The 41,705-nt window shown below is 34.2% G+C and carries 34 protein-coding genes; 21 read left to right on the forward strand and 13 right to left on the reverse strand.

What is annotated here, in order from left to right:
* The 3 genes from ABD816_RS20900 to ABD816_RS20910 all read left to right on the forward strand — a co-directional run.
* Positions 1-233 (forward strand): hypothetical protein (locus ABD816_RS20900; RefSeq protein WP_344930754.1); only part of this gene is annotated, 233 nt, incomplete at its 5' end.
* Between the two features lie 179 nt (positions 234-412).
* A complete protein-coding gene (locus ABD816_RS20905; protein ID WP_344930756.1) occupies positions 413-955 on the forward strand; it encodes a DUF4377 domain-containing protein in 543 nt (180 codons plus the stop codon).
* Between the two features lie 226 nt (positions 956-1,181).
* Entirely contained in the window at positions 1,182-1,865 is a 684-nt protein-coding gene (locus ABD816_RS20910; protein ID WP_344930758.1) for a hypothetical protein, read from the forward strand.
* 88 nt (positions 1,866-1,953) lie between these two features.
* On the opposite strand, the gene ABD816_RS20915 is transcribed toward ABD816_RS20910, so the two are convergent.
* On the reverse strand, positions 1,954-4,269 hold the full coding sequence (locus tag ABD816_RS20915) for a flavin monoamine oxidase family protein (protein WP_344930760.1): 2,316 nt from the start codon (positions 4,267-4,269) through the stop codon (positions 1,954-1,956).
* 95 nt (positions 4,270-4,364) lie between these two features.
* A complete protein-coding gene (locus ABD816_RS20920) occupies positions 4,365-5,966 on the reverse strand; it encodes a hypothetical protein (protein ID WP_344930761.1) in 1,602 nt (533 codons plus the stop codon).
* 40 nt (positions 5,967-6,006) lie between these two features.
* On the opposite strand from ABD816_RS20920, the gene ABD816_RS20925 reads away from it, so the two are divergent.
* Positions 6,007-6,978 carry an NAD-dependent epimerase/dehydratase family protein gene (locus ABD816_RS20925; RefSeq protein ID WP_344930763.1) on the forward strand — a complete coding sequence of 324 codons (972 nt, stop codon included), beginning with the start codon at positions 6,007-6,009 and terminating at the stop codon, positions 6,976-6,978.
* Positions 6,975-7,676 (forward strand): glycosyltransferase, encoded by a 702-nt coding sequence (locus tag ABD816_RS20930; protein ID WP_344930765.1) that lies wholly within the window; start codon positions 6,975-6,977, stop codon positions 7,674-7,676. The genes ABD816_RS20925 and ABD816_RS20930 overlap by 4 nt, the downstream gene beginning before the upstream one ends.
* On the opposite strand, the gene ABD816_RS20935 is transcribed toward ABD816_RS20930, so the two are convergent.
* From ABD816_RS20935 to ABD816_RS20945, 3 genes are read right to left on the reverse strand one after another with little or no spacing between them, the layout of a single operon-like run.
* Positions 7,657-8,433: an aldolase/citrate lyase/malate synthase family protein gene (locus ABD816_RS20935; protein ID WP_344930767.1), complete on the reverse strand. Its 777-nt coding sequence runs from the start codon at positions 8,431-8,433 to the stop codon at positions 7,657-7,659. The genes ABD816_RS20930 and ABD816_RS20935 overlap by 20 nt on opposite strands.
* The gene (locus ABD816_RS20940) at positions 8,423-9,250 is read right to left on the reverse strand and encodes a class I SAM-dependent methyltransferase (RefSeq protein WP_344930768.1); all 828 of its coding nucleotides are present in this window, start codon (positions 9,248-9,250) and stop codon (positions 8,423-8,425) included. Before ABD816_RS20940 ends, ABD816_RS20935 begins: the two co-directional genes overlap by 11 nt.
* Complete coding sequence (locus ABD816_RS20945; RefSeq protein ID WP_344930770.1) at positions 9,240-9,992, reverse strand: class I SAM-dependent methyltransferase; 753 nt, start codon at positions 9,990-9,992, stop codon at positions 9,240-9,242. The genes ABD816_RS20940 and ABD816_RS20945 overlap by 11 nt, the downstream gene beginning before the upstream one ends.
* Before the next feature lie 157 nt (positions 9,993-10,149).
* On the opposite strand from ABD816_RS20945, the gene ABD816_RS20950 reads away from it, so the two are divergent.
* The 6 genes from ABD816_RS20950 to ABD816_RS20975 all read left to right on the forward strand — a co-directional run bounded on the left by ABD816_RS20950 (position 10,150) and on the right by ABD816_RS20975 (position 14,273).
* Positions 10,150-10,512, forward strand: coding sequence for a hypothetical protein (locus ABD816_RS20950; RefSeq protein ID WP_344930771.1), 363 nt, complete (start codon positions 10,150-10,152; stop codon positions 10,510-10,512).
* A 19-nt stretch (positions 10,513-10,531) separates the two neighbouring features.
* Positions 10,532-11,554 (forward strand): hypothetical protein, encoded by a 1,023-nt coding sequence (locus tag ABD816_RS20955; protein WP_344930773.1) that lies wholly within the window; start codon positions 10,532-10,534, stop codon positions 11,552-11,554.
* 107 nt (positions 11,555-11,661) lie between these two features.
* The gene (locus ABD816_RS20960) at positions 11,662-12,696 is read left to right on the forward strand and encodes a hypothetical protein (RefSeq protein ID WP_344930774.1); all 1,035 of its coding nucleotides are present in this window, start codon (positions 11,662-11,664) and stop codon (positions 12,694-12,696) included.
* A gap of 123 nt (positions 12,697-12,819) precedes the next feature.
* On the forward strand, positions 12,820-13,179 hold the full coding sequence (locus ABD816_RS20965) for a hypothetical protein (protein ID WP_344930775.1): 360 nt from the start codon (positions 12,820-12,822) through the stop codon (positions 13,177-13,179).
* Between the two features lie 84 nt (positions 13,180-13,263).
* Positions 13,264-13,641 carry a nuclear transport factor 2 family protein gene (locus ABD816_RS20970; RefSeq protein ID WP_344930776.1) on the forward strand — a complete coding sequence of 126 codons (378 nt, stop codon included), beginning with the start codon at positions 13,264-13,266 and terminating at the stop codon, positions 13,639-13,641.
* A 140-nt stretch (positions 13,642-13,781) separates the two neighbouring features.
* Positions 13,782-14,273, forward strand: coding sequence for a DUF6985 domain-containing protein (locus tag ABD816_RS20975; protein ID WP_344930777.1), 492 nt, complete (start codon positions 13,782-13,784; stop codon positions 14,271-14,273).
* 339 nt (positions 14,274-14,612) lie between these two features.
* On the opposite strand, the gene ABD816_RS20980 is transcribed toward ABD816_RS20975, so the two are convergent.
* From ABD816_RS20980 to ABD816_RS20995, 4 genes are all read right to left on the reverse strand, one after another.
* Positions 14,613-16,052, reverse strand: coding sequence for an alpha-amylase (locus tag ABD816_RS20980; RefSeq protein ID WP_344930779.1), 1,440 nt, complete (start codon positions 16,050-16,052; stop codon positions 14,613-14,615).
* A 2-nt stretch (positions 16,053-16,054) separates the two neighbouring features.
* Entirely contained in the window at positions 16,055-17,158 is a 1,104-nt protein-coding gene (locus tag ABD816_RS20985) for a SusE domain-containing protein (protein WP_344930780.1), read from the reverse strand.
* Positions 17,159-17,371: 213 nt separating this feature from the next.
* A complete protein-coding gene (locus ABD816_RS20990) occupies positions 17,372-19,063 on the reverse strand; it encodes a RagB/SusD family nutrient uptake outer membrane protein (protein WP_344930781.1) in 1,692 nt (563 codons plus the stop codon).
* An 11-nt stretch (positions 19,064-19,074) separates the two neighbouring features.
* Positions 19,075-22,041, reverse strand: coding sequence for a SusC/RagA family TonB-linked outer membrane protein (locus ABD816_RS20995; RefSeq protein WP_344930782.1), 2,967 nt, complete (start codon positions 22,039-22,041; stop codon positions 19,075-19,077).
* 397 nt (positions 22,042-22,438) lie between these two features.
* Between ABD816_RS20995 and ABD816_RS21000 the strand changes: the two genes are divergently transcribed.
* The 8 genes from ABD816_RS21000 (at position 22,439) to ABD816_RS21035 (ending at position 36,551) form a co-directional block, all read left to right on the forward strand.
* Complete coding sequence (locus tag ABD816_RS21000) at positions 22,439-23,461, forward strand: LacI family DNA-binding transcriptional regulator (protein ID WP_344930783.1); 1,023 nt, start codon at positions 22,439-22,441, stop codon at positions 23,459-23,461.
* Positions 23,462-23,808: 347 nt separating this feature from the next.
* Positions 23,809-25,680 carry an alpha-amylase family glycosyl hydrolase gene (locus ABD816_RS21005; RefSeq protein WP_344930784.1) on the forward strand — a complete coding sequence of 624 codons (1,872 nt, stop codon included), beginning with the start codon at positions 23,809-23,811 and terminating at the stop codon, positions 25,678-25,680.
* A gap of 396 nt (positions 25,681-26,076) precedes the next feature.
* Positions 26,077-27,417: an MFS transporter gene (locus tag ABD816_RS21010; RefSeq protein ID WP_344930785.1), complete on the forward strand. Its 1,341-nt coding sequence runs from the start codon at positions 26,077-26,079 to the stop codon at positions 27,415-27,417.
* 11 nt (positions 27,418-27,428) lie between these two features.
* Entirely contained in the window at positions 27,429-28,094 is a 666-nt protein-coding gene (gene pgmB, locus ABD816_RS21015) for a beta-phosphoglucomutase (RefSeq protein ID WP_344930787.1), read from the forward strand.
* Between the two features lie 248 nt (positions 28,095-28,342).
* On the forward strand, positions 28,343-30,649 hold the full coding sequence (locus tag ABD816_RS21020) for a family 65 glycosyl hydrolase domain-containing protein (RefSeq protein WP_344930789.1): 2,307 nt from the start codon (positions 28,343-28,345) through the stop codon (positions 30,647-30,649).
* Between the two features lie 196 nt (positions 30,650-30,845).
* On the forward strand, positions 30,846-33,257 hold the full coding sequence (locus ABD816_RS21025; RefSeq protein ID WP_344930790.1) for a TIM-barrel domain-containing protein: 2,412 nt from the start codon (positions 30,846-30,848) through the stop codon (positions 33,255-33,257).
* 176 nt (positions 33,258-33,433) lie between these two features.
* On the forward strand, positions 33,434-35,065 hold the full coding sequence (locus tag ABD816_RS21030; RefSeq protein WP_425549132.1) for an alpha-amylase family glycosyl hydrolase: 1,632 nt from the start codon (positions 33,434-33,436) through the stop codon (positions 35,063-35,065).
* A 121-nt stretch (positions 35,066-35,186) separates the two neighbouring features.
* Positions 35,187-36,551 (forward strand): alpha-amylase family glycosyl hydrolase, encoded by a 1,365-nt coding sequence (locus ABD816_RS21035; protein ID WP_344930793.1) that lies wholly within the window; start codon positions 35,187-35,189, stop codon positions 36,549-36,551.
* An 83-nt stretch (positions 36,552-36,634) separates the two neighbouring features.
* Here ABD816_RS21035 and ABD816_RS21040 read toward each other — a convergent pair whose 3' ends face one another.
* The 3 genes from ABD816_RS21040 to ABD816_RS21050 form a co-directional block, all read right to left on the reverse strand.
* Positions 36,635-39,001: a hypothetical protein gene (locus ABD816_RS21040; RefSeq protein WP_344930795.1), complete on the reverse strand. Its 2,367-nt coding sequence runs from the start codon at positions 38,999-39,001 to the stop codon at positions 36,635-36,637.
* Positions 39,002-39,170: 169 nt separating this feature from the next.
* On the reverse strand, positions 39,171-39,341 hold the full coding sequence (locus ABD816_RS21045; RefSeq protein WP_344930797.1) for a hypothetical protein: 171 nt from the start codon (positions 39,339-39,341) through the stop codon (positions 39,171-39,173).
* Positions 39,342-39,367: 26 nt separating this feature from the next.
* Positions 39,368-39,715 (reverse strand): hypothetical protein, encoded by a 348-nt coding sequence (locus ABD816_RS21050; protein WP_344930799.1) that lies wholly within the window; start codon positions 39,713-39,715, stop codon positions 39,368-39,370.
* A gap of 453 nt (positions 39,716-40,168) precedes the next feature.
* Between ABD816_RS21050 and ABD816_RS21055 the strand changes: the two genes are divergently transcribed.
* A complete protein-coding gene (locus ABD816_RS21055; RefSeq protein ID WP_344930801.1) occupies positions 40,169-40,411 on the forward strand; it encodes a helix-turn-helix domain-containing protein in 243 nt (80 codons plus the stop codon).
* Complete coding sequence (locus ABD816_RS21060) at positions 40,408-40,836, forward strand: SMI1/KNR4 family protein (RefSeq protein ID WP_344930803.1); 429 nt, start codon at positions 40,408-40,410, stop codon at positions 40,834-40,836. The genes ABD816_RS21055 and ABD816_RS21060 overlap by 4 nt, the downstream gene beginning before the upstream one ends.
* On the opposite strand, the gene ABD816_RS21065 is transcribed toward ABD816_RS21060, so the two are convergent.
* Positions 40,833-41,501 (reverse strand): HNH endonuclease family protein, encoded by a 669-nt coding sequence (locus ABD816_RS21065; protein ID WP_344930805.1) that lies wholly within the window; start codon positions 41,499-41,501, stop codon positions 40,833-40,835. The two genes, ABD816_RS21060 and ABD816_RS21065, sit on opposite strands and share 4 nt — an antisense overlap.
* Positions 41,502-41,705: the final 204 nt, after the last annotated feature.

Genomic DNA, 41,705 nt, shown 5'->3' on the forward strand with positions numbered 1-41,705 from the left:
ACTATGATTCTAAGTATAAAATTCTTAAAGTAACTAAGAGTGGAGCTATAAGATGGAAGTCCTATTATTGGGTATATGTATCGGCGGCTTTAAAAGGAAAATATGTCGCTATTGAAGATATTGGCAAGGGTATTTGGAAAGTCTTTTTTAGAAATGTATTTTTAGGTTTCTTTGATGAAAAACATCTTAGAAATAAACAACAATCAACAAGATTAGAAATTAATTTAGTGTAAACTATGTCCCTTTAACTTTGTAAACCATGTCCCTTTACGAACACTGGTCTAGGTTTTAAATTGTCAATTAATAAAAGATTCAAAATAGATCTAATACATCTCGATTAATTACCAATTATACAGCGCAACCTTCATTAGAAATATACATCTACTTAGTATAAGATAAATGAATACCTACTATGAGAAAACAATTCTTATATCTATTAGTTACTGGTATTTTATGTGCCTGTACATCAGAAGATACTGATCCATCTTACATTATTGATATGCGTATCAATCATTATCAAAATACAGGCGTGGGCGAAGGTCTTTTTTTAACGCTACTCATACAGGAAGGCGATAACATTGGAACAGATAATTGGTCAAAATTTTATTCACCTATTGATGGATTTACTTATGAATCCGGACGTATTTATGATCTTTCTGTACTTGTAGAACCGATTGACCATCCTCCTGCTGATGGCGCTTCATCAAAATACACCTTACAAGAAATAAAAGCAACCCAAGAAGTAGATAGTGAAACGCTTTTTAATGTAGACCTCAAGACAGACGGACAAAGTTTTATTACTACTACATCCGGTTTTGAATTATTACAACAAATTAAAATTGATTGTACTACCTTGTGTGATGATTTACAGATACGACTACAAAATCAGAATTTTGTTATTGGAACGTTTAAACGAATTAACAGCAAAGAAATTCAATTAATTACTTTGAATTAAAAACTGTTATCTACACAGGTTATCTTATATTATAAAGTCTACTGATATAGATTCTGCTTTTGAATAACCTTGATCATTTGATCACAATCTTTTTGATCAACAATAAAAGCAGTATCAAAACGATTTTTATTTTTTTCATTACTATAAAACATCAGACAAGTAACCAATTGGAAATAATAAAAAGCAAGAAATTTAGTACCTTTCATACATATCATAAAATTAATCGATGAACTTTCTGATCAAAGCTGAAGAAATATTAGGCAGAAACCTTAAACCAGAAGAAGGGATTACAATTTCACTAATCAAAGAGAAAGAGAAACAACTGGAAATAAAGATACCACAAGTACTAATAGAATTCTATGCAACTATAGGAAATAATTTACTGTTTATTGATGGATTTCAACATTTTGCCAAAATTGATGATCTATTTGTTACCGATGGAAAGTTGGTTTTTTTACAAGAAAATCAATCTGTGGTATATTGGGCAGTTGACTTAGAGGATTCACAAACTATTTTCCAGACTACGGATCAAAATTTTAATGCAAAAGCGGAATGGTTTAAAGAAAAATTTAGCTTACGTGACTTTCTTGAACACTTATTATATTTTCAATGTATTATGGCTGATGAAAGTTATCATAGAAAGGCTAATAGTGGTTTTACTCATTTTGCCTCGCTGGAGATAGATGAGTATCATAAAAACGTTATTTCTCAAAAATTTATATCCAGTTTAGATCAGCATTCAAAAATAATTACAAAACACAATGGATTGGTTATTTTTTGGAAACCAGATGCTATCACTATGTATTTTACTAATAATAAAGGTGAGATATGTGATCTCATCATGACATGTGTCAAAAGTGAAAGCCTTTTAGATATACTTATCGACACTTATGGATTTAATGAGTTGTAAAATTTATATGCCAAAAATATTTATACCCGAATTAGAAGCATTTATGTAATACTCTTTTAATTCGGGCTAATATAAAATGTACCTTATCTTAACTACTCAATATAAAACCAATTCTATCAATGTCGTGACCAGATACACCCACAATAGAAGTAATTGCTCTTCCATCTCCTTGAATATCTATATCATATGAAAAATCATTCTCTTTTGGACTCGGTCCGTAGATTGTTCCATTAATTTCAATACAACGTACCCTCCCGGTTTTCAGAAATGATATGGTATCACTTTGGCATACGTATACCTTAAGGGTTTTGACAGCAGTCAGATCTTCTTTTACAATAGACGCTCCCGCTGTACCAAGAGTACCATACATCTTTTTCCCTACACGCAACCCATTAATAACAGGCTCCTGTGTATTGGTATAATACACTGTAACCTCCTGATCTTTTACCTCCTCATTAATAAAAGTTACACCTCCTACTCCACCAAAGGGGCCAAAAGATACTATAGAATCATTGTTACCAGGATTTCCATAATTAATCAATAGCGAACTTAATTTTTTCATCGGACTTTCTGTTTCCTCTGTCAGTGTACTATCTGTAGACCCAGCTATCGCACAAAAGGCGTTTAATGAAGTCTGAAAAGCACCTTCGCACCAACCACCGATCCAGTGATAACTATCACCTACAAAAAACACCTTTGCTAACTCATCAGGTCGTTCTTCTTTAAAATTATAAAACAGGGTACTTAGCATCTTTTCCTGAAATGGATACGTTAGCATAAAAGCTCCGTAATAGTGCTTTTCTTTTTGCCAATCGATCATCACTGCATTATCCGCTGTGGCAGTTGCTGGCATTGCATCCAGTATATAATCCGGGGCTATCAGTTTTAAATCGTGTAGAAAACGCTGATAGCGTTCATTGATATCTCCCAATGCTTCTGATTTCTCAGACAAGTCTTCCCACGTGTAATTCATGAGACAAATAGATTCTTCTGAGTTTTCTCCATAATCCAATGTATAAAAATTTGCCATTGCTGTATCAGTAGTAATGCAACGCACTCTGGTATCATCTTCTTTCCACCAAGGCTTTACTTTGATAAAAAATTTACTGGATTGCCCAATATGGATCGTACTAATCGCTTCTCGACTATCCATCTCTATAATCTGTTCACTTATGTTACTTGTTGTCATAGATGACATCCCTGCCGGATTACTCCATCTACTATCTACCTCTAAGTCAATTTCTGCTGCTCTATGGGTAGTTGCCGCTACTATATGAGTGTAGGGATTACCCAGTACCACATTCGTATTCTGACGATACAAGGATATCGTGGTACCATCATCACTTGGTTTCATTTCACCAACTGGCGTATTCAGCATCACATAGTCTCTTACAGTATGTGTTTTACCACCAATCATTAGTTGACAATCTGCTAATCCATTAGTTACAGAATCCACCCCCGTAACAATCTGTGCATGATCTTCTTCTAACTTATTAAGGGTAAAACGCATCATATCCACAAAACTAATCTCAAACAACGGAGCGTTACCTCCGATTCCTGTTCCTACAGCGCCAAAAATATCTACATCCTTAGGATAGTTCCAGGGATCACCTCCCGGAGCATTGGGCTGACAGAAAATATCGATCATTGCTTCTACAAAACTTTTATCCTTAAATTTATTGACATATACCTGCCAGGCATTTGCAGCCTTTACCGGATTATAATCAGAACCACTATCATCTAACCAATTCATAATATTTGCCGGGGCAGGAAGTACCTCTCCATCACCTAATACTACAGGCGTTTTTCTGGACACAAAATCTGCCCAGCTTTTACTTATTTTTTCTACATCCGGTGGTAGCATGGGATGTGTAGGATCTACCGTATATAACTGATCCTTAAATGATACCATCGTAGGTACCGTTCCCGGATCAGGGAAACCACTCTTCATAGTAATCTCATGTGGTTGTCTTCCTGCTTTATACTGTTCTTGTAAAAACTGAATGTAATAATATAAACAGCCTTCTGTGGGAGGAAAACGCATGGCTCCTAACTCTGCAAAATTTGTAAGATCACCGGGGAACATATGAGAGTCAAACCTCCCACCTATTCTATGAGATGCTTCATAAATAGTAAAATTAGTAAATCCGGCACGCAATAACTCAAACCCCATTGTCAAACCTCCTACGCCAGCTCCTATGATCGCTAGCTTCATCGTACTATTTTTTAGATTTGCTAATTGGCCATTAGACGCTATAAGCCATTTCTGATATGACATAGTCGGTGTATCTACATGACTATAAGGAATAAGCTGGGTTACATTTCCATCCTTGTCTATAAAATCTGGTGTTGCTGCCCCTTCCTGACGTATTGATTTCTGTAAATTATGTATAAAGATTCCCATAGTATATAAGTGATTGATTAGTCACCTCTAAGATACATACATAACGGGGAAATTTAAACCCGTATTAATACGTGTTCTAAATATGAAATCTTCTTTTACTCGTGTAATATACTTGATTGAAATTCATATAGAGAATATTCTCTATAAAGGTAAAAGGCTGATCCAAGCAACACCGTTTGATTTTTTATCTTAATCGTGTCCTTAGGGATAGAAGAAGTAAAGTTTTCAATCAGATAAGAAGCACAATTACTTCTTATATATGGTATTTCAAATGGTTTTTGAATCTTCTCTACTAATTGTGTAGCCGCCTTACTTCTTACTCTTTTCTCAGGATTAAACTCGATTACTGCACTAAACTGCTCTTCAATCAAAAAATCACCGATACCTACACATCCATTTTCTGTACGATCAATCAAATGATCCTCATACCAGGTATATCTCATAAATTTTGTTGGCATAGGTGTTTCCTGCAAAACATAATATTCTTCAAAATCAATTACAAATAATCTATCATACTTTTCTTTTAATTCTCTGATGACAGCAAGTTGCTCTTTATAAACAAAGGGTAACTCATAAGTAATAGCATCAAAAAAATTGTACGTTATGAATATGATACTTACTACAATTATAATCCCTTTTTGATGTATTTTGTCTAATACATATTTGATAAAATAAGTTCCGAATATAATGACAGGAGGAATTAAGGGAAGTAAATCAATATTAGTTTGAAAATCCAGTGAATTAAATATTGCCCATAATACACTATAGCAAAGTAAAAACAAAACGGTTCGTTTACTAAAAGGATCATTGATTTGAGCCTTCCTATTTCTTAAAAGGACATATACTGCAATTATCCCCCCTAAAAAACCAAATATAAAATGTAGTGATTCTAAAATAAAATGTGGGTAAATACCGGATTTAATCCATAAGAAGGGTGATTCACCTACTGAAGCTCCTTCGATTTTCAATTTCCTAATAATCGCCTGATTCCAAAAATCAATCCAACCATCAGTGAATAACAAATACAAAAGTACAGGTAATACGCCTATGAAAACTCCGGTCATTAAACTGGTAAAAGCTGGTAAAAACTTTTTGGTACGGAAAGGTAATACCATAGCACAAGCAAAAAGACTGACAACCGCTACATGCCAACTCATAGCTGCCAACGAAAATATAAGTCCTGTCCACAACCATTTTTCTTTATTAAAAAAATAAATTCCTAACACAGAAAACAGAAGCACCCATAATTTTGCTTCAGCATGGATTCCTGATAATATCTGGATATATCCTAAACCACAAAACAAAATACATGCGATATAAGTAGTTCGTCTATCATTAAATAATGTTTTACTCATGATAAAAACTGATCCGCATATTCCCCCGTAAAGTAATATTCCTGATATCCTGGCAGATTCTATGGTATTTAGTGAAAAGAGCGTTCCCAGCTTCATAAATCCTCCAACTAATATACTGGCTAAAGGAGTATATCCAAAGGTAGTACTGTTATATAATGGGTCTCCTCTAAAAACTACCTGAGACATATATAACAAATACGCCCGATCGGATATAACAGGCTGCTCAAACGGTTGATAGAAGATAATTGTGATCAAAATACCTATCAAAAACCAGAAAACAAAACCTATATTTGTTTTATCATATATGATCAGGGGTATTTTTTTAATTCCACTAAAAGTCATAAAAAATGCTACTAACTGCTTTAGTCAAAGTTAACTGTAAATGAACAATTTTAATGATTTTTTTCTTAAAAAGAAGGTAGTAGTCACAGGAGCTTCTGGTTTTATTGGATCACATCTTGTCAAAGAACTGAATCAACAAGGCGCGCAGGTATATGCATTTGTCAGAAATCAATCAGACCTATGGAGACTTCCATCCACTGATAGTACTATACATGTTATCAAAATAGATTTACTTGATTCTAAACACGTACAAGAAGTCATGCGATCCATACAACCAAATTATATTTTTCATTTTGCAATTCCACCTCACAGCTTCCTAAAAAGTGAACAGGATCTTCAGAGACAAATACATCATTCTACGCAACATCTCATCAATTTATTTACTGCTGTAAAAGATCAAAACATCCCATTAGAATCTTTTATACACGCTTGTAGTGGTGCTGTATATCATTGGGAGCCTAATCATTTTATTTTTAATGAATCTACCTCTCTACATCCTACAACATTACGAGGTCGTCTGAAATTAAGCCAACGTAATATTTGTCTTGATCTGGGAAAATCAAATAATATCCAGGTAAAGATTGCCAGAATCTTTAGAGCCTACGGTCCATGGGAAATCCATTCTAAATTAATTATAAAAGCTCTGGAAGCTACCACAACTGGCATTCCGATTCCACTTGGTCATCAAAAATTTAAAAGAGATTATATTTTTATCAATGATCTGATAGAGGGGATTCTAAAACTAGCCGCTACTAATGTATCTGATGGCATCGAAATGAATTTTGGGAGTAGCGCTCAATATAGTGCCTCTGAAATTATAACACTCCTTGAAAAACAATTAGGAAGGGAAGTTCCTAAGCAATTAAACGCATACCCTAAGAATTTATATGATCAGGGAGATTTTATCGCTGATTGTTCACTTGCCAAACAACAATTAAACTGGGAACCGACTACCTCTATTGAGCAAGGTCTTATGAAAACTATACAATGGTATCAAGCATTCACACCATGAATAAAGAATTAGATATTAGTGTAGTCATACCTATCTATCGTAATAATAAGGTATTAAAAGAGTTACACAATGCTCTTATGACCGTTCTAAACCCATATAATTATGAAATCATATATGTAAATGATTGTTCGCCAGACTCATCATTAGATACACTTACAGACCTGGCTTCGCAATACGCCTGTGTTACATATCTTGATCTTGAAGAAAATGTAGGACAACAGAAAGCCACATTGCAAGGTCTCAAAAAGGCGATAGGGCAAAAAATAGTAGTATTAGATGGAGATTTACAGGATCATCCACAGCTCATACCTTTATTATATCAAGCAATGGCACAAAATAATGGCTCAGCAGCTTTTGTAAAACGAAAAGGAATGTATCAGTCAAAAGGGAGAATGACAACTTCTGTATTGATCAAAAAGATCATCCAGCTACTCTCCGGTTTACATTATAAAGCTGGAAGTTACTACATGTTTGATAATTCATTATTAAAAAAGGTAACCACTACCGCATCTAATTGTCAGTACCCATATATGTCTATAATTGTTGCACATTTTGCCAGTCAAATTCAATACATTTCTGCGGATAGAGGAAAAAGTATCGGGCCATCAGGATATACCTTTTCTAAACGAATAAAAGCAGCAGTGATGGCAATTTATTGTTCTTTGTATTGCACATACACTAAATTAATTCCTGACTAAAAAAAATCTTTTCTTCTTCTGTTATTTTAGTAGTACTTACCATCGTATTATGATCAAAAGATTCTCTGAGAGCTTTAATAATATCAGCTGCTGTATAGGTAGCTAAATCTTTATAAAAAGCACGTCTTAAAAACCCAAATGAAGCATCAAACCGTTTCATCTGACCAATCAAATGAGTACAAGGAATGGGTACGCCTCCCATAGGATGTGTAAGCCCTGCAATACCAAATGGCTTTGTGATTTTAGGTCGTAAAGTCTCAATAGTACCATCTATAAAAGGCTGAAAAAGGTTTCTTGACTTTCGTTGAATAGAGAGATCATTTAATCCTACAAAGAACCGATGGATTGGTAAGGCATTAAGTTGATCTGCAATCGCTAAAGATTCACTGGTTTCTAACATAACACCAACCTTTACCCTATCCCTTACATAGTTAAGTACAAACGCTACTTCTTCTACTTTTTTAATCATAGGTATTAAAAGTTCGTTGGCTCCCAGATCGATTGCTTTATCAATCTCTTCTGTACTCCAATAAGATGGCCCGTTGATTCTACAGATTAAGTTGGGCACATTTTTTTTACTGGCAAACTCCAGATCCGAAATAGTATGTTCGTTGACCTGTGTATTATATAAACTTTGTCGGTTTAACTTCCCCTTATTTTCCCAATCTATAATGATTCCATCAATGCCAGCTTTCAGAAGTTCATCAAGCGTCTTAGGATTAGAATAAAAAGCAATCAATTCAAAATTAGCGCTCATGAGTTTCTGATTTACTTACAATCATTAAACAACTGGATCCAAAAGGGATTCTAATCTTATTTTTAATCAAAATCTGCTCCGGCCATAGTATTACACCCAGGATTTTTCCTAAAATTCCTGTTTTATTAAGATGTCCTGTGGACTTCCTTTTTTCTTTTTTTCTGAATTTATTAATAAACAGCCTACCCACTAATAAGGGAATAGGTAAGCACGAAAAAAAATAGGTTTTATAATCAACCTTAAATCCAGAATTATTTAGCTTCTGTGTTAAATCTGCTAAAGTATATCTTCTGTAATGCCCTACTTCTTTATCGAAATCCGAAAATAAAAATTGGAACGCAGGAACCGTGATTATTAATTTTCCTTCTGGTTGCAATATCCTATTGATTTCTTGCAAAAACTCCTCATCTCTTTCAATATGCTCTAACACATCCAGCAAAACAACAGAGGGAAAGCTATGATCTCTAAAATCAGCATCTTTTAAAGAACCATGTATTACATTCTTGACCCCATTATTTATGGCAAATGCCGCTCCTTGATCTCCCGGTTCTACCAATACTGTCTCAATACCCAGAGATTGCAAATACAATGAAAATCTGCCATTCCCTCCCCCAATATCCAGTGTTTTATCAATTGGGTAATTACTAATCACTTTTGACAAACATTGTAATCGATGAGAAAACCAAAATGAGTTTTCCTCACTCTTACGTATCAGATCGTGACCATTTCTGGTATATGAAATTTGTGCCGTTGCAGGTGTTTTCCACAAACCATTGTCTCCAGAGGTCACATTATTTGCTAATTGATCAGGACTCACTAGATGCCGGTTTTGTCATTTTCACGATCTGAAATGCAGAAACTCCTTTAAAAACCCTCATTTTCTCTAAAGATGATTCGACATATCTCCCTATTTTACGATTCACCACAAAAGGTGGAAAAAAACCATATTTATCGATAGTAAGATTTGCTAACCCTGCATAAGCAGAAGCGTCTTTAAATTTTTTATAATGCATCATTGCTACGCCTTTATCTCCTGCCCAAGACATCGTAGGTGAAAAAGCGATCTGAAAATAATACAATGGATTATAAGCATTAGGCTCCAGAAAAATAATAGATCCTCCCGGTTTAAGAAGACGAGACATCGATTTAATATAGGTTTCTAAATTCATAAAGTGATGCAACGTAAAGAAACCAATCACATAGTCAAAACGACCGTTTAGCTCATTAGGTGCATCCAGTATATCAGATGCAACCAGATTAATCTGAAAACGATTGGCATTATGCTCTAATAGCTTTTGTAATAAAACAGGGGATAAGTCAAGCCCCGTTAACTTATATCCTCGTTGTAACAACGGAAAGGTAAATTTACCCATACCACAACCTACTTCCAGAATATCATCTTCTCTGGTAATACCTGAATGCTTTATGAATTGTCTGATATGGTTATTGACATAATAAGAATCCACAGGGAGCATGGTTTTCTTTACTTTTCCTGCATAATAATCCAACTGAATGGAATTATGATGATGTATGCCTGATTTTACTAGTTGATTGGCCATAGAAGTCTAAATACTATTCGCTTTTACTCAATTTTAAACAAATAAAGAGTAATGCTTACTATCCAAAGTTAATATTATTTTTATATTTAGTTCAAGATGTTTCCTTTTTATAAATTATTTGCTTATCAATGTATCTTAATAATCAAAAAAACACAGAATGATATCCAATTGGAAAGTGCTCTTATGCAGTATATATCTATTAGCACAAGTAGTACTTATTGTTTCTGCACGGTTCTCATCGAACAGATATTTTGTCTGGGCACCTCACGATATCCAAATTGAATATATTCTTGATGTCAATTCTGAACAAAAAACACTAAACGATAAAGAACTAACAGAACGTTATGGATTAGGTACTCACGGATGGTTTGACCTACCACCTGATCATCTAATCCAATTTATTACAGAGTATGAAAGGTTGTATCCAGCAGCTAAGGGGGATCAGATATCTTTAAAATATCGCGTCAATGGCAAAGACTGGAAATTTTGGTCTAGATCAGGTACTAAAATTAATTTATAACTAATTGAGGAGTATTTCTATGTTTACCATAAAAAAAAATCAATACCCTGTCAATATAGATTTGATTTTTAGATTAATCGTAATCTTACCTTTATTTCAACCGTATCTCTTTAGAACTACGCTTCAATTAACCTTTTTTGATTTTTTCAATACTATCCATCATCCTCAACTTGTTGTATGGACTCTTGCTGGTATGATTATCATCGGGGTATTACTTACTTTCTTTTCCATTGCTCCAAGACTTGGGTGCGCTTTTATTGCTTTTGGCTTATTTATAACAATGGTATCTTGTAGACCTTGCTATTCTGATAGTAGGTTTTACATATTCAGTCTACTACTTTTATTAATTCTATATCAAAAAAAATACGGTATCCAGCTATTACGACTTCAGGTAATTGTCCTATACTTCGGGTCAGGAATTAATAAGTTATTTGATATCGATTGGCAAACCGGACAATACATACATCATTGGCTGGGATACAAATTAAATTTCTTAATGTACACAGAACTTTCAAAACGGCTCCCCAATTTGATATTGGCACAATTTATCTCTTGGATGGTTATCGGTATAGAATTGGGTATGGCCTTGCTATTGACTAAAAAAGCATATTTCAGATTAGCAATATGGCTGGGTATTGTTTTACACAGTATTTCTGTAGTTATCGCCAATCATGCCTTTGGATCATTTGTAGCAGCAGTTCTTATCTCATATATAGCATTTCTGGAGTGGCCTAGACATATGTTCCTCTACGCACCTGAATCAAAAATAACCAGGTTATTAGTAAAGCATCATAAGATTATAGATCCATATCAGAAGATACATATGATTCTAACACCATCCAATACCAATATCATATTGGATCTTGATCATAAAAAATATACAGGCATTAGTGCCATACAACAAGTAATTTTATATTGTCCGATTTTTTATTTCTTAATTATACTGTTTGCGCTCGTACCAGGTTTTGGATATGATTGGATAAAAGGTGCGGTATTGATACTCATTTCATTTCTAATGTTACCTGTTTTTAGAACAAAATAACAACATTAAGCTTATCCTACCTTGATCCTTTGAGGCTTCTAATAAATGGATTATATTTATAACATGACAGACTCGGGATAATGACAGTACACAATAAATCAAAACCTATGGATAAGACTATAAATCTTCAGAAAAGTATCCTCATATTTGGACTACCAATAAGTATTATAGTAATAATGTTATTGATCTCTAAATCTTATGTTTTTGCAGAAAACCCAACGAATTTAGCGATCGGAATCACTGGTGATTTACTGATAACCGCACCCTTAGTATATTTCTTATTAATCAGGAAAACGAGCATTCCAAGAACAACCATAGTTCCTTTTTTGATTGCATGTATCGTTATCTGTTCCTTGATACTTCCATCAAAACATCACTATTATTTAAATCTTTTTAAATTCTGGGTACTTCCTGTTATTGAATTATCAGTAGTAACCTATGTCATCTATACCATTAGAAAAGCTATAAAGAATTACAAATCAAATGTAAATCAGTCTTTTGATTTTTTTACCACCTTAAAAAACACCTGTTACGAGATACTTCCCAAAGGTGCAGTCATTCCGGTAGTGACAGAAATTGCAATTTTCTATTATGGATTTATCTATTGGAAAAAAAGAGATATTGCACATAATGAATTTACATATCATAAGCATAGTGGAACTATCACCTTACTTATTGCTCTTATAGGTATCATCGCTATAGAGACATTTGTATTACATATCCTATTAGCAAAATGGAATACTACGGCTGCTTGGGTTTTAACAGCTTTGAGTATATACTCTGGGATTCAGATTTTTGGGTTCCTAAAATCAATGCTGAAAAGACCCATCTCTATCGAGCATCAAAAATTATATCTCAAATACGGAATCATGACCGAAACCGTGATTGCATTAAAAGATATTGATCACATAGAGATTTCATCTAATGATATCGAATTGACTACCGAAACGAGAAAGTTATCATTTTTAGGCACATTAGAAAGTCACAATCTAATCATCCACTTAAAAAAAGAAAATACGTTAATAGGCCTATATGGGTTAAAACGAAAATATAAAAGTTTAGTACTATACGTAGATGATAAACTTACGTTTAAAAATCGAATAGATCTTCTATTGCAATCCAATAGCACCGATCATTCATAAGTATATTTTTAAACGGATAGATTTTTATTTAATCTATACAAAATATTGTAAAAATCACTATTAATCATATGTATTGATAGCTCTGAAACAACAGGAAGATTTCTTATAACACAAAAAGATGGAATGGGATATACCGTTTATATATTTAGAAAAGAAGTGAAAGATCAATATGCTTCTAATTTCGATTTTTTAGAACATGAAGACCAGGTTATGTCGTTTACTAAAGAACAACACGAAACATTAAAAACTAGGTTATTAGCTTATGGTTATCAAATTGAGAGTGATGTTAACGGACTAATTACATTCAATTTTAACGGTGGCGAATTTGGAATACAAACCTTATTAACAGAAAAACAACTTTCATTTTCATCTGGCTTTTCTGATGATGGTTTAGCAGAAATTTTAATGACATCATCTGAGCTAACAGATTCTGGAGAATTTGCAAAGCTAGATCTTCAGGATGGAAAATGGGAAGAAATATGATAATAAGTGATATATGTTAATTTGCAATATATTGCGCTCCTTACTATAAGCGATCAACTTATAAAAACTATATAAAACGTACGCATGACTAGAAAAGAAATAGCAGAAAAATATATTGAACTGCTTTCTACCGGAGATACTGAACGTATCATTGGTCTTTTTGCAAAAAACGGAAAGGTACATTCTCCTATCTATGGAGAACAATTCTCAACGACATTTTATAAGGAACTGAATAATGACACATTAAATTCTGAATTGCAAGTCAAAGAGATTTTTGAGAATTCAGAAACGAATACACTGGCTCTTTATTTTGAATATCAATGGACGGTACGATCTGGTAAGAAAGTAACCTTTGATGTTGTTGATATTATAGAATTTAATGATCAAAATAAAATTTTAGATTTAAGAATCATTTATGATACGGCTGTTAGCAGAATATTGGTAGAAGAATTAAAAGAGTAAAATATTCTATAAGTTTAGTTATGCTGGTAGTATAAGTGTTTTGTAATTAATTAAGAAAATCATGAAAAGAATATCCTAACCCTAATTTTAAAAACGACCGTTGTTTCAGTAATTAAAGAACTCATAATAAAGATCCATTTATGAAAAAACATACCTATTGGGGGCTAATTGAAGAAGATTGGGCTGGATTTTCTTCGAAAATAAAATTTATCACACCTCATTTTGACACAAAAAAAGTAACTATATTTTTAGGAGAAGAGTATGATGATGATGGAGAAGAGATTGAAAAAGCGCCATCAAACGAAGAATTAGATACCTATCAAAAAACATACTCCGACTTTATAATGCATCTGGATCAAATCATAGAAGACATTAAAGAAAAAAGTTATCAGCGATATATAGAACTATACGCGCACTATTATGAAAATGAAGATAAATCAGGAGAAAAACCATTAGGAATTCATACAAAAGAAGAACACTTTACATACCTAAAGGACATCAAGTATCTTAGAATATTAAAACACGGAAATATCAAAATTCTAATACATTACAAAATTGATCAGGAACATGGTATTGAAATAAGACTTGAAAACAATAAAATAATTGACATTGCAGGAATCGCAGAAACCTAAATAGTATACTTATTGCTCATACCTGTATTCAGATAAAAAATTGGTTTACAGATAGTATCCAAATCAATAATCTTTATCATTGATAAATAAACTTATCTCGACCTTAAGGATACGTGGTTTTAAAAATAAGACCGCTTCGCTACAAGAATGCTTTATCTTGATTCTATGTACTGCACTCAAGGCAGCGCCTCGAAGAATTTTATTGATTAAATACCAAGACCAGACAAATTCAATGAATCTGTCTGGTCGTTAGTAAGGTTGAGTTAGTGTTTATAAAGTATGATAGCAAAAATTGTCAGATTTGGTCTGATTTAAAAAAATCTCGACCCTCACAATTCTCTATTCCATCACTGACCAAATAGTAAAGCTATTTGCTGGTACAGTAAGTGTTGCAGCTCCATTAGCATCAACAGTGATTGTTGTCTTTACATTTCCTGCATAGTCAACGAGTTCTTTATTATTCCAATTGGTACTGGCATCAAAAGAATGAGATTGATCATCAATATTAATATATAAAATCAATCCAGGATTATCTGCATTTCCTTCTCTTTTCATAATATATTCTTCTTCGCTGATTTTAAGTACTTCTACAGCACCGGTAGCTAGTGAATTATAGATTGCAATTAACCCTTTTAGTTGCGCTTGCAAGGCTATATTTTCATAATCACTATAGAAAATACAGGGATATCCATCGTGGGTTAAAATATACGCATAAGCTTTTAGCTTATTCGCCAGACTAATGCGATTGTCAGGATTCTCATCTTTTTCTGTATCGTGATTAGCAGTAAAGGTAACAGCTTGATCAGGATATGTTTTTCGTAACATCCCTTGATCTAAATATGTTAAATCCTGATGACGATCCAATGCTTCATCGAGTTTATAGAAACAAGCAAAATCAAAAGCAGTAGAGCCCGATGCTTCTACCCAGTTTTCTAATACTTCTGAGTTGCCATCAAAATTTTCACCCACAGAAAAACCTCCTACTTTTTCATTCCATTCTTTTATCACCTCCGGAGAAAAACTCTTTACATAATCAAAACGCCATCCATCAAAACCAAAGCTTTTTAGATATTCAGCAAAAGAATCATCTCTCTTCCATAACCAGTCCTGTACATACGGTTGATCATGGCAAAGATCTGTTTCTGCAAAAAACAAGGCCTGCTCATCATTCTGATGAATATCATTAGGATGAAAATGCTCATTTGTTCTATTAAATTTACCCGATGCATTTCCATTAGCTTCATTAAATAATGAATATACCTCAGCACCATCTCTAAAAGGGTTTGCTTGCAGTCCTCCTCCTGAGTTATGTCCCAGAACAATATCAGCTATCACTTCGATATCATTCTGGTGTGCTACATCAATCAGGCTTTTTAGCTCTGCTTTAGAACCAAATCGAGTTTCTACCGTTCCATGTTGGTCAAATTCTCCTAAATCAAAATAATCTGATGGATCGTACCCCATAGAGCTAAAACCAGATTGTCCCTTAGATGGTGGTGGTAACCAAATTCTATTGACCCCTGTTGTTTTCCAATCTTCTATATGAGCGCTTATAATATCATACCAATCTCCCTGAGGTGTGACATCCCAGTAAAAGGCCTGCATCATCACGCCATCATTAGCAGTATATTTAGCCAAAGTAGCGGTAAAATCTGTGGCTTCAGGTTGTGCTGGTGTGGGATTCTCTTCCATTTCATCGTCTGAACATCCAATGAAACTTAGTCCCATACACCCTACAACTAACCACCTGTTTATGTGTGTCTTAAAAAATTTCATCATGTTTAATTATTTGTGATTTCGGTAGTTGCTACTCCATTAAATTGTATATCTAATACGATTGTTTTATTCCCTGTGGTTATTGCAAAGTTTCCATCACCAGAATCTGTTGCTACGGCATCTGCCCCAGAATCTCCTACATTGTATTTCCAGTCTTCATCACTTCCAAAAATCGCATTACTCGTATTTTTACTTCTCAATTTCATTTCGCCCTCTACTAAATCTTGTGTGATCATAAATTGATTATCTTCAAAATTATAAGTCATAGCAGTTTCGCCATCCCATCCTGAAGGGGTAGCATTTCCTATGATTCCCCAATCCATTTGTATCAACTGATACGTTAGGTTATCAATATCAACTTGCACATAATAAAATCCTTCAACACCTCCTTTGATATCACTACTAGTACCGGCATTTTCGATCGTTCCGTCCTGAACTCCTCCAATCGTTCCATAATTTCCATCAACCACACTCCAATCAGCAGCTTCTGTGATGAATTTAAAACCATCTTCTGCACCTAGCTTGCAATATGCTTCAAATAATTGTGTAGTACCATCACCCACATAGTTCATTTCTATAGCCTCTGTAGGAGTCCAGGCGGATTTTCCATAATATGCCTGAAATGCTCCAACCATAAATAATTGAGGAACACCTGTTGTAAAAGGAGTGGTGTAAAAAGTAACCGATTCAGAAAACAACGGAACACCTGTAGCACTGCCTATAGAAGACATTACTCTAAGTTCTACAGCTCCTTCTTCACCAGGAGTCAGACCTGCTTCTATTGCAGCATCATTAAACTCCTTTGTAGTAACGGAGATAAAGTGTTCTGCAGTCGTTCCTAATAAAACAGGAGTAGCAAATTCTGTGCCTGCTGCGGCCATTTCTACCGTATAAGTAAGCACTGTAGGAGTATCCAGTTCTGCATCGTTCCAGACTAATGTAAATACTTTATTGCTTAATGCATCTTTGCTTAAAGTGATCGCTTCTGATGGAGATACGATCACTGGATTAGTCATTCCATTTTCAACAAATTGAATGTCGTCGCTTTCTTCACAACCTATCCAACATAGGCTGATCAGTACTATTAGTAATGTGTGTAATTTTTTCATCTGTTTTTGTTTAGTGTGTTCTACCCTTTGGCTACGTTTTATTTGTGTTTAGGCTATTTTTCACACCCTAAACGTAGCTGAAGAGTGTGAATTAGTAGATCTCGTTTTTAAATAAAGGCATCCCTCTGCCCTTTCCCAATAGTGAGGGAGCTCTAAATATTTCCTTTAAAAAGGATATTGTGTGAAATTTTTAATCAATTACATGAAGTACACCTAATACTGATCAGAATTTTGTATCAAATTAGGATTAATGGCTAACTCCTTTGCCGGAATAGGCATGAGGTCTCTAAAACCAGCAGTAGTGGCACCTTGTGGCACATTCCCTTTAAAAGGCCATATACCATTCTCTGTAAACTGATTGAAACGGATTAAATCTGTTCTTCTGTGTGCTTCCCAATATAATTCGCGGGCACGCTCATCCAGTATAAAATCTTCTGTTAGTTCTGCTGTAGTGATATTAAATGAAGAAGAGCCCTCATGAGCACGTTCTCGCAATTGATTGATATATCCTACTGCTACATTCGCATCTCCTGTAGTTCCTTTTAGCGTCGCTTCAGCATACATTAAATAAACATCAGATAAACGAAACATAGGAAAATCAGTATCAGGATGGTTATCAGGATCCGATCCCGTAGTACCATCACTTCTAATGTTACGATATTTACTGATAGCATAGCCATCTGTAAAAGCAGCGATATCTGCAATCTCTTTAGTTTGTCCTGGTGTATATGCAAGTAGTCTTTGATCATTCCATAACTCTTGAAAACCTAGAGATACTGGTTCACCATCTTCTAAAATGATTGTACCATTATCATCACGCTGAAAAACTTCTTCTTGATTAATAGAATTTCCAAAAGTATCAATTAATGCACTGGTAGTGCGTAGACCAAACCATCCTCCATTAATTCCAAAATCTGCTCTGGGATTCATACTACCTAATACAGCTGCGTGTACAATAAAAGTCATACCTCCAAAAGATTGTGTGTTTAAACCATCAAAAGGAATGGTAAAGATAAATTCTGATTCCCCTCCATTAGAATCATTATCCGCTAGAAAAAGATAATTGTAGGGAACATCTGTAGGAATCGTATATCCTGAATTTATAATTTTATTACAAAATGTGATTACGTCATCATACCGATCTCCTGCTCCATATACCTCAGCATTTAAGTATAATTTTGCTAATAACATCCATACCGCACCCTGATCGGCTCTACCATATTGATTTCCTCTTGCACTAGCAATAACACCTTCAATATCTAGTAACTCTGTTTCAATATATTCAAACAAATCGGTACTGGAAATCTGTGGTGGTAAAAAAGCGCCAGCTACATCATCCTCTGTAACAAAAGTAGGCGATCCAAACAGGTCGAGTGCATGCCAATAACTTAAGGCTCTTAAGAATCGGGCCTCTGTTCTATAATCCTCAATTTCATCTGCGTCTGCACCGCTAATACCTCTGGAACTCACTACACTGGATTCGGATTCTCTTAAGAATGCGTTAACGCTCGCTATCTGAAAGAAAATACGGTCATACATGGTTCTTATAAATTCATTACCAGCTGTCCAGGTTTGTGCATGTAAATCCCTGATCGTTCCATCATCCCATCCGATCACAGCCTCATCCGTTGTTAACTCCTGCATCTGCCAATATAATCGCAAATAGTTAGAAAAACCTTCGTCCAAACCATCTAAATCTGCTAAACCAGAAGGACCTCTCTGACCACTCAGTGATAATCCACCATAGAGTTTACCAAGTCCGCCTCTATATGCTTCTAGATTAGTAAAAGTTTGTTCTGTAGTTGCACGATTATCTTCTGGAAGAAGGTTTAAATCATCTTCACAAGAAACCAATCCTATTACTATACTACATAGTATACTAAGATATTTGATGTACTTATACATAATCATTATTTTTAAAATTTTAAATTAACCCCAAAAATCAAAGAAGTCTGTCTGGGATAAAAACTATCATCGATCCCTTCTCTTTGACTGATCACATCTGTTACAAATACTTCTGGATCTATACCACTATAATTTGTGATAGTCCATAGATTATTCGCTGTTACAGAGAAACGCCATTTCATTTTTTGATTGTCTATATTATAGCCTAACGTAATATTATCTAATTTTACAAAATCAGATTTTTCCAGGTAATAATCTGAAAAGAATTGTGCATTCTGAAAATTAGTATTACTAAAATCACTAGTAGTGTTTTGAATAAAATCTCCACTATTATTAAGTGAACTTGCTATATTTCCTAATATTGATTGTGCATTGTTATAGTTATAGCCACCAAAACTTCCTCTCCACGTCATATTAAGGTCAAAAGCCTTATAGGTAAAGGTAGAAGTAAAACCTGCTAAAAAATCCGGAGTCGCCTTTTTTGAAGCGATACGATCTGCCTCAGAAATTTGATTATCTCCATTCACATCCACATAAGCACCCTCAATAGGATTGCCTTCATCATCATAGATCTGTCTGAAAGTAAAAAAGGTAGTAGGATCATATCCTGGTTTCCATATCTGAACCGTATTTCCTACACCTCCACTTATTCCACCTTGAGGCACGAAAAAATCAGGATCATTAGATAAATTTAACTGCTCAATCTCACGTGTACTATAGGTGATATTAAACCCTGCGTTCCAGCTGAAATCTTTTTTATCTATGATCGTTGCATTTAATAAGAACTCTATCCCTTCACTGGTAGTGCTTGCTGCATTTACAGTCAAAAAATCACTGGTATTGGTTCCTGCAGGAACTGGTACTGTAGCAAGTAAATCATCTGTATCTCTTGTATAATATTCTATACTACCAGAAATACGATTTCTCAAAAACCCAAAATCCATTCCTATATTAAACGAAGTGGTCTCTTCCCATTTCAGATCCTCATTGACAGCCTCAATACGGTTCGTTTGGATAAACTGATCCCCAAATTGTACAAATGCGCCTGTATCTGATGGTGTAATTAATGATAAGAATGCATAATTTTCAGAAATTTCCTGTTGACCTGTAATTCCCCATCCTGCTCTTAATTTTAATTGCGACAATACATTAGAATCTTTAAGGAAATTTTCATTATGTAATTTCCATCCTACAGAAGCTCCGGGAAAATATCCAACTCTATTATCCTCAGAAAATCTAGAAGATAAATCTCTACGGATAGAACCAGAAATTAAATATTTATTTGCAATATCAAAACTAGCTCGCCCTAAGTAGCCGATCAATTTATTTGTATTAATTTCTGGACTCAATGCCACGAGCTCTCCATTATTAGTTTCGCTGTTATATTTAGATTCAAAAAAAGATTGATATGAATATCCTGCAGTAATATCAACCGTGGTATTTAATCTATTGATATCCTTTTTATAATTAAAGTAAAAGTCTAATAACTGATTACGATTGATACCGCTATACGTTTTAATATTATCAAATGGTAGTTTATTTATCCCGGTATTAGCAGGTTGAAATTGACGTCCGTTTTTTGCTTCTCCATAATCAAATCCAGTATTTAAGTTAAAACGTAATCCTGGTACATACTTGATTTTATAATCTAATGCTACATTTGTGATACTTCTTGTATTGTCTGAAGTATTTCTATCCTGAAGTAAGATTCCTAAAGGGTTACCAGGTGCATTGACCAATAGATTACCTCCTGCATCTCTCTCTTCAAAAAAGTTAGCCGGATTATTAGGATCATATATAGGGTTGGTAGGATTAAAACTTAATGCTGCGTTAATAGCTTTGTTATTCGCAAATCGATTGAACCCAAAACTATTTTTAGAAGTGACCGTAATTTTAAGATCATTATCTAATAAAAATTGAGTAAGCGCTAAATTCCAGGAACTTCTTCGATATTCATCTGTTCTTAATGCTCCTTGTTGGATATTGGTATTAGAATTTAATCGTAAGATGGTATTCTTAAAACCTTTTGATACAGTTGCATCATAGATAATTCCATATCCATTTTGGAAGATTTCGTCTTGCCAATCGGTGTTTGCATTTCTCAAAAACTGAGATTTTAGATTTCCTGCATTTGCCGGATCACTATCAAAATCAGCTACAAACTGACGATATTCATCTGCACTGAGTACATCAATACCTTCATTATTGAATCCATAAGAACCTTTTACATCCAGTGATAACTCCCACGGCGTATTTTTCCTTCCTTTCTTTGTGTTGATGAGAATAACACCATTAGACCCTCTGGATCCATATATAGCGGTAGCGGCAGCGTCCTTAAGAATTACAAAATCGTTGATTTCATTAGGATTAATCGCATTCAAAGGATTTCTGGTTCCCTGAAGCTCATTACCCTGATCTAAGGGAATTCCATCTACTACGATTAACGGATCACTACTTGCAGAAAGCGATGCTCCTCCCCGAATCCGAATTCTGGAACCTGTGCCGGGAGCTCCACCTGCGGTAGTTACCCTGACACCAGGAGTTTTTGCAGCAATTAGCTGTTCTGGAGATATGATAGCCCCTTGATTAAAGTCTTTTGCAGATACTTTGGCAACCGCAGCAGTTACATCTTTCTTAGATGCCGATCCATACCCTATCAATACCACCTCTTGCAAATTGGAAACACTCGCCTTTAGTGAGATTGTAAGGTCCGTTTCCCCTTTATACGTAACTTCTTTAGGAGTATACCCTATATAAGAAAAGAGAAGTACATCATTCATGGATACTCCTTCTAAAATGAAGTTTCCATCAAAATCGGTTAATGCTCCATTACCCGTATTTTGATTCAAAATATTTACTATTGGTAATGGATCTGATGTGTCACTATCCAATACCTTCCCTTTAATATCATTTTGTGCTACCGCAAAAATGGGTATAAAGCATAATATATATTTTAATTGTTTACATAGTTGTTGCATAATTGTAACATTTAGTTGTTTTAGAGAACATTGCTGTTCTTATATATCAATTAAATAAGGAGTTTACTAATTGATTGTTAACAGGAAATGTCTTTATGCTTTTACCTTTACTTTCTGACATCAAAACTATACAAAAACGTTTTCGTAACCAAGACCTTGATTAACGAAAATGTAACGAAAACGTTTGAATGTTTATAAAAAATACGAATATTGCAAAAAAACAGGGGCTAAAAATAATTATATCGTATATTTTTAGCCAAATTAATAATTAGTTTACAACCTGTCTTATATTCGTACGGAACAGAAGGGTATTCAATTATCATTCTTACAGAAAAGAGCTAAACGTGGAATATCATATATTGAAGATAAAGTTGAACTAATGAAATAAAAAACTATTTTGAGACAAAAAATTACCCTAAAACATATAGCCAAAGAACTGGATATTTCAATTTCTACTGTATCAAAAGCTTTAAAAGGAAATAAAGAAATAAGTGAAGACACGCGCTTAAAAGTAAAGGCTTTTGCCAAACTCTATAATTACAAACCCAATAATATTGCGTTAAGTCTAAAAAATCGAAAGACAAAAACGATCGCTGTAATCATACCAGAAATTTTACATCATTTTTTTGCTAAAGTGATCAGAGGTATCGAACGGGTAGCTAACAAAAATGGGTATCAGGTCATTATATGTTCTTCTAACAACTCATTTGACAGAGAGGTAATTAATTTTGAAATGCTGGCAAGTGGCAGTGCCGATGGTTTTATCTTATCCATTGCCAAAGAAACTCTTCAGAATCAAGATTACCATCATATCACAGAAACAATTAGTCAGGGGATGCCCGTTGTCTTATTTGATAGAGTCGCTGATGGTATTTTCTGTGATAAAATTATTGTGGATGATACGAGAGGTGCTCAGGATGCAGTGATGCACTTATTGGCTCAGGGAAGCCGTCGCATTGTATTACTTACTACAGTGGATTATATTAATGTAGGTAATTTAAGAACACAAGGATACCTCAGAGCATTAAAAGCATATGATCTTGAAATCGATGAAACCTTAATTTTAAAAATAGAAGATGTAGATAATTGTGAAGGCGAAATCTTATCCTTTTTAGAAGAGAAAGAATTTGATGGTATTTTTGCGGTTAATGAGTTATTTGCAGTTTTAGCAACCAAAGCAGTGCGTTTACAGAACAAATCAATTCCTGATGATGTGGCTATCATTGGATTTTCTGATGGACTGCTCTCTAAACACGCTAGTCCTACATTAACTACAGTGAGCCAACATGGAGAACAAATGGGTGAGAAAGCTGCAGAACTCTTAATTCATAAATTAGAAAATCAACAGCAAGGGCTGGAAGAATATAGAACTATTATTATCGATACAGAATTAATTCACAGAGCATCTACAAGGGAATAATATATTATTAATCGTTTGATTCTGAATTTTAAAATATGATATATTGTATGTTTTAAAAAAGTGAGTCAAAATTTTCAATGAATCGGTTTCACCAATCACTCTATCCGGCTACAATTCATTAATCTCCATCTAAGTAGTATTATATCAAAGGCAGCAAGGTCCTCTTATTACTTTAATATCTATGTATAATAGAAATATTACATAATATATTCCTAAACAAAGCTTTAGTTGATTTTCAAATATTCAATAACTTATAAACATTCAATCGTTAGCGTAATTTTCATTAACATATTTTAAGTTTTTTAACTTATAAATTGCGAATTGTTTAATGAAAACAATTACACATTATGAAACTCAACTTTTATCATTTTAAAAAAGTCTGTTACACACTCTTATTTAGTGTAGCAGCAATGACTACAATTTCTGTTCAAGCGCAAGATGAAGATGTCATGCTTCAGGGGTTTGACTGGAACATTTTTTCTAATCTCCCTAATGGGACTTCCTGGTTTGATATCATCAATCAAAACAGTCAGGTCATTAATAGTGCAGGATTTGATATGCTCTGGTTACCTCCCTGTAGTGATTCTGCAGCACCACAAGGATACCTTCCGCGTGAATTATATAATTTTAATAGCGCCTATGGATCTGAAGCTGATCTAAGATCACTAATTGATCAAATGCATCAATTGAATATCAAAGTTATAGGGGATATTGTTATTAATCACAGAGTAGGCACTGCAGATGCAGTAACCTTTACGAATCCAAACTGGCCTACCTTTTTTATTACAGCCGATGACGAAGGAAGGGATTTTGTAGATGGTCCTGTTGATTTTAGCATCAATGGAGATTATTTTCCCGGAGCATTAAAATCAGATGGTTCTAACGGCACCTATGGTCCTGCAAGAGATTTAGATCATTTTAATCCGGCGGTACGTCAGGAAATTATTAACTGGATGAATGTTTTAAAAAATGACTTAGGGTATGACGGTTGGCGTTATGATTTTGTTCATGGATATGATCCAATTTTTAACAAACAATACAATGACGCTACACAACCTTATTTTGCAGTAGGTGAATTATTAGAAAGCGGTCGTTTTCAAACAGAACTATGGGTTGATTTAACACAAAATTCATCCTCTGCTTTTGATTTTAATACCAAGGTGTCACTACAAAATGCTATTCGCTTCAATAATTTCTCATTTTTACGGGATGGCAATGGCAATCCATCAGGAATGATCGGTAACAAACCTAACAAATCAGTTACTTTCTTAGAAAACCATGATACAGGTGCTGCTCAACAATGCTGTGGTGCTGATTATATATTTCCTGGAGGTGAAGTAAATTTAAGAAAAGGATATGCTTACATTCTTACTCATCCGGGAGTACCTATGGTATTTTGGCCTCACTATTTTGATAATGGATCGGGAGTACAAAATGCTATTAATGAATTAATCACTATTAGAAAAGATGTACGGATACACTCAGGCACTACCATGAATATTGTAGAGTCAAGAAATGATTTATACGCAGCATATATAGATGGGCGAAATGGTACGATTGCTATGAAACTAGGACAGGGGGACTGGTCACCTAATGGAGATAATTGGAATCTAAGAACATCCGGAGTAGACTATGCTGTATGGACTCAAGGAGGCACCACTACTGAGCGTACTGATTTTGCAGTATTTGCCAAAAACTTCACGACCACGTATACATGGCAAAATAATCAGGCTACATCCGGTCAATGGCCTGGTATAAATATGGAAAGTATTGGTAACAACTGGTATAAGGCAATGGTACCCGGAGACTGTACTAATATTATTTTTAGTAATAATGGAAATGGACAAACAGCAGACTTAAATGCTTGCAATACAGCTCCATATTATGTGAATGGACAATTTTTTGCAAGCCCTCCAAGTGATTTCCCTGCAAATGCAAGATCATTTGATACTAATAAAGTAACAACCCCTCTTGTCATTTACCCTAATCCTTTTACGAAAACGTTTGAAGTAAGATCTGATGACGTATTAAAAAGTGATGCCTCATTTAAGGTTTTTACGATAAGTGGTCAGTTGATTTATCATAAAATCATTGAAAAAGAACAACAAAATAGTTTTTCAGTATCGTTAGAAGAAAACACAGTAGGAAAAGGAGTCTATTTTTATCGTTTTACAGATGAAAGTGGTATTCTTTCCACGGGAAAATTAATAAAAAACTAATTTTTTTTAAAATAATTTCAACTATTGTTCAATCGGTTGAAATATGAAGATGTTACTGTTTCAGAACTGTAAACACCTGTAAATATTGAGATTCAGAAGTTTTAAGGTTTGGAAAACAGCAACATTTTTAAGTAACTTGCACTCGGGAAAATCAGGGCTTATATACTTTTACTTTCTAACATATAAGTTTTGATAAGATATAACTAACAAAGAACATTAAAGGAGAAACTGTTCTGAGTACGGTACCTTATCATCTAATCATTACCGTATATCTTTATGAATTGAAATGCGCGATAAAAAGCAATGTTTTTATAATAGATACATCAAGGATGAGATCTAAACATTCTTTTACAACCGAACTCAAAGCTTTAAGATATACACATTTAAAAATTACTAATGAACAAACGTAAATTAGGTTTCTGGGAAATATGGAACATGAGTTTCGGTTTTCTAGGTATTCAAATGGGATTTGCTTTACAAAATGCAAATGCTTCCCGTATTTTACAAATTTTTGGTGCTGATATCCATCAATTATCATGGTTCTGGTTAGTAGCTCCAATAACAGGTTTTATAGTACAGCCTATTATCGGGTATTATAGTGATCGAACTTGGACAAAATTAGGTCGTAGAAGACCTTATTTTTTAGCAGGAGCTATTCTTGCATCGATAGGATTACTATTACTACCACAGGCAGATCTGTTTATAGCAATATTACCTGCCCTATGGGTAGGTGCTGGCATGCTAATGTTAATGGATGTATCTTTTAATATTGCCATGGAGCCTTTTAGAGCATTAGTTGCTGATAATTTACCATCAGAACAGCGCACGTGGGGGTTTAGCATTCAGACAGTACTCATAGGTATCGGAGCTGTGATTGGTTCATGGTTACCTTATGTACTGAGTAATTGGTTTGGAATAGCCAATACAGAAGTTATAGGTCGAGTACCCATGCATTTACTGATTTCTTTTGTAGCAGGATCGATTGTTTTGATTGCCAGTATTTTAGTAACAGTAATTACCACAAGAGAATATACACCAGCAGAGTTACAACAATTTGAAATCGCTGAGGAGAAAACTGATGTGATTGAAAAACACGGATCTTTATTGACCATTATACAGGATTTTAAAAGTATGCCATCCACGATGCGTCAATTAAGCTGGGTACAGTTTTTCTCTTGGTTCGGTTTATTTGGAATGTGGGTTTTTGCTACCCCGGCTATTGCACATCATATCTATGGGCTATCTCTGGATGATACCAGTAGCGTTACCTATCAGAATGCGGCCGATTGGGTAGGTGTTATCTATGGTGTCTATAATTTAGTATCAGCAATCATTGCGTTTTTTCTACCAACTATTGCCAAAAAAGTAGGTCGCAAACGTACACATGCGCTGGCATTAATTGCGGGAGGTATTGGTTTGTTATCTATTTATATTGTACCAAACCCAAATTGGTTGATACTCTCTATGATAGGTGTTGGTATAGGTTGGGCAAGTATTCTGGCAATGCCTTATGCAATTCTGGCTGGATCAATACCTGGTAAAAAAATGGGAGTATATATGGGAATTTTCAATATGTTTATTGTCATTCCTCAGATTATCAATGGAATTATTGGTGGTCCTCTTGTAAAATACCTATACAATGGAAATCCAATCTATGCTTTGGTCATTAGTGGTGTATCATTATTAATCGCAGCAGCTTTAGTAGTGCGCGTCCATGATACAGATGACATAATCTAAATACTCATAAAATGACTGATAAAGGATTTATTTTTGATCTCGACGGTGTCGTGGTCGATACTGCCAGATACCATTATAAAGCATGGAATCGTCTGGCAACTCAATTGGGTTTTGTTTTTACCCAGGAACACAATGAACTGTTAAAAGGAGTTTCTCGAAAAAAATCGTTAGATATTCTTCTAAATATTGGAAATATAACCGCTTCAGAAGACCAAAAACAACAATGGATGGAAGCTAAAAATCAAGAGTACTTAGAGTATATTCAGAAAATGACTCCGGATGAAATATTACCCAATGTGCCTTATATATTAAAGCATCTTAAAGAAGAAGGACATCATATTGCTCTTGGATCTGCAAGTAAAAATGCAGTACAAATTTTACAAAAAATCATGTTATTTGATGCTTTTGATGTCATTGTAGATGGTACTCATGTAAGTAAAGCGAAACCAGATCCTGAAGTCTTTTTAAAAGCTGCACAGGAAATGAATATAAGACCAGAAAATTGTGTCGTATTTGAAGATGCTGTAGCTGGAATACAAGCAGCAAAAGCAGCAAATATGTATGCTATTGGTATAGGAAAGAAAGAAGTACTAATAGCAGCAGATGAAGTATTTCCTGATTTTACTACCATGACTCCCCAATTTTTGGGTGCTATCTGGAATGTACCTAAGGTTTAGCTGTAATGTCTTATTGAAATAGATAGAGAAAAAACTACAGGGTATCTGTAGTTGAAACATTCTTCTAACAACTCTCTTGAATGAAAGATTTAGTAGCATTCATTACTTGGTCAATGTGTTCATAGAAATGAAAGAAGTTATGAGAATTGAGTCTTTTTTGAATACAATTATCATGTAAAAAACAAACAAGAACGTATTAAATATTTTTTGTAGTAGTTACTACAGATTAACAATAAAATGTACTGATTATGCATCAGGATTATATACAACCAAATGAATGGTCTATTATTGAAGAAGGGTTTGATCCACATCGGGTAAAATCTTCTGAAAGTCTCTTTAGCATCGGAAATGGTGCTATGGGTCAACGTGCTAATTTTGAAGAAACTTACACAGGCGAAACCTTCCAGGGAAGCTATATTGCGGGTGTTTATTATCCGGACAAAACTCGAGTAGGTTGGTGGAAAAACGGATATCCCGAATATTTTGCAAAAGTGCTAAATGCACCAAACTGGATTGGGATTGATGTAAAAATTAATGGCGAAGTACTGGACTTGCATACCTCCGAAGTAATTCACTTTCGTAGAGAATTAAATATGAAAGAAGGCTGGTATAAAAGAAATTTTACCGCACGCCTCGCCAATGGAGTAGACGTAAAAGTAGAAGCTATTAGAATGCTAAGTTTACAATATGATGAAGTTGGTGCTATTAGATATTCCATTATGCCTGTGAATACATCTGCAGATATTCAGATGACTCCATATATAGATGCTGGTATCACAAATGAAGATTCTAATTGGGATGATACCTTCTGGGAAGTACTGGAAACAAATACGACCATGAATAGTGGTTCCATCACAACCAAAACGATGAAAACTGATTTTCATGTATGTACAGGGATGTATAGCACATGCACTCTGGGGGCAGAGGAAAAACAATGTACTGCCTCAGAACAAATAAACAGAGACAACTATATAGGGCTCACCTATGGATTGACCGTAGACCAGGGAAAAACTTGTACAGTAGAAAAATATGCCGGCTATACTGTTTCTCTGAATCATCAAAAATCTGCTGTAACGGAGGCTAGTAAAAAGGCATTATTTGAGGCAAGTCAGCTTGGGTTTGACCAATTAATAAAAACACAAGCAGAAACGTGGGCAAGCATATGGAATATGGCAGATATTACTATTACTGGTGATGTGAAAGCACAGCAAGGAATACGTTTTAACATTTTCCAATTGAATCAAACATATTCAGGAAAAGATACACGACTCAATATTGGGCCAAAAGGATTTACCGGTGAAAAATATGGAGGAAGTACCTATTGGGATACTGAAGCATATTGTCTGCCTTTTTATATGGTTACCAAGAACCCTGAAGTAGCACGAAATCTATTGACCTATCGATATCATCAATTAGATAAAGCTATAGCAAATGCTAAAAAACTTGGATTTACGAATGGCGCTGCCTTATATCCTATGGTTACAATGAATGGAGAAGAATGTCATAATGAATGGGAAATTACATTCGAAGAAATTCATAGGAATGGTGCCATGATTTTTGCCATCTACAATTATGTTCGTTATACCGGCGATTATAGTTATATCCCAGAGAAAGGATTAGAGGTAATGATTGCAGTTGCAAGATTCTGGCATCAACGTGCTACGTTTTCAGAAGAAAAAAATAAATATGTCATTCTGGGTGTTACGGGTCCTAATGAATATGAGAATAATATTAACAATAATTATTACACCAATTATTTAGCAAAATGGTGTATTGAATATTGCATAGAACAAATTCATAAAGTAAAAGCGTCCTACTTAACAGCGTATACACGTATCTGGGATACCACAAAATTGACCGAAGAGGAATGTATTGCATGGCAAAAAGTAGCATCCGCCATGTATTTCCCATATTCTGAGAAATACCAAGTGTATCTGCAACAAGATGGATTTTTAGACAAAGAATTAACTAAGGTATCAGAGTTGCCAGATGATCAACTCCCAATTAATCAGCATTGGAGCTGGGATCGTATTTTACGTTCTCCATACATTAAACAAGCAGATGTGCTTCAGGGAATTTACATGTTTGAAGATCGTTTTACGCAAAAGGAAATTGAAAAGCACTTTGATTTTTATGAACCTTTAACCGTTCATGAATCTTCCTTATCTCCATGCGTACATAGTATTATTGCTTCAAAGCTAGATAGGATTGCAGAAGCCTATACATTTTATGTAAGAACTTCAAGGTTAGACTTAGATGATTACAATAAAGAGGTTGAAGAAGGGTGTCATATCACTAGTATGGCAGGTACCTGGATGAGTATTGTAGAAGGGTTTGCAGGAATGCGTATAACCAATGACACCTTATCTTTTACTCCCAGAATTCCTGAGCAATGGGGTGAATATTCTTTTAAAGTGAACTTTAGAGAACGTATTTTAAAAATTAGCGTTGTCCCAGATGGCGTTACTATTGTATTAGAAAAAGGACAAGCCTTAGCAATTCAAATCAATGGAGTCTTACAAACTATCGAAAAATCCGAAGTAAATTATGTGTGAAAATGGACTAACCCTACTCAGGGGTACAGAGCACCAGACCATTTACTACAAGAACCAAGAAAAAAGATTCCTTTTATCCTGATTCTGCAAGCTATACCCGAGGCTTTGCCTCGGGAGCTCTATGGATTAAAACATAAACGCTTTTATAAATCATTGCAATTACAGTATGTATCTAACGGTTTTTAATATCTATCTAGTGAACATAGCACCCCATACAAAAGGTACCATGTTCAGTTGTATACTTTTGATACTGTGTACGGTTTTTAATACACTTGGCCAACAAAACATTAGATCTTATAAAAGTTTTAAAAAATATGATACCCATACTGAAATATCAGTTTCAGATGGAATATACCTAATTCGCCCCTTGACTAATAAGATTATAGAAACTCAGTTTCTTCCTACAGGAGAAAAAAAGGAACATCAATCCCATATAGAACAAAAAGAGTTTCAGCCCTTGGCAATAGTACTAACAGAAACTAAAAATCAACTAAAACTAAATACAAAAGGTATACGGGCAGTCATACAAAAGCAACCTTTTCAGATCCAGTATTATTTTAAAGATCGGTTTCTTATTAGTGAAAAAAATGGTTTTCAACAAGTAGAAGAGATGCAACGGATTGATTTTACTGTAACCACTGATGAAGTATTTTATGGTGGCGGTGCAAGAGCTTTACCAATGAATCGGAGAGGGTATAAATTACCAATGTATAACAAAGCACATTATGGATATGAGACAGAGGCAACACTACTTAATTATACAATACCTATCATTCTTTCATCTCATAAATATCTATTGCATTTTGATACTGCTCAAAAAGGAATTTTAGATATAGATAGTACTCAGGATAATACTATATTTTATGAGGCTATAGGAGGAGTGGGTACCTATCAAGTTGTTGCAGGGAATTCATGGGAAACGATTCTCCAAAGCTATACGGCCATAACAGGAAGACAAGAAATGCCACCTATGTGGGCTTTTGGCAATTTTGCAAGTAGATTTGGTTATCATACACAACAAGAGGTAGAAGCTATCGTACAACAATTCCAAGAGGATGAAATTCCACTTGATGCCGTCGTATTAGATATTTTTTGGTTTGGTAAAAACATAAAAGGACATATGGGGAATTTAGCATTTGACACCGAAGCTTTCCCCTCCCCTTTTCATATGATTGAAACCTTTAAAAAACAAGGTATCAAAACCGTATTAGTGACAGAACCTTTTGTACTAACTACTTCTAAAAGATGGCAAGATGCACTGGAGCAAAAAGTACTGGCAACTGACACCTTGGGTGTTCCATATATATTCGATTTTTATTTTGGAAATACAGGGTTAATAGATATTTTTAAACCTGATGCAAAAGCTTGGTTTTGGAATATTTATAAAGATTTGACACAAAAAGGAGTCGCAGGCTGGTGGTGCGATCTGGGAGAACCAGAAGTGCATCCATCTGATCTTACCCATGTCAATGGCATGGCAGATGAAGTGCATAATATATATGGTCATGAGTGGGCAAAAATGTTATATAATGGGTATCAAAACAGTTTTCCAGAACAACGGATATTTAATTTAATGCGTTCCGGATATTCTGGTTCTCAAAGATATGGATCAATTCCGTGGTCGGGAGACGTCAATCGTAGTTGGGGTGGTTTGCAAGCACAACCAAAAATAGCACTGCAAATGGGTATGCAAGGATTAGGATATATGCACTCAGACTTAGGAGGTTTTGCAGGAGGTGAAACCTTTGACCCTCAATTATATATCCGATGGTTACAATATGGAGTATTTCAACCCATATTCAGACCTCATGGGCAAGAACATATCGCTTCAGAACCCATATATCATAGTGAAATCACTAAAAGATTAGCAAAAAAATCAATCGATTTACGTTACAGCTTGTTGCCTTACAATTATACTTTAGCCTTTATAAATACTCAGACAGGAATGCCATTGATGCGACCATTGCTTTTTGAAGAAAATACAGTACCCGCGCAAACCCATCACGAAGGCTATTTCTGGGGGACTAATTTTTGGATACATCCAGTATTGCATCCCAATCGCCAAAAAGAATCTGTATACTTACCTAAGGGAAATTCTTGGTATAGCTTTACAAATGATGTTCTGTATGAAGGAGGAAAATGGCATGATATCTCTATCGAAAAAGATCATATTCCGGTTTTTGTAAAATCAGGATCATTTATTCCCAGAGTCTCTAATCTTGCCACTACAGAAAATTATGATTTAAGTACTCTGCAATTACATTATTATATGAGTGATACTTTAGCTCAAAATACAGAAATGTTATATTTTGATGATGGAAAATTATCCAAAGCATATCAAAATGGAAACTATCAAAAACTTTTTTTTAATTCAAAAAGGAAAAGTAATCAACTCTATATTGATATTACAAAAGAAGTAGGTGATTTTTTTGAATCTCTTGCAACCCAACTTCAATTAATTATACATGGTTTTGATAAAAAAATCAATACAATTAATATGAGTGGAAAACAACTTGATTATCATCAACAAATATCAAAAAAAACAATACGATTGCATCTTACAATAGAAGCTACAGAAGTTTCTAAACACATAAAGATTGAATTTTAAAATGACAATAAATGAAAAAAAGTGTATATATTTTTGGGAAACCCTATTTTAAAAAGGACCCTTCTGCATACGACATAGCGATAGCTTTTAGTAAGATCGCAAGTAAAAAATGGGATACACGTTTAAAAACCTGTCATAAAAGTATGTTCAGTTTTATCTTATGGGGGCTTTTATGTATGAGTTGTACAAATACTACTACAACTAAAAAAAATATAGATCCTACGACCGCAACAAAAGATGTTTCTCAAAAATTTGAGTGGAAAGCAGCAACTGTATATTTTTTACTCACGGATCGATTTTATAATGGAGATAAGGAAAATGATCTTAATTTTAAGCGAGATCAGGAAACTGATGTACTCCGTGGTTTTGAAGGAGGAGATATTAAAGGGGTTACAAAAAAGATACAAGAAGGCTATTTTTCAGATTTAGGTATACATGCTATTTGGCTTACTCCGGTTGTGGAACAAGTACACGGAGTAGTGGATGAAGGCACAGGAGCAACCTATGGATATCACGGGTATTGGACTAAAGACTGGACGGCATTAGATCCTAATTTTGGAACAAAAAAGGATTTAAAAGAAATGGTAGATGCTGCACATGCCAAAGGAATTCGTGTTTTACTGGATGCTGTCATCAATCATACAGGACCTGTAACGGCTTCCGATCCTATCTGGACAAATTGGGTGCGTCAGGGTGCTATATGTGATTTTAAAAATTATGAAGGCAACACTTCTTGTGATTTAGTTGCCAATTTACCAGATATTATAACCAATAGTGATCAGGAAGTAGAATTACCAGAACATTTGGTGAAAAAATGGAAAGATGAAGGACGCTATGAGGAAGAAGTTGCAGCATTAGATCTATTTTTTAAGACATCCGGTTTACCAAAAGCACCACGATTTTATATTATGAAGTGGTTGTCTGATTACATTACTGATTTTGGAATCGATGGATATCGATGTGATACTGTAAAACATACAGAACCAGATATCTGGAAAGAATTCAGTACAATTTGCGATGCTGCTTTTTTACAATGGAAACAAGAAAATCCTACAAAAGTAATTGATGATACTGAATTCTATCTGGTGGGAGAAGTATATCATTATAATGCTAGTAATGGTATACAATATGATTATGGAGATAAAAAAGTAGATTATTCTAAATATGGCTTTGATGCGCTCATAAATTTTGATCTAAAGAATCAAAAAAATGGTACGTATCAAACAGTTTTTGAAAAATATGATACATTCTTTCAAAATGAATTTAAAGAATTTAGCTTATTGAATTATATGAGTTCACATGATGACATGGAACCTTTTGATCCGAAAAGAATCAATCCTTATCAAACTGCAACAAAATTATTATTGTGTCCGGGAGCTGCCCAGATTTATTATGGAGACGAAGTAGGGCGTTCTTTAATCATTCCGGAAACACAAGGTGATGCCACACTGAGGTCTATAATGGATTGGGAGGCAATCACTACGAATTTTGAAAAACAAAAACTACTAACCCATTGGCAAAAATTAGGAAGCTTTAGACATAAACACAACGCTATAGGAGCTGGTAACCATTTTCATATTCAGGATACTCCTTATGTATTTGCACGCACTCGCACTGAGCAAAATTATAAAGACACCGTGATCATTGGCTTAGAATTTTCAAAAGGACAGAAAAAAATTCCTGTAAACCATTTTTTTGAAGAAGGAGATACTGTGATAGATACATACTCTGGTACAAAGGCGATTGTTACCAATAATGAAATACTGCTTCATACACCCTTTGATATTGTATTATTAGAGAAAGAATAAGTATTCTAAATGCATCTTCTACAAAAAAATTATTGTAGCGGGCAAACAGCCATTTACGTTCTAAAATAACACATATACTTTTCAATAGAGCGAGCTTATAAATAGTAAATCTAACAAAATTATGATACAACAATTTTTAATCACAATACTAGTAATCATAGGTATCTGTAGCTGTAATACGAATACTAAAACAGAAAAAGCTACGCCTATTGTAAAGAAGCAACAACCAGAAATCGATATTGCTTCTGCGGTTATTTATGAAGTCAATATTCGTCAATACTCACCAGAAGGCACCTTCAAAAAATTTACTGATGACATTCCAAAATTAAAAGAACTAGGTGTCAAGGTATTATGGCTGATGCCTATTTATCCGATTTCTAAAACTAAAAGTAAAGGAACATTGGGTAGTTATTATGCAGTTTCTAATTATAAGGCTGTAAACCCTGAATTTGGAACTGAAAATGACCTGAAAGAACTAATTAAGACAGCAAAATCCTCTGGGATGTATGTAATTCTGGACTGGGTTGCTAATCATACGGGTTGGGATCATCATTGGATCAAAGAGCATCCTGAATACTACACGAAAGATGCTAATGATAATATCACCCATACTCCAGATACTGATTGGACTGATGTAGCAGATCTGAATTATGATAATAAAGGCCTGAGAACAGCCATGTTTGAAGCGATGCAATATTGGGTAAAAAACTATGACATAGATGGTTTTAGATGTGATGTTGCTGGTATGGTACCTACAGATTTCTGGAAATCTACGATCTCAAACTTACGTAAAGAAAAGCCCTTGTTTATGCTGGCAGAAGCCTGGGAACCTGAGTTACAAGAAGCAGGGTTTGATATGGGATATAGTTGGGATACACACCATCTATTCAATGAAATTGCGCAATCAAAAAAAACAACTACCGATTTAAAAAAGCATCTCAAGAATTTAGATACCCTCTATAATGGAGATCATATTGTTATGAATTTTATTACAAATCACGATGAAAACTCATGGAATGGAACTGTGACTGAACGTATGGGGGATGCTGCTACGACTATGTTAGCTCTTGCTTATTTTGTAGACGGAATGCCTCTAATTTATAGCGGACAAGAATATGGACTAAACAAGCGATTACGCTTTTTTGAGAAAGATACCATTCCAAAAATAAAAGGAGATACCTGGAAACTATTGGCATCTTTATCAAAAATTAAAAACGAAAATAAAGCATTACATATTACAAATACTACATCTAATCTCACCATACTGGATGATAACGCTTATAGTTCTGTATTAACATTACAACGTACTACTGATTCCAACGAAATTATTTATATCAGTAATTTATCTAAAAAACCAGTGTCGATCACTCCTGCTTTTCAGGGAACATTTCTCAATGCTTTTACTGATAAAGAAATGGTGATTAAAAAAGATACTGTGTTACAGTTGAGTCCCTGGCAATATTATATACTGATAAAAAAAACCTGAATAGTTAAGGGAAAGATAATGTAGTTATAAAATTACATCATAGCTATTTAGCAATAGTATACTAAAGCTTTATAATGTTAATTCTATTCGTTCAACATATTATGGAATAAATTTGCCAGCCTAATTTCAATAAATTTTATAATATCTACTTCTGATTTTTCATTTGTATACATTTCATAGATTCTAGAAGTAAAACGTTTTTTTAATTTTTTGAGTTCACCTTCTGGATTCTCCATATCTTCTAATTGTAGGTCCCAAGCTATTAAAGATTTCAATAATTTAGAATGTGCTTCATTTCGCTTTTCTAGAATTGATTGTTTTTTTAGATCTTCAAGATCTTTTTTGTCAGCACTATTTATTTTTCCCGTGAGCAAAACATATTCATACTTGATTTCCCTATCAATTTCTTTGGCTTCTACTACTAGTTTTCTATAGGCCATGAATAGTTTTTCGTTATAAAACTCTGCAAAATCAAAATAGCCATCCAGTTCTTTTAAATATGCAATACCAATCTCTTTATATACTTTCTTATCTTTTGATTCTGTCTCTTTAAGTTGCTCCGCCAGTTTATTCAATCTTCGTTCTTCTCCTTTAATAACGTGAGCAAAACCTTCTTTTTCAGGGAGTGCTAATAACACTGGAGTGATTTCAATAGGTAAACCTTCTAAATCATATTTTCTATATCGTATACGGATGGAGTCATTTTCTATTTTATCTTTCTTTTTTAATTTAATTTTAGGCTTTTTCAATCCAAAAGCATAGTTGTATGCAAAAGTTGCAGTAAATTCATTCAAATTACCGTTACTACCTCCACTTCTAAACAGTTGAATCGCATTGAGACTAAAATTATGATTCTCTAGTAAAGTATAACTGGCAGATCCTCTTAGATTAGTCACCTGGGTTATAGCAGCAGCACTATTAGCATTATTATAACCTGCAGATATTCTTGTGCTAAGAGTTTTATCAAAATAGTATTTACCAATACCTAGCGTAGGTCCCCAGGTAGTAGATTCTTCTCTCCCTATTGTATTATAAGTACCATTGATTGCTGTACTTATACTAAGGTTACGTTCTGCAAAATTGATACTGTGGCCTACATTAAGATTGTGAAATGTAGAAGCATCTCCTATCCTGACAATTCCTCCTTGTTCATTTGCCACATCATTAAGTGCATAGTTAATGCTGAGATTCTGTCGGGATGTTTCCTTGTTAGAAAGGATATAATTAATATTCGCATTAGCGCTTTGGGATAATTGCCTAAAATCTAAATTTTCTAATTCTTCATCCAATAAATCTCCATCGTTAATCTCATCAAACTGATTAGGTTTAATATTGGTAAATGTAGAAAAATTAGAGTAAGCGCCACTAATGGTCAGTCGCTCAGACAATGTCAACGTAGCATTTACAGAACCTACAGTTCTGTTTGTATTATTAGCTTTCAAGTTATCTAAATCATCTCTTTGATACCCCACATTAATGGCAAGAGCAAGTTTATCCTTAAAAAAAGAGTTAGAGGCATCCAGCGTAATATTTTCAAAATCATTATTAAAGTAATAAGCACCTAGCGTTTCATAACCCGGATCGATTCGTTCATATCCAATCCCTACATTGACTCTACCAATACTGTAACCAAGTCTGGTTCTTAAAGCATTATAATACTCTGTAGAAGCACGGTTTTTAAAAATACCTGTCAACGGAGAGATTTCAGTATTTTCCAATTCTTCTGCTCTTAAATCTTTAGTAATCGCAGTTGCTGCATATTCTGCCTGTAAATTAAAACTGCTACCTAGTTTAACTTCGCCTTCTGCACTTACTACCAGGTTTTCTTGTGGCAATACATTCTTTACTTCGGGGATTGAATCAATAGAGTTGATATCATCTTTAGCATAAAAACCAATGACGCCTATTTTGTATCGCTCTTTTTCAAAACTTGTTTTGACCCCATACCCCATTCTATTATAAGCAGGAACCGTTCTGGCATCTCCATCATCATTCGTTGCCTTTAATAAACGTCCTGTCATGGCACTAATCTTAAAAGAACCAAGTGGAGTGAGATCTACTCCTGCTCCCGTAAATTGATGACCGCTTAATGTATAGGGTGAGAAAGTCATATTTACCTGACCAATATGACCCGTGATCCATTTATATTTAGGGTGTAGGCTAATTCTGTTAAAATCAAAAGGTAATTGATATCCTAAATCCTCTCCCTGATTAGAAAAGCTATAGGATACGGGAATAGAGAAACTATAAATGTTAACATTGAGTGCTCCTTGCAAAAAATAGGTAAATGGTTCCCTACTCTCATTCTGATTAGAGTTATAATAGACTCCACTAGCAGATACTTGCCCGCTTACCTTGATCGGTTTACTTGTTGTAATGGATTCATAATCCAGTGTCTGACCGAAAGTAAGTAGGGGAAATAATAAAATAAAGCGTACTAGTCTTCTCAAATACGCTGCGTTAGTAGGTTCATATAAAACTATTTATGGGGTAAACAGGCTAAATAATTCATTGTAAATTATTTGGCGGTGCAAATTAACAAAATATTAAGTAACCAACAAAGAGAAAATTCTCTATTTTTTTCAAAAAAACAACTTTAACAAAAAGGGAATTTCTTAATCAATTTAAAGAGTCTGAATAGAAAAAGTTTTTGGTGTTTTTAGGCAGTACTTTTTTTGTAAAGGCAAGTACTTTTTTAGAACGAGACAATACTTTATAATCGCCTTGAGTATCTTTAATGATTTTTAGAAGTTGATTTCCCAGCGCATCATTACTCTCATCCATTTTCATAGTGAAACCTTCTGGAGTGACCTTACTTATAGTACTTCACTAAAATTAGAATCCATAGAGTGGATGATCGCATCTGCCATCAACACAATTTTACTGGCTTCGATATCAATCTTAAATAAGATTTTATTACCTATACTAACAGCTCCATCTGTAGCGACTTTAAGTCCTTTAGTCATTAGTTTTGCTACAGGTGCAGCAAACTTTTTCCCTCGTTTGATCACAAATTCTAATGGGTCGGTAGCCCATCTTAATACGGTAAGAAACTCCTTTGCGACTCCTGCTTCTACGGTAGCTCCGCCTGATAAAACGCCTACTACAATCTCAAAAGCAATATTACCAGCAAAATAATAGACTCCCGTGAGGTTATAATCCATTATTTTATTCTTTTGATACTCCCAGCCTTTCTCAACTATTACGTCCAGAGTATTAACAAAATGGATATGCAGTTCAGAAAATTTATGTATTCTTTTAATGGATTAACCACTAAGTATCAACAAAATTATTTAAATTGGTTCTTAGTTCTTTAAAAGATAAAGTACTTAACTAATAAAATAACAACAGTCGCTACAATGGCTTTTGTATCGAATAGTACTAGGTATAAGTATAAACAACAATTATTTATTATATTAATTAAAACTTAGTTATCTTTTCGTATTTTATTTTCTCCTAAAAGGGTTGTAAATTCGCTAAATACTAGAAAACAGGGCTAAAAAAAGCCTTTTAAGGTTAGTATTATGGAGACTTTTGGTGAAAAATTGGCAAAACTCAGGAAAGAGCAAAAATTATCACAAACAGAGTTAGCTAAGAGATTAAACACATGAGTTAGTGTGATTTCTCGTTATGAACGTGATGAGATGATACCTAGTATCGATACTGCTAAGAAAATAGCTAATTTATTAGATACTTCTGTAGGATATTTATTAGGAGAAAATGAGGAAGCTGACCTTTTTAAAAACCCTGAGATGCTTAAACGCTTTAAGGACATTCTTTCTTTTCCTAAAGATAAACAAGAACATATCTTGTTTGCTATTGATGCGATGATTAAAAGTACTAAGCTAGAAAACATATGAAAAATATCTTCTCAACTTTAGTTCTGGAACAAGACCCTAGTTATGTTGAAAAACTGGAAAAAAAATATGATATTGAACTCCCACCTGTATTTAAAGCCTTTGTGCAGACTTTTAAATTTGGTGAATTCGAACCAACTTCTCAACATGATGTAATTCATAAAGATGAAAAAATTGGTTATGATGGATTCAATACTTCTTTAGAAAGAAGCATAGAAGTCTATAATTCTCAAGGTGAATTTTATACAAAACCAAAGCTATTACCAATAATCATATCAGGTTTTTATCATCAAGGTATTTGCCTAGATTTAAAGAAAAAACCTGATCAAATATTGCTAATGAAAGATCATAATGATCTCGTATTAGTTGCTAATAATATATTAGAGTTTATATCTCAATTACAAGAGGTTCACTGGAACGATTTTTAAAAACCTAAGAACTCAAATACTCCCAAGACTCCATGTTTATCAAGAGAGTTTCCTCCAGAATGGTTAAAACCTCCTAATGCTCCTGTATGTATATTGCTCTGGACTGGTAATATAGTTTTTCCATCCTGAAAGTGATGCCAAGTATATTTCTCCCAGACACCTTCAGCATTTCTTAACTCAAATTGTGGAGTCCTACCATTCCATCTATAGTCCCCTTTTTGATAAAAACCTTCCGAGTTTTTCCCAAAACTTTTATCTATACCGATGTCTTCTAGTAGTTTATTGTTTGCTTCTTCGAAATGATTATCGTATTTACTAAAATCTAGACCTTCTTCGACCACATATTTATACTTTCCAGTCTGACCATTAGACAGCTTTATATCAGGGCAATATTTCGTTTTATGAAACTCTGGAAAACCGTATTTAAATATCATGTCAACATTTTCGGTTTTAGAAACTACCGTTTTTACCCCATCTACATATTTTACCCCATTAACCTTTACGGATTTAGATGCAGTGAAATTAAAATCTGTTTTTCCAAATGGGCTTGGTGTATTAATGTAAAATTCATCATAAAATTTATTGAGATTCTCTATTTTTACTTTATCTAACTCATCCAGTTTAGACAAAAGTTTACTATCCAAACTTTCATCAAGACTATTCACAAGGTTTTTTACATTTGGAAAATCACCTAATTTATCAAGTTTAGCTAATATTTTGAGTTTACCCCCAGCATTATTGATGTCTTACATTAAAGAACTTTGATTTTTATAAGTAATCCATAATTCATCGTAATTAGTAAAATTAGTTAACTCTTCATTTTCGAATTTAAAATCTAAAAAATCCAAAAAATCATCTTCCAAACTTGG

Origin of the sequence: Aquimarina addita (genome assembly GCF_039539305.1) — a bacterium.
Classification (GTDB): Bacteria; Bacteroidota; Bacteroidia; order Flavobacteriales; family Flavobacteriaceae; genus Aquimarina; species Aquimarina addita.

Coding starts and splice junctions, on each gene's coding strand:
- ABD816_RS20960 (WP_344930774.1), top strand. CDS start 11,662: ATGGATAAGACTATAAATCTTCAGAAAAGTATCCTCATATTTGGACTA.
- ABD816_RS21060 (WP_344930803.1), top strand. CDS start 40,408: ATGAAAAATATCTTCTCAACTTTAGTTCTGGAACAAGACCCTAGTTAT.
- ABD816_RS21045 (WP_344930797.1), bottom strand. CDS start 39,341: ATGAAAATGGATGAGAGTAATGATGCGCTGGGAAATCAACTTCTAAAA.
- ABD816_RS20990 (WP_344930781.1), bottom strand. CDS start 19,063: ATGTATAAGTACATCAAATATCTTAGTATACTATGTAGTATAGTAATA.
- pgmB (WP_344930787.1), top strand. CDS start 27,429: ATGACTGATAAAGGATTTATTTTTGATCTCGACGGTGTCGTGGTCGAT.
- ABD816_RS20950 (WP_344930771.1), top strand. CDS start 10,150: ATGATATCCAATTGGAAAGTGCTCTTATGCAGTATATATCTATTAGCA.
- ABD816_RS20980 (WP_344930779.1), bottom strand. CDS start 16,052: ATGATGAAATTTTTTAAGACACACATAAACAGGTGGTTAGTTGTAGGG.
- ABD816_RS20985 (WP_344930780.1), bottom strand. CDS start 17,158: ATGAAAAAATTACACACATTACTAATAGTACTGATCAGCCTATGTTGG.
- ABD816_RS21050 (WP_344930799.1), bottom strand. CDS start 39,715: ATGGATTATAACCTCACGGGAGTCTATTATTTTGCTGGTAATATTGCT.
- ABD816_RS20970 (WP_344930776.1), top strand. CDS start 13,264: ATGACTAGAAAAGAAATAGCAGAAAAATATATTGAACTGCTTTCTACC.
- ABD816_RS20975 (WP_344930777.1), top strand. CDS start 13,782: ATGAAAAAACATACCTATTGGGGGCTAATTGAAGAAGATTGGGCTGGA.
- ABD816_RS20925 (WP_344930763.1), top strand. CDS start 6,007: ATGAACAATTTTAATGATTTTTTTCTTAAAAAGAAGGTAGTAGTCACA.
- ABD816_RS20915 (WP_344930760.1), bottom strand. CDS start 4,269: ATGGGAATCTTTATACATAATTTACAGAAATCAATACGTCAGGAAGGG.
- ABD816_RS20910 (WP_344930758.1), top strand. CDS start 1,182: ATGAACTTTCTGATCAAAGCTGAAGAAATATTAGGCAGAAACCTTAAA.
- ABD816_RS20905 (WP_344930756.1), top strand. CDS start 413: ATGAGAAAACAATTCTTATATCTATTAGTTACTGGTATTTTATGTGCC.
- ABD816_RS20935 (WP_344930767.1), bottom strand. CDS start 8,433: ATGAGCGCTAATTTTGAATTGATTGCTTTTTATTCTAATCCTAAGACG.
- ABD816_RS21005 (WP_344930784.1), top strand. CDS start 23,809: ATGAAACTCAACTTTTATCATTTTAAAAAAGTCTGTTACACACTCTTA.
- ABD816_RS21020 (WP_344930789.1), top strand. CDS start 28,343: ATGCATCAGGATTATATACAACCAAATGAATGGTCTATTATTGAAGAA.
- ABD816_RS20995 (WP_344930782.1), bottom strand. CDS start 22,041: ATGCAACAACTATGTAAACAATTAAAATATATATTATGCTTTATACCC.
- ABD816_RS21030 (WP_425549132.1), top strand. CDS start 33,434: ATGAGTTGTACAAATACTACTACAACTAAAAAAAATATAGATCCTACG.
- ABD816_RS20955 (WP_344930773.1), top strand. CDS start 10,532: ATGTTTACCATAAAAAAAAATCAATACCCTGTCAATATAGATTTGATT.
- ABD816_RS20930 (WP_344930765.1), top strand. CDS start 6,975: ATGAATAAAGAATTAGATATTAGTGTAGTCATACCTATCTATCGTAAT.
- ABD816_RS21035 (WP_344930793.1), top strand. CDS start 35,187: ATGATACAACAATTTTTAATCACAATACTAGTAATCATAGGTATCTGT.
- ABD816_RS21010 (WP_344930785.1), top strand. CDS start 26,077: ATGAACAAACGTAAATTAGGTTTCTGGGAAATATGGAACATGAGTTTC.
- ABD816_RS20965 (WP_344930775.1), top strand. CDS start 12,820: ATGGGATATACCGTTTATATATTTAGAAAAGAAGTGAAAGATCAATAT.
- ABD816_RS20920 (WP_344930761.1), bottom strand. CDS start 5,966: ATGACTTTTAGTGGAATTAAAAAAATACCCCTGATCATATATGATAAA.
- ABD816_RS20945 (WP_344930770.1), bottom strand. CDS start 9,992: ATGGCCAATCAACTAGTAAAATCAGGCATACATCATCATAATTCCATT.